The organism is Yoonia sp. D2-7 (genome assembly GCF_055809435.1).
The window spans coordinates 3,496,580-3,550,949 of sequence record NZ_CM147912.1; the positions used below are offsets into that span (position 1 = coordinate 3,496,580).

At 55.5% G+C, this 54,370-nt stretch carries 65 protein-coding genes (1 of these 65 only partly in view); 32 read left to right on the plus strand and 33 right to left on the minus strand.

Annotation, left to right across the window (positions count from 1 at the left end):
* The 5 genes in view from AC0L7R_RS17395 to AC0L7R_RS17415 are tightly spaced (at most 31 nt apart) and all read left to right on the plus strand, a layout consistent with a single transcriptional unit that may run on beyond the window.
* On the plus strand, positions 1–37 hold the 3' portion of the coding sequence (locus AC0L7R_RS17395; protein ID WP_247128652.1) for a RidA family protein. Its footprint begins 428 nt before the window's first position; the window shows 37 of its 465 coding nt (coding positions 429–465); the start codon falls outside the window, past its left edge; the stop codon is at positions 35–37.
* A complete protein-coding gene (locus AC0L7R_RS17400; RefSeq protein WP_348109680.1) occupies positions 34–786 on the plus strand; it encodes a glycerophosphodiester phosphodiesterase family protein in 753 nt (250 codons plus the stop codon). The genes AC0L7R_RS17395 and AC0L7R_RS17400 overlap by 4 nt, the downstream gene beginning before the upstream one ends.
* Positions 787–817: 31 nt before the next feature.
* On the plus strand, positions 818–2,002 hold the full coding sequence (locus tag AC0L7R_RS17405; protein WP_473658112.1) for a GNAT family N-acetyltransferase: 1,185 nt from the start codon (positions 818–820) through the stop codon (positions 2,000–2,002).
* Positions 1,999–2,298 carry a 4a-hydroxytetrahydrobiopterin dehydratase gene (locus tag AC0L7R_RS17410; RefSeq protein ID WP_473658113.1) on the plus strand — a complete coding sequence of 100 codons (300 nt, stop codon included), beginning with the start codon at positions 1,999–2,001 and terminating at the stop codon, positions 2,296–2,298. Before AC0L7R_RS17405 ends, AC0L7R_RS17410 begins: the two co-directional genes overlap by 4 nt.
* A gap of 2 nt (positions 2,299–2,300) precedes the next feature.
* Positions 2,301–3,146, plus strand: a complete 846-nt coding sequence (locus AC0L7R_RS17415) for a mechanosensitive ion channel domain-containing protein (protein WP_473658115.1) — start codon at positions 2,301–2,303, stop codon at positions 3,144–3,146.
* Here the strand turns inward: AC0L7R_RS17415 and AC0L7R_RS17420 are convergent.
* The 3 genes from AC0L7R_RS17420 to AC0L7R_RS17430 all read right to left on the minus strand — a co-directional run bounded on the left by AC0L7R_RS17420 (position 3,143) and on the right by AC0L7R_RS17430 (position 4,363).
* Complete coding sequence (locus AC0L7R_RS17420; protein ID WP_348109672.1) at positions 3,143–3,400, minus strand: hypothetical protein; 258 nt, start codon at positions 3,398–3,400, stop codon at positions 3,143–3,145. The genes AC0L7R_RS17415 and AC0L7R_RS17420 overlap by 4 nt on opposite strands.
* Positions 3,381–3,578, minus strand: a complete 198-nt coding sequence (locus AC0L7R_RS17425) for a hypothetical protein (protein WP_473658116.1) — start codon at positions 3,576–3,578, stop codon at positions 3,381–3,383. The genes AC0L7R_RS17420 and AC0L7R_RS17425 overlap by 20 nt, the downstream gene beginning before the upstream one ends.
* A 296-nt stretch (positions 3,579–3,874) precedes the next feature.
* The gene (locus AC0L7R_RS17430; protein WP_473658117.1) at positions 3,875–4,363 is read right to left on the minus strand and encodes a redoxin family protein; all 489 of its coding nucleotides are present in this window, start codon (positions 4,361–4,363) and stop codon (positions 3,875–3,877) included.
* Between the two features lie 84 nt (positions 4,364–4,447).
* Here AC0L7R_RS17430 and AC0L7R_RS17435 point away from each other — a divergent pair, with 84 nt between their 5' ends.
* The 3 genes from AC0L7R_RS17435 to AC0L7R_RS17445 are packed head-to-tail and all read left to right on the plus strand — an operon-like array spanning position 4,448 to position 6,866.
* Positions 4,448–5,656 carry an FAD-dependent oxidoreductase gene (locus AC0L7R_RS17435; protein WP_473658118.1) on the plus strand — a complete coding sequence of 403 codons (1,209 nt, stop codon included), beginning with the start codon at positions 4,448–4,450 and terminating at the stop codon, positions 5,654–5,656.
* Positions 5,653–6,210: a 16S rRNA (guanine(966)-N(2))-methyltransferase RsmD gene (gene rsmD / locus AC0L7R_RS17440; protein ID WP_473658120.1), complete on the plus strand. Its 558-nt coding sequence runs from the start codon at positions 5,653–5,655 to the stop codon at positions 6,208–6,210. The genes AC0L7R_RS17435 and rsmD overlap by 4 nt, the downstream gene beginning before the upstream one ends.
* On the plus strand, positions 6,210–6,866 hold the full coding sequence (locus AC0L7R_RS17445; protein WP_473658122.1) for an HAD-IA family hydrolase: 657 nt from the start codon (positions 6,210–6,212) through the stop codon (positions 6,864–6,866). The genes rsmD and AC0L7R_RS17445 overlap by 1 nt, the downstream gene beginning before the upstream one ends.
* On the opposite strand, the gene map is transcribed toward AC0L7R_RS17445, so the two are convergent.
* On the minus strand, positions 6,863–7,675 hold the full coding sequence (gene map / locus AC0L7R_RS17450) for a type I methionyl aminopeptidase (RefSeq protein ID WP_473658123.1): 813 nt from the start codon (positions 7,673–7,675) through the stop codon (positions 6,863–6,865). The genes AC0L7R_RS17445 and map overlap by 4 nt on opposite strands.
* Before the next feature lie 106 nt (positions 7,676–7,781).
* Positions 7,782–8,483, minus strand: coding sequence for a DNA/RNA nuclease SfsA (sfsA, locus tag AC0L7R_RS17455; protein WP_473658124.1), 702 nt, complete (start codon positions 8,481–8,483; stop codon positions 7,782–7,784).
* A gap of 40 nt (positions 8,484–8,523) precedes the next feature.
* Between sfsA and AC0L7R_RS17460 the strand changes: the two genes are divergently transcribed.
* From AC0L7R_RS17460 to AC0L7R_RS17475, 4 genes are read left to right on the plus strand one after another with little or no spacing between them, the layout of a single operon-like run.
* On the plus strand, positions 8,524–9,246 hold the full coding sequence (locus AC0L7R_RS17460; protein WP_473658125.1) for a molybdopterin-binding protein: 723 nt from the start codon (positions 8,524–8,526) through the stop codon (positions 9,244–9,246).
* Positions 9,243–9,968 carry a GNAT family N-acetyltransferase gene (locus tag AC0L7R_RS17465; RefSeq protein WP_473658127.1) on the plus strand — a complete coding sequence of 242 codons (726 nt, stop codon included), beginning with the start codon at positions 9,243–9,245 and terminating at the stop codon, positions 9,966–9,968. The genes AC0L7R_RS17460 and AC0L7R_RS17465 overlap by 4 nt, the downstream gene beginning before the upstream one ends.
* Positions 9,969–9,972: 4 nt before the next feature.
* Positions 9,973–10,539 carry a peroxidase-related enzyme gene (locus tag AC0L7R_RS17470; protein ID WP_247128667.1) on the plus strand — a complete coding sequence of 189 codons (567 nt, stop codon included), beginning with the start codon at positions 9,973–9,975 and terminating at the stop codon, positions 10,537–10,539.
* Positions 10,536–11,498 (plus strand): OmpA family protein, encoded by a 963-nt coding sequence (locus AC0L7R_RS17475; protein WP_473658128.1) that lies wholly within the window; start codon positions 10,536–10,538, stop codon positions 11,496–11,498. Before AC0L7R_RS17470 ends, AC0L7R_RS17475 begins: the two co-directional genes overlap by 4 nt.
* Before the next feature lie 4 nt (positions 11,499–11,502).
* Here AC0L7R_RS17475 and AC0L7R_RS17480 read toward each other — a convergent pair whose 3' ends face one another.
* From AC0L7R_RS17480 to ilvD, 9 genes are all read right to left on the minus strand, one after another.
* A complete protein-coding gene (locus tag AC0L7R_RS17480; protein WP_473658130.1) occupies positions 11,503–11,844 on the minus strand; it encodes a response regulator in 342 nt (113 codons plus the stop codon).
* Between the two features lie 31 nt (positions 11,845–11,875).
* On the minus strand, positions 11,876–13,549 hold the full coding sequence (locus AC0L7R_RS17485; protein ID WP_473658132.1) for a CHASE domain-containing protein: 1,674 nt from the start codon (positions 13,547–13,549) through the stop codon (positions 11,876–11,878).
* A gap of 207 nt (positions 13,550–13,756) precedes the next feature.
* A complete protein-coding gene (locus AC0L7R_RS17490; protein WP_247128671.1) occupies positions 13,757–14,665 on the minus strand; it encodes a LysR family transcriptional regulator in 909 nt (302 codons plus the stop codon).
* Positions 14,666–14,804: 139 nt separating this feature from the next.
* Positions 14,805–15,020 (minus strand): DUF2805 domain-containing protein, encoded by a 216-nt coding sequence (locus AC0L7R_RS17495; protein WP_473658133.1) that lies wholly within the window; start codon positions 15,018–15,020, stop codon positions 14,805–14,807.
* Between the two features lie 3 nt (positions 15,021–15,023).
* The gene (locus tag AC0L7R_RS17500; protein ID WP_473658134.1) at positions 15,024–17,051 is read right to left on the minus strand and encodes an FAD-dependent oxidoreductase; all 2,028 of its coding nucleotides are present in this window, start codon (positions 17,049–17,051) and stop codon (positions 15,024–15,026) included.
* A gap of 119 nt (positions 17,052–17,170) precedes the next feature.
* On the minus strand, positions 17,171–17,539 hold the full coding sequence (locus AC0L7R_RS17505; protein ID WP_348109645.1) for a hypothetical protein: 369 nt from the start codon (positions 17,537–17,539) through the stop codon (positions 17,171–17,173).
* A 12-nt stretch (positions 17,540–17,551) separates the two neighbouring features.
* Entirely contained in the window at positions 17,552–18,325 is a 774-nt protein-coding gene (locus AC0L7R_RS17510; RefSeq protein ID WP_473658135.1) for a DUF6478 family protein, read from the minus strand.
* A 67-nt stretch (positions 18,326–18,392) separates the two neighbouring features.
* Positions 18,393–19,028 carry a hypothetical protein gene (locus tag AC0L7R_RS17515; RefSeq protein ID WP_473658136.1) on the minus strand — a complete coding sequence of 212 codons (636 nt, stop codon included), beginning with the start codon at positions 19,026–19,028 and terminating at the stop codon, positions 18,393–18,395.
* 5 nt (positions 19,029–19,033) lie between these two features.
* Entirely contained in the window at positions 19,034–20,761 is a 1,728-nt protein-coding gene (ilvD, locus tag AC0L7R_RS17520) for a dihydroxy-acid dehydratase (RefSeq protein WP_247128677.1), read from the minus strand.
* A gap of 230 nt (positions 20,762–20,991) precedes the next feature.
* Between ilvD and AC0L7R_RS17525 the strand changes: the two genes are divergently transcribed.
* From AC0L7R_RS17525 to AC0L7R_RS17560, 8 genes are all read left to right on the plus strand, one after another.
* The gene (locus AC0L7R_RS17525) at positions 20,992–21,225 is read left to right on the plus strand and encodes a hypothetical protein (protein WP_473658138.1); all 234 of its coding nucleotides are present in this window, start codon (positions 20,992–20,994) and stop codon (positions 21,223–21,225) included.
* A gap of 83 nt (positions 21,226–21,308) precedes the next feature.
* Entirely contained in the window at positions 21,309–22,226 is a 918-nt protein-coding gene (gene accD / locus AC0L7R_RS17530) for an acetyl-CoA carboxylase, carboxyltransferase subunit beta (RefSeq protein WP_473658139.1), read from the plus strand.
* Positions 22,223–22,621: a hypothetical protein gene (locus AC0L7R_RS17535; protein WP_473658141.1), complete on the plus strand. Its 399-nt coding sequence runs from the start codon at positions 22,223–22,225 to the stop codon at positions 22,619–22,621. Before accD ends, AC0L7R_RS17535 begins: the two co-directional genes overlap by 4 nt.
* Positions 22,618–23,889: a glutamate ligase domain-containing protein gene (locus tag AC0L7R_RS17540; protein WP_473658142.1), complete on the plus strand. Its 1,272-nt coding sequence runs from the start codon at positions 22,618–22,620 to the stop codon at positions 23,887–23,889. Before AC0L7R_RS17535 ends, AC0L7R_RS17540 begins: the two co-directional genes overlap by 4 nt.
* A 151-nt stretch (positions 23,890–24,040) precedes the next feature.
* Positions 24,041–24,661: a rhodanese-like domain-containing protein gene (locus AC0L7R_RS17545; RefSeq protein ID WP_473658143.1), complete on the plus strand. Its 621-nt coding sequence runs from the start codon at positions 24,041–24,043 to the stop codon at positions 24,659–24,661.
* Positions 24,658–25,566, plus strand: a complete 909-nt coding sequence (locus AC0L7R_RS17550; RefSeq protein WP_473658145.1) for a LysM peptidoglycan-binding domain-containing protein — start codon at positions 24,658–24,660, stop codon at positions 25,564–25,566. The genes AC0L7R_RS17545 and AC0L7R_RS17550 overlap by 4 nt, the downstream gene beginning before the upstream one ends.
* Before the next feature lie 29 nt (positions 25,567–25,595).
* A complete protein-coding gene (locus AC0L7R_RS17555; RefSeq protein ID WP_473658146.1) occupies positions 25,596–26,147 on the plus strand; it encodes a hypothetical protein in 552 nt (183 codons plus the stop codon).
* Positions 26,148–26,238: 91 nt separating this feature from the next.
* Entirely contained in the window at positions 26,239–26,964 is a 726-nt protein-coding gene (locus AC0L7R_RS17560) for a LysM peptidoglycan-binding domain-containing protein (protein ID WP_473658147.1), read from the plus strand.
* Here AC0L7R_RS17560 and zapE read toward each other — a convergent pair whose 3' ends face one another.
* On the minus strand, positions 26,965–28,020 hold the full coding sequence (gene zapE, locus AC0L7R_RS17565; RefSeq protein ID WP_473660452.1) for a cell division protein ZapE: 1,056 nt from the start codon (positions 28,018–28,020) through the stop codon (positions 26,965–26,967). It lies immediately after the preceding gene.
* Positions 28,021–28,161: 141 nt separating this feature from the next.
* Between zapE and AC0L7R_RS17570 the strand changes: the two genes are divergently transcribed.
* From AC0L7R_RS17570 to AC0L7R_RS17580, 3 genes are all read left to right on the plus strand, one after another.
* Entirely contained in the window at positions 28,162–28,644 is a 483-nt protein-coding gene (locus tag AC0L7R_RS17570; protein WP_473658148.1) for a GNAT family N-acetyltransferase, read from the plus strand.
* Between the two features lie 31 nt (positions 28,645–28,675).
* Positions 28,676–29,920 (plus strand): MFS transporter, encoded by a 1,245-nt coding sequence (locus AC0L7R_RS17575; RefSeq protein WP_473658149.1) that lies wholly within the window; start codon positions 28,676–28,678, stop codon positions 29,918–29,920.
* Between the two features lie 114 nt (positions 29,921–30,034).
* A complete protein-coding gene (locus AC0L7R_RS17580) occupies positions 30,035–31,177 on the plus strand; it encodes a diguanylate cyclase (protein WP_473658150.1) in 1,143 nt (380 codons plus the stop codon).
* Positions 31,178–31,179: 2 nt separating this feature from the next.
* Here the strand turns inward: AC0L7R_RS17580 and AC0L7R_RS17585 are convergent, their stop codons facing one another.
* Genes AC0L7R_RS17585 through greA form a run of 9 tightly spaced genes read right to left on the minus strand, consistent with a single transcriptional unit; the run spans position 31,180 to position 38,421 of the window.
* A complete protein-coding gene (locus AC0L7R_RS17585) occupies positions 31,180–32,139 on the minus strand; it encodes an alpha/beta fold hydrolase (protein ID WP_473658151.1) in 960 nt (319 codons plus the stop codon).
* Positions 32,140–32,166: 27 nt separating this feature from the next.
* Positions 32,167–33,084 (minus strand): ornithine cyclodeaminase family protein, encoded by a 918-nt coding sequence (locus tag AC0L7R_RS17590; RefSeq protein WP_473658152.1) that lies wholly within the window; start codon positions 33,082–33,084, stop codon positions 32,167–32,169.
* On the minus strand, positions 33,081–33,704 hold the full coding sequence (locus tag AC0L7R_RS17595) for an HAD-IA family hydrolase (RefSeq protein ID WP_473658153.1): 624 nt from the start codon (positions 33,702–33,704) through the stop codon (positions 33,081–33,083). The genes AC0L7R_RS17590 and AC0L7R_RS17595 overlap by 4 nt, the downstream gene beginning before the upstream one ends.
* Before the next feature lie 54 nt (positions 33,705–33,758).
* Positions 33,759–34,712 carry an EamA family transporter gene (locus tag AC0L7R_RS17600; RefSeq protein WP_473658154.1) on the minus strand — a complete coding sequence of 318 codons (954 nt, stop codon included), beginning with the start codon at positions 34,710–34,712 and terminating at the stop codon, positions 33,759–33,761.
* A complete protein-coding gene (locus tag AC0L7R_RS17605) occupies positions 34,709–35,155 on the minus strand; it encodes a YaiI/YqxD family protein (RefSeq protein WP_473658155.1) in 447 nt (148 codons plus the stop codon). Before AC0L7R_RS17605 ends, AC0L7R_RS17600 begins: the two co-directional genes overlap by 4 nt.
* Complete coding sequence (gene fghA / locus AC0L7R_RS17610) at positions 35,152–35,979, minus strand: S-formylglutathione hydrolase (RefSeq protein WP_473658156.1); 828 nt, start codon at positions 35,977–35,979, stop codon at positions 35,152–35,154. The genes AC0L7R_RS17605 and fghA overlap by 4 nt, the downstream gene beginning before the upstream one ends.
* Before the next feature lie 38 nt (positions 35,980–36,017).
* Positions 36,018–36,947, minus strand: coding sequence for an AEC family transporter (locus AC0L7R_RS17615; RefSeq protein ID WP_473658157.1), 930 nt, complete (start codon positions 36,945–36,947; stop codon positions 36,018–36,020).
* On the minus strand, positions 36,944–37,924 hold the full coding sequence (locus AC0L7R_RS17620; protein ID WP_473658158.1) for a hypothetical protein: 981 nt from the start codon (positions 37,922–37,924) through the stop codon (positions 36,944–36,946). The genes AC0L7R_RS17615 and AC0L7R_RS17620 overlap by 4 nt, the downstream gene beginning before the upstream one ends.
* Before the next feature lie 26 nt (positions 37,925–37,950).
* On the minus strand, positions 37,951–38,421 hold the full coding sequence (gene greA / locus AC0L7R_RS17625; RefSeq protein ID WP_247128697.1) for a transcription elongation factor GreA: 471 nt from the start codon (positions 38,419–38,421) through the stop codon (positions 37,951–37,953).
* 183 nt (positions 38,422–38,604) lie between these two features.
* On the opposite strand from greA, the gene AC0L7R_RS17630 reads away from it, so the two are divergent.
* The 4 genes from AC0L7R_RS17630 (at position 38,605) to AC0L7R_RS17645 (ending at position 43,520) form a co-directional block, all read left to right on the plus strand.
* Positions 38,605–38,985, plus strand: coding sequence for a hypothetical protein (locus AC0L7R_RS17630; protein ID WP_473658159.1), 381 nt, complete (start codon positions 38,605–38,607; stop codon positions 38,983–38,985).
* Positions 38,986–39,164: 179 nt separating this feature from the next.
* A complete protein-coding gene (locus AC0L7R_RS17635; RefSeq protein ID WP_473658160.1) occupies positions 39,165–40,811 on the plus strand; it encodes a 4Fe-4S dicluster domain-containing protein in 1,647 nt (548 codons plus the stop codon).
* 146 nt (positions 40,812–40,957) lie between these two features.
* Positions 40,958–42,667, plus strand: a complete 1,710-nt coding sequence (locus AC0L7R_RS17640) for a tetratricopeptide repeat protein (RefSeq protein ID WP_473658161.1) — start codon at positions 40,958–40,960, stop codon at positions 42,665–42,667.
* The gene (locus tag AC0L7R_RS17645) at positions 42,657–43,520 is read left to right on the plus strand and encodes a 4-(cytidine 5'-diphospho)-2-C-methyl-D-erythritol kinase (protein ID WP_473658162.1); all 864 of its coding nucleotides are present in this window, start codon (positions 42,657–42,659) and stop codon (positions 43,518–43,520) included. Before AC0L7R_RS17640 ends, AC0L7R_RS17645 begins: the two co-directional genes overlap by 11 nt.
* Before the next feature lie 16 nt (positions 43,521–43,536).
* Here the strand turns inward: AC0L7R_RS17645 and AC0L7R_RS17650 are convergent, their stop codons facing one another.
* Positions 43,537–44,535, minus strand: coding sequence for a polyprenyl synthetase family protein (locus tag AC0L7R_RS17650; RefSeq protein ID WP_473658163.1), 999 nt, complete (start codon positions 44,533–44,535; stop codon positions 43,537–43,539).
* 54 nt (positions 44,536–44,589) lie between these two features.
* Here AC0L7R_RS17650 and AC0L7R_RS17655 point away from each other — a divergent pair, with 54 nt between their 5' ends.
* The 3 genes from AC0L7R_RS17655 (at position 44,590) to AC0L7R_RS17665 (ending at position 45,850) form a co-directional block, all read left to right on the plus strand.
* Positions 44,590–44,805 carry a putative signal transducing protein gene (locus AC0L7R_RS17655; protein WP_247128703.1) on the plus strand — a complete coding sequence of 72 codons (216 nt, stop codon included), beginning with the start codon at positions 44,590–44,592 and terminating at the stop codon, positions 44,803–44,805.
* Entirely contained in the window at positions 44,802–45,563 is a 762-nt protein-coding gene (locus tag AC0L7R_RS17660) for a methyltransferase domain-containing protein (RefSeq protein WP_473658164.1), read from the plus strand. Before AC0L7R_RS17655 ends, AC0L7R_RS17660 begins: the two co-directional genes overlap by 4 nt.
* Before the next feature lie 119 nt (positions 45,564–45,682).
* The gene (locus AC0L7R_RS17665) at positions 45,683–45,850 is read left to right on the plus strand and encodes a YdcH family protein (protein WP_247128705.1); all 168 of its coding nucleotides are present in this window, start codon (positions 45,683–45,685) and stop codon (positions 45,848–45,850) included.
* Positions 45,851–45,905: 55 nt separating this feature from the next.
* On the opposite strand, the gene gcvA is transcribed toward AC0L7R_RS17665, so the two are convergent.
* Positions 45,906–46,829, minus strand: a complete 924-nt coding sequence (gcvA, locus tag AC0L7R_RS17670) for a transcriptional regulator GcvA (protein WP_473658166.1) — start codon at positions 46,827–46,829, stop codon at positions 45,906–45,908.
* A gap of 113 nt (positions 46,830–46,942) precedes the next feature.
* Here gcvA and AC0L7R_RS17675 point away from each other — a divergent pair, with 113 nt between their 5' ends.
* A complete protein-coding gene (locus AC0L7R_RS17675; protein WP_348108738.1) occupies positions 46,943–47,089 on the plus strand; it encodes a hypothetical protein in 147 nt (48 codons plus the stop codon).
* Positions 47,090–47,218: 129 nt separating this feature from the next.
* On the opposite strand, the gene phbB is transcribed toward AC0L7R_RS17675, so the two are convergent.
* The 3 genes from phbB to AC0L7R_RS17690 all read right to left on the minus strand — a co-directional run bounded on the left by phbB (position 47,219) and on the right by AC0L7R_RS17690 (position 50,189).
* Entirely contained in the window at positions 47,219–47,941 is a 723-nt protein-coding gene (gene phbB, locus AC0L7R_RS17680; protein ID WP_348108739.1) for an acetoacetyl-CoA reductase, read from the minus strand.
* Positions 47,942–48,053: 112 nt separating this feature from the next.
* Positions 48,054–49,229, minus strand: a complete 1,176-nt coding sequence (locus AC0L7R_RS17685; protein WP_247128709.1) for an acetyl-CoA C-acetyltransferase — start codon at positions 49,227–49,229, stop codon at positions 48,054–48,056.
* Between the two features lie 162 nt (positions 49,230–49,391).
* Positions 49,392–50,189 (minus strand): EAL domain-containing protein, encoded by a 798-nt coding sequence (locus AC0L7R_RS17690; RefSeq protein ID WP_473658167.1) that lies wholly within the window; start codon positions 50,187–50,189, stop codon positions 49,392–49,394.
* A gap of 74 nt (positions 50,190–50,263) precedes the next feature.
* Between AC0L7R_RS17690 and AC0L7R_RS17695 the strand changes: the two genes are divergently transcribed.
* The gene (locus tag AC0L7R_RS17695; protein ID WP_473658168.1) at positions 50,264–50,818 is read left to right on the plus strand and encodes a DNA-3-methyladenine glycosylase I; all 555 of its coding nucleotides are present in this window, start codon (positions 50,264–50,266) and stop codon (positions 50,816–50,818) included.
* On the opposite strand, the gene AC0L7R_RS17700 is transcribed toward AC0L7R_RS17695, so the two are convergent.
* The 4 genes from AC0L7R_RS17700 to uvrC form a co-directional block, all read right to left on the minus strand.
* Positions 50,815–51,258 (minus strand): molybdenum cofactor biosynthesis protein MoaE, encoded by a 444-nt coding sequence (locus tag AC0L7R_RS17700; RefSeq protein ID WP_473658170.1) that lies wholly within the window; start codon positions 51,256–51,258, stop codon positions 50,815–50,817. The two genes, AC0L7R_RS17695 and AC0L7R_RS17700, sit on opposite strands and share 4 nt — an antisense overlap.
* A gap of 1 nt (position 51,259) precedes the next feature.
* Positions 51,260–51,505, minus strand: a complete 246-nt coding sequence (moaD, locus tag AC0L7R_RS17705) for a molybdopterin converting factor subunit 1 (RefSeq protein ID WP_348108743.1) — start codon at positions 51,503–51,505, stop codon at positions 51,260–51,262.
* Entirely contained in the window at positions 51,505–52,170 is a 666-nt protein-coding gene (gene pgsA / locus AC0L7R_RS17710) for a CDP-diacylglycerol--glycerol-3-phosphate 3-phosphatidyltransferase (RefSeq protein ID WP_247128714.1), read from the minus strand. The genes moaD and pgsA overlap by 1 nt, the downstream gene beginning before the upstream one ends.
* A 92-nt stretch (positions 52,171–52,262) precedes the next feature.
* Positions 52,263–54,155: an excinuclease ABC subunit UvrC gene (uvrC, locus tag AC0L7R_RS17715; protein ID WP_473658171.1), complete on the minus strand. Its 1,893-nt coding sequence runs from the start codon at positions 54,153–54,155 to the stop codon at positions 52,263–52,265.
* Positions 54,156–54,370 lie beyond the last annotated feature (215 nt).

Below are 54,370 nucleotides of genomic sequence, written 5' to 3' on the forward strand. Positions count from 1 at the left end.
TGCTGTCGAAATTGATGGTGTGTTTCAGATCAAATGAAACTTCCCGCAGCATTCCTAACGCGCCCCATCACACATCGGGCCTTGCACGACAAAACGGACGGTCGCCCCGAAAATTCTATCGAGGCGATTACCGCCGCGATTGACGCAGGTTACGCGATCGAGATTGATCTGCAGTTGTCCAAGGACGGTGTGCCGATGGTGTTTCACGACTATCACCTTGCGCGTTTGACTGCCGAACAGGGCCCGATCACGATGCGCACGGCGGCAGAGCTTGGACAGATACCGTTGAGTGGTGGCAAGGCTGGCATCCCTACGTTGGCAGAGGTTTTGGCCCTTGTTGATGGCCGTGTTCCGCTGCTGATCGAGATCAAGGATCAAGACCTGAACATGGGACCGAATGTTGGATCATTGCAGCAAGCGACAGCCGATGTCTTGGCGGGCTACGCTGGCGACGTCGCTGTGATGTCGTTTAACCCGCACGCTGTGATCGCGTTTGGCGAAGCTGCGCCGCACATTCCACGTGGTTTGGTGACCAGCAGTTATGACCCCGCCGATTGGGAACCGTTGGCTGTCGATCTGTGTGAACGGCTGCGTGAAATCCCTGATTATGACCGCACGGGCGCATCATTCATCAGTCACGAAGCGCATGATCTGGACCGCCCCCGCGTCGCCGAATTGAAAGCCGCGGGTGCCAATATATTATGCTGGACGATCAAATCTGCTGAAGAGGAAGCGCAAGCGCGCAAAATAGTCGATAACGTGACTTTTGAAGGCTACCTCGCTTGACCCACCGCATTTTGCGCACACATCAACCTTCATGACTGATGACGCCATAGAGATCGCCGCCCACCCCGACCTGAGCACCATTGCGCAGGCCGATTGGGACGCTTGCGCTTGCCCCGAAACGCAGGACGGCAGGCCCTATGATCCCTTTACGACCTATCGGTTTCTGAAGGCCCTAGAAGACAGCGGATCAGTCGGGCCGGGCACCGGATGGCAGCCCCGCTATCTGACAGCAAAGCAAGGCGATCAGGTGATTGCCGTTGCGCCGCTGTACGCCAAGGGACATTCGCAGGGCGAATATATCTTCGACCACAACTGGGCCCATGCGTTCGAAAACGCGGGCGGACGGTATTATCCGAAACTGCAAATGGCGGTGCCGTTTACCCCTGCCACTGGACGCCGTTTTCTGACCCGTCCAGGGTTCGAGATCGTTGGTATGTCCGCAATCGTTCAAGGCGCGATCCAGATTGCCGCCGACAACGAGCTATCGTCCGTCCATGTGACATTCTGCACAGAGACAGAAGCAATTGCAGGCGAAGAAATGGGCCTGTTGCCCCGTATCGGTCAGCAGTTTCATTGGGAAAACGACGGCTATGCCGATTTTGATGGTTTCCTGAACAGCCTTGCCAGCCGCAAACGCAAAAATATCCGTAAAGAACGCGCGCAGGCAAATGATTTTGGCGGCGATATCCTGATGTTGACGGGCGACGATATTCAGTCCGAACATTGGGACGCGTTCTGGCGGTTCTATCAAGACACCGGCAACCGCAAATGGGGTACGCCCTATCTGACGCGGGCGTTTTTTGATCATGCGCAAGAGCATCTGCGCGACGATATGCTGCTGTCGCTGGCTGTCCGCGACGGGCAGTACATTGCGGGGGCGTTGAATTTCATCGGGCGCGAAACGCTGTACGGACGGTATTGGGGATGTGTCGAACATCGCGCCTGTCTGCACTTTGAATTGTGCTATTACCGCGCGATTGAATACGCGATTGAACACGGCATGAACCGCGTCGAAGCGGGAGCGCAAGGCGAACACAAACTCGCCCGTGGTTATCTGCCCGTGGCGACCCATTCGCTGCATTATTTCACCGATCCGGGGTTTCGCGAAGCCGTTGCCAATTACCTTGATGCGGAACGTGACGCGGTGGACAACGAGATCGAAATCCTGACATCTTACGGCCCGTTCAAAAAGGAAAACCGAGAGGAACAGCAATGACCGAGAAATTGACCGACGCGGAACGCGAAACGCAACTTGCGCCGCTTCTTGCAAACGGCTGGGCAATGACCGATGGACGCGATGCAATCCAAAAGTCGTTTGTTTTCCGGAACTTTATTGACGCTTTCGGGTTTATGACAAAAGTCGCCATCTGGGCGGAAAAGCTGAACCACCACCCAGAGTGGTCAAATGTATACAAGACCGTCGACGTGACGCTGACGACCCATGATTGCGATGGGATCAGCGCGCTAGACGCAAAATTGGGCGCCAAAATGGACGCGCTCGTAAAGGAATAACGATGGAAGAGCTACTGAACACCGAAATCATGAACGGCAAGACAGTCGCCGATGTCTTAACCATTGATTTTCTGGCCTCTATCGTGGGGTCCGTTCTGGCAGCTATCGCAATTCTGTTTATCGGTTTCGTCATCGGTGGCTGGGCACGTCGGCGGCTTGTTCATTTGGGCGAACGCCATCAGCATCTTGATGAAACGCTGTTCAATTTCCTTGGCAATATCGTCCGCTACGTCGTTATCGGCTTCGCGTTTCTGTTTGTTCTCAACACCTTTGGCGTTGAAACCACGTCCGTCGTGGCCATCATCGGTGCCGCATCTTTGGCGATTGGTCTGGCGTTGCAAGGCACGCTGTCCAACATCGCGGCCGGCGTGATGATCATCTTTTTCCGCCCCATCAAGATCGGCGATTTCGTTGAGGTCGACGGCAAGATGGGGACCGTGAAAGACATTACCCTGAACTTCACGGAAATTGCGTCGCTTGGGAATGTGCAGATCATCATTCCAAATTCTGACGTGTGGGGAAATACGATTGAAAATTATTCCATCTACGATACCCGCCGCGCAGAGTGGGAATTTGGTGTTGGGTATGGTGCCAGTCTGAAAACTGCCGAAGATGTGATCCGCGACACGATCATGTCCGATTCACGGTCGCTGAATGATCCGGAACCGTTCATTCAGGTGAATACGCTGAATTCCAGTTCTGTGGATTTTCTGGTGCGCGTTTGGTGTCCGTCGGCTGATTATTTTCAGTATCAGGCCGACATGAAACGTAAGGTGAAAGAAGCCCTTGATGCAGCTGGTGTCGATATTCCGTTCCCAACGCGGACAATTGTGCAAAGCGAATCCTAAGCGGCTTTGCAAATCGCCGCTCTGGTTGCGCCGTTTTGCATGACTTCATAGGCTCGCGGCGTCGGCGTTAGGATAATTTTATCTGCCTCAACAGTTTCGGCCAATACGACAAGATCCATTGCGGCCAGACGGTTCACGATCTTCTGCATGCCGCGATAGCGGTCATAATGGCCGCGGTCGATCTCGTGACCTGCTGTGCCCTGAGCAATAGCTTCGATCGATTGACTTAGTATCTTAATCATCATGGGTGTCATGATCGATGCTCCGTTTATTTGTTCCAGCAGGGGATTTTTTTGTGAAAACATCGAGGTCTTCTTCAAATTGCTTACGAAGCTCTTCGCGGGTCAGTCGTTGTTGTTCTGAGGCCGGGACTGTACCCGCGAAGATGGCTCTTGCCTGAGTGTCGATCGAAGAACTGATAAACTGGTTCATGGCATTGCCTTGTTTCGCTTACTGAGATCTTGCGTCTCTCTGAGGATGAAGTTCGATGGGAACCCCACTTCCTATTTCCCCTCAATTGGCTCGGACTCTCTAGGTGTCTGCCGTATAGTGCTTTGCTATTTCAGTTAAAAACCTATGCGGAAGGCGAATTTGAAAACGAAAACGGACGTAACGTCACTTTATTTTAGCGATCCCCTATTCGGATAGGCGGGCAGTGCTACACCCACAAAAAAGGCCCCTTGCGACAATGACGCAAGGGGCCGTTGAAATCGATTCTGGGCAGCGCGTTAGATGCTGGCGAGCAGAGCTTCCCCACCCGAGATGTCGCATTCGCCGGGGCTTGCTTCTTCGCCCAGCGCAGTGACGACGCCGTTTTCGACAACCATCGCATACCGTTTGGATCGCCCGATCAGGCCCGCAGGTGGTGCTGTGAAATCCATGCCGATGGCTTTGGTGAACGCGCCTTCAGCATCCCCTAACATCGTGATGCCAACGTCGGCCGCACCCGTGCTTTTGCCCCACGCGTCCATTACAAACGGATCGTTGACCGATACGCAGATGATTTCGTCCACACCTTTGGCTGCGAAATCGTCCTTGGTCCGCATAAAGCTAGGCACGTGTGACGTGGTGCAAACGCCGGTGTAGGCCCCCGGAAGACCAAAAATGACGACCTTCCGGTCTTTCAATTTGTCAGCCATTTGTACGCCAGTCGGGCCTTCGTCGCCCATGTAAAGCAAAGTCGCGTCGGGCAAAGTGGCCCCAATTGAAATCGTCATGTTTGTATCCTTGTTTCGATTGCACCTGTTGTTACCAACAATATAGGTTTGAGGGGTAAGCAAGACCAGTTCAAGGACCAAACTATGCCACATGTCGTCGTTATCGGTGCCGGCCAAGCCGGATCATCATGTGTGGCAAAGCTGCGCGCGGAAGGATTCGACGGCGACATCACGCTTGTCGGTGGTGAACCAGTGCCCCCCTATCAACGCCCGCCCTTGTCCAAGGCGTATCTGCTCGGCGAAATGGTCGAAGAACGTTTGTACCTGCGCCCCGCTAGTTTCTATGCCGACAACACCATCGATCTGCGTCTGTCCACACGCGCGACCGCGATTGATCCGGTGAGTAAAACTGTGACGTTGGAGAATACCGACGTTTTGACTTACGATCATCTTGTTCTAACGACCGGATCGCATCCCCGCACATTGCCCAGCGCGATTGGTGGCGATCTGGGGAATGTGTTCAGCGTCCGTGATCTGGCGGATGCGGATGCCATGGCGCCTGCGTTTGCTGACGGGAAAAAGGCCCTGATCATCGGCGGCGGGTATATCGGGCTGGAAGCCGCAGCTGTGGCGGCCAAACGCGGGGTTTCCGTGACCTTGGTCGAGATGGCAGACCGGATTCTGCAACGTGTCGCGGCCCCTGAAACCTCTGACTACTTCCGCGACCTGCATGCGTCGCATGGCGTGAATATCGTTGAAGGCGTGGGCCTAGAGCGTTTGATCGGCGACGACGTGGTGACCGGCGCTGTCCTGACAGACGGCACAAAGCTTGATATTGATTTTGCAGTTGTCGGCGTCGGCATTGCGCCCGCTACAATCCTTGCCGAAGGTGCCGGCCTAACCATCGACAACGGGATCGCGACGAACAGCTTTGGACAAACATCCGACCCTGCGATTTGGGCTGCTGGCGACTGTGCCTCTGCCCCGCTGGACGGTCATCAAATCCGGATCGAAAGCGTCGGCAACGCGATTGATCAGGCCGACGTTGTGGCAAAGAATATCGCAGGGATCGAAACGCCCTATGTGCCAAAGCCGTGGTTCTGGTCCGATCAATACGATTGCAAACTTCAGATTGCGGGCCTGAACATCGGCTATGGCGCCGTTTATGTGCGTAAAACCGGCGATGCCCAGTCGCACTGGTACTACAAGGGTGACCAATTGATTGCCGTGGATGCGATGAACGACCCGCGCAACTACATGATCGGGAAGCGCCTGATTGAGGCGGGCAAAAGTCCTGCGCCTGACCTGATCACTGACCCCGATACGGATATGAAAGCACTGCTGAAAGCATGAGAATCATTGGCGGGCAGCATCGCGGATTGACCCTTGCAGATGTCGGGAAAGGTGATGCATCGGCCCATCTGCGCCCCACATCCGACCGCGTGCGCGAAAGCCTGTTCAACGTGTTGCAGGGCGGCAAATACGGCAACCCGATCGACGGGGCACGGGTACTGGACCTGTTCGCGGGGACAGGTGCGCTCGGGCTTGAAGCGTTGTCGCGCGGGGCCGCGTTCACGACCTTTGTGGACAGCGGGCGCGTGGCACAAAAACTGATCGCGACAAACATCGACAAATGTAGACGAGCGGCAGACACCAAGATGCTGACATGTGATGTCACGCAACTGCCCGACGCCGATGAACCCTGCGACCTGATCTTTGCAGACCCCCCTTACGGTCAGGGCCTTGGTCCGGCTGCACTCCGATCCGCGCGCGCATCAGGCTGGATCGCCGATGACGCGTTGATGGTACTGGAAGACAACACCGCCCTGCCCGCCCCACCGGGGTTTCGCAAACTGGACCAACGGCGCTATGGCGACACGTGGATCACCCTGCTGGAGCTGAACTGATGACCGTAAAACTTGTGATCTTCGATTGCGATGGCGTGTTGGTGGATACTGAACCGACGACAAATATCGTGATTGCGGAAAACCTATCGCGCTACGGATTGGAGATTTCAGTTAAAGACGTGGACACCCTGTTTGTCGGCGGCACCATGGCGGGTGTCATGACAACGGCACGCGACATGGGGGCAGCGTTGCCGGACAGATGGCTGGACGAAATCTACGGCGAAATGTTCGCGGCCCTTTCGAAAGGCGTGCAGGTTTTCGATGACGTGCACGTGTTCCTCGATCATTTGGACGCCGCAGGCATCGCCACCGCAATCGCATCGAACGGCCCGCCAAAGAAGATGGCGATATCGTTGACGCCGTCAGGGTTGATTGACCGTTTTGCAGACCGGATTTATTCCGGCCATGACTATGTCCCGAAGCCCGATCCGACGATGATCCATCATGCGATGCAGATCGCGGGTGTAACGCCCGCGGAAACGGTGTTCATCGACGACAGCCCAACGGGGGCGAGTGCAGGCATCGCCGCAGGTGTGCGCACCTTCGGATTTGACCCAAGCGGCAGTTTTGCCCACCTCGCACGTGTCGATGTCGAAAAAGTCAGGTCAATGCGCGACATCGCTGGCTTGATCGGCGTCACGATGCCGCCTGCTTAGACCTCGTAGGTCGGGTGGAATTTACCGGCAGGTGATAGCGTGAAAATCTCGGCGCCTTGTGCGGTGATCCCGATGGAATGCTCGAACTGCGCAGACAGGCTTTTGTCGCGGGTCACAGCGGTCCAATCATCAGCGAGAACCTTGGTTTCTGGACGGCCCAGATTGATCATCGGCTCGATGGTAAAGAACATGCCTTCTTCCAGCACAGCACCGGTGCCCGCGCGACCATAATGCAGCACATTTGGCGGGGCGTGGAACACGCGACCAAGGCCATGACCGCAAAAATCGCGAACCACAGACATGCGGTTGCTTTCAGCGTAAACCTGAATGGCATGACCAATATCGCCAAACGTATTCCCGGGCTTCGCAGCCTCAATGCCCTTCATCAGCGCATCATGCGTGACCTGTACCAGACGTTCCGCCTTGCGCGACATTTTACCCGCGACATACATCCGAGACGTATCGCCGAACCATCCGTCAGCGATGACCGTGACGTCGATGTTGAGGATATCACCGTCTTTCAGGGTCTTTTCACCGGGAATTCCGTGACAAACGACGTGGTTCACGGAAATGCAGCTTGCGTGCTGATAGCCCTTGTAGCCAATCGTTGCAGACGTTGCGCCAGCCAGTTCAACCTGATCCGTGATAAACTGATCCAAAGCAGCGGTCGACACACCGGGGGCGACCAAAGCCGCCACATCATCCAGAATTTGGGCAGCCAAGCGGCCAGCCTTGTTCATGCCCGCAAAATCGCTTGGCTCGTAAATCCGAATACCATCTTTGGTCACGCGGCCGTTATTCGTCATCATCTCGTCCTCAACACGTTTCCCGCGACATAAGCGATCATGCCCAACAAAACCAGTAGTGCAGCCGACCCAATTCTTTTGGTCGTAAATATCCCCGCCGGAGGCACCCTTACAGATCAACAAAATCCAACGGATTGCGAATGTCCACACCATCCGGCGAAATCGCGCAATCAAACACCATCACCTCAACACCTGCGGCCTGCGCTTCGCGAAAGGCCCGCGCATAGGCGGCGTCGATGTCCGCGGCGAGGGTGAAGCCCGCGCAATCCGTCCGTTGCACCAAGTACAACATCACAGCGCGGTGGCCTTGCCGGACCATTTCGGACAATTCAGCTAGATGTTTGGCACCGCGTTTGGTGACGGAATCGGGAAATTCAGCGAGCCCTTTGGTCCGTGAAAGCGTCACGCTTTTCACCTCGACGTAGGTATCCGGCCCCTGCCCTGTCAGCAGAAAATCAATCCGCGAATTTTCACCGTATTTCACTTCGGGTCGCACAAGATCATATTCAAACCCCGGCACCTGATGATCCATAAATGCAGCCTTCAGCGCGCGGTTCGGCACGGACGTATCCACCCCCGTGAAATGTCCGTTTTCGTGATCCACCAGTCGCCAGCCATATTTCAGCTTTTTCTTAGGGTCATCGTTTGGTTCCAGCCACACTTTCATCCCCGGTTCCGCCAGCCCCATCATTGATCCGGGGTTAGCACAATGCGCCACAACTTCGGTCCCGTCCTCCAATGTCATATCGGACAGGAACCGTTTGTAACGTTTGATCAATCGGGCGGGGATAAGAGGTGTGGCAAACTGCATGGACCGCCCTATAACATGGTCGTAACCAAGGAGACCACCAATGCCAAATCCCACAGCCGCAATGCTCGTCATTGGTGACGAAATCCTGTCGGGCCGCACCCGCGACGCCAATATGCATTATCTGGCAGGTCAGCTGACCGAGGCAGGTATCGACCTGAAAGAAGTCCGCGTGGTCAGCGACGATGCCCCTGCGATTGTCGCGGCTGTGAAGGCTTTGTCCGCCGCCTATGATACCGTCTTTACCAGCGGCGGTATCGGCCCGACGCACGACGATATTACGGCGGATTGCATCGCCGCCGCTTTTGACGATCACATCGACGTCCGCGACGATGCTCGTGCTTTGTTGCAGGCCCACTATGACCGCAGCGGACAGGAACTGAACGAGGCCCGCCTGCGTATGGCCCGCATTCCTGACAGCGCCACGCTGATCGACAATCCCGTCAGCACCGCCCCCGGTTTTACTGTCCAGAACGTGCATGTCATGGCGGGGGTGCCGTCGGTCTTTCAGGCCATGGTGGCGAGCGTTTTGCCGACCCTAACGGGCGGCGCGCCGTTGTTGTCGCGCACGTTGCGTGTTGATCGTGGTGAAGGCGATATTGCAGGCCCGTTGGGGCAATTTGCACAGACCTATGTTGACCTGTCAGTCGGGTCTTATCCCTTTCAGAAGGACGGGAAATACGGGTCAAACGTTGTTGTCCGTGGCGCTGATGCGACGCGTTTAGATGGCGCAATGGCAGAGCTGGCGAAGATATTTCCCGCATGAACCTGCCCGATGCCCAGACCGTTTGCGATGCACTTGATGTAACATGGCCAGCTGCTGCGAAATCCGCTGTGCCGGGCTTCACCATTCGCGAAGGCAAGGGCGGCGGCCAACGGGTCAGTGCTGCGACAACGGTTGGTGCATTCGATCCCACACAGATCGCGGGTGCAGAGGACGCGATGCGTGCGCTTGGTCAGGTCCCGTTGTTCATGATCAGATCCGGTGATGATGCTTTGTCGGTCCATCTGGATAACGCGGGCTACGTCGAAAAAGACACCACGCTTTTGTACGCGATTCCATCGGCCGACATCACGGATGTGAAGCCCCCGCCCGTGACCAGTTTTCAGGTCTGGCCGCCGCTTGCCACCCAGCGCGAGATTTGGGCGGAAGGTGGGACGGGTCCGGCCAGATTAGCCGTGATGGACCGCGCGGATTGTTCGAAGGCGACGTTTCTTGGGCGTGTGAATGATCGCCCCGCAGGCACCGCCTTTGCGGGCGTCGCGCATGATTGCACGATGTTGCATTCGCTAGAGGTGCTGCAAAACGACCGTCGACAGGGACTTGCCGCAAACCTGACCCGTGCCAGCGCCATTTGGGGGCAATCGCAGGGTGCAAAGTGGTTCACTTTGGCCGCTGTGGCGGCGAACACCGGTGCAAATGCGCTCTACACTTCCCTCGGGATGCAGGTTGTGGGACAGTACCACTATCGTATCAAACCGGACTGAATACATGACCGACAAAGTGACTGCCCTTGATCTTCCGATGGTTGACCCGTTGCCCGCAGACACCCAGAAATATTTCGACATCTGCCAAGACAAGCTGGGCATGATCCCGAATGTGTTGCAGGCCTATGCGTTCGACATCGACAAATTGAACGCCTTTACGACGCTTTATAACGACCTGATGCTTGCTGACAGCGGCTTGACCAAGCTGGAACGCGAGATGATCGCCGTGGTCGTGTCGTCGATCAACAAGTGTTTCTATTGCCTGACCGCCCATGGGGCCGCTGTACGCGAATTATCCGGTGATCCCAAACTGGGCGAGATGCTGGTGATGAACTGGCGCGTTGCTGATCTGGACGCCCGCCAAACGGCCATGTGCCTGTTTGCAGAAAAGATCACCATGGCGAGTGCGACGATCGTCGAAGAAGACCGCGACGCGTTGCGCAATGTCGGTTTTACGGATCGTGACATTTGGGACATTGCCAATGTCGCTGGCTTTTTCAACATGACCAACCGCGTGGCGTCGGCCACCGATATGCGCCCGAATGACGGGTATCACAGCCAGTCACGATGATCCGTGGCATTCCCCTTCTTGCTGCGTTATGCCTGCCTTACCTCGCGGCTGCGCAAGATTTGCGGCTACCGGGGAACGCCGTTGCCACCTATCAAGAAGCAGGTGCGCCGAACACGTTGATGATTGCGACGGGGCCATGGAAAGATGGGAGCGTCCCCAACAACATTGCAGAAGGCACTGTTGCGCAGGGTGCTTGGAAAATCTCGGTGGCGGGACTGACCACGTTGCAAATCTTGCAGCCTCTTCGCGATCAACTGCTTGCAGGTGGATACACAGAAATTTTCACCTGCGAGGGTGACGCTTGTGGCGGGTTCGATTTTCGCTTTGCGCTGGACGTGCTGCCGCCACCTGACATGCAGGTAAACCTAGGCGATTTCAGATACTGGGCGGGTTTCAAAGATGGTGACAAAGGGCCGGAACATACCGTCCTGCTGATCAGTCAAATCGCGCGAGCGGCCTATGTCCAGATTGACCGTGTTTCGAACGACGGCGATCTGGGGCGCGTTTCCAGTCGGGGCAGTTCTGTTGTGGCCGCCACCGCACCATCATCCAGTCCCGCCAACAGCGCACCACCTGCGGATATGGCCACGGCGCTGACCCAGATTGGCCGCGCCGTACTGACCGATCTTAGCTTTGTTCCCGGGTCGTCCGATTTGGCGGATGGGCCTTATGAGTCGCTTGAAACGCTTGCTGCTTACCTGCGCGCGCACCCTGATTTGCAGATTGCCTTGGTCGGCCACACCGATTCCGCGGGATCGTTGGAAGGTAATATCAGCCTATCCAAACGGCGCGCCCGCGCGGTCAGGCAACGCCTGATCGACAGCTACGGCATTCCGGGTCGTCAATTAGCGGCAGAGGGCATGGGGTATCTGTCACCGGTGGGCAGCAATCTGACCGAAGCTGGCCGCGATGCGAACCGCAGGGTCGAAGCAATTGTGACCAGCACAGAGTCCAATTGATCCCCTAAACGGCGGTCAACAGATCAACGAGATCTTCCGCCTGAAATGGTTTTGTGACGGATGCTTGCCCCCGAAACACCTGCGGCCATTGATCATCGGAATACCCCGACGCCACCACAAAGGGGATCGAGAGCGATTGAAGCCGTTGTGCGACCGGTTCTGACGTCCCGTGCCCCAAATTAATGTCCAGAACCGCCGCATCGCATCCTTCTTTTTCGAAGGCTAACAATGCCTGAGCGGCAGAAATACAGGGGCCGATGACTTCGAAACCGGATGCTTCAAGCTGTTCAGCCAAATCGAGTCCCAAAAGGACATCGTCTTCGACAATCAAGATACGTTTCGTCAAAACACCAACCCAAATACCGATACAGCCATTTCTAGTCCAACTTAGCCAAACTGGATGCGGGACACGCGAGGTGCCATTCAAACCCTTCGGGCTGAAATCTTGTTTCGATTTCGCCTTCTAACGACAGTTTAACCATTGTTCCGGTGACTTTGGAACCGAACCCTTTCGTTTCGGGTGCCACGACCGGCGGTCCACCGCTTTCGACCCAGTGCAGTTCAAACATGGCTTGGGGGCCGGTTCCCGTGGTGGTCCAGTCGACATTCACCACCCCGACATCATTCGACAAGGCACCATATTTGGTCGCGTTGGTGGCCAATTCGTGGATCGCCATACTGATCGTTTGCGCATTCGCAGCGTTCAGCAACGTTTTCGGTCCGGTCAACAAAATACGGGATCCAATCAAATCCTTGAAATGCCCAAGCTGCGACGTGATCAAATCCTGTAGATCGACGTCTTCCCAATTGTTGCGCACCAGCAAATCCTGGCTCGCGGACAACGACGTCAGCCGACGGGAAAACGATTTTGAAAAATCTTGCGGGTTGCTGGCGCTGGTTTGACGCGCAATGGCTTGGATCAAGCTGAGCAGGTTCTTGGAGCGGTGGTTCACCTCTTTCATCAACAAGGCAATTTGCGCATTCCCCTTCGCCAATGCATCCGCTGCCCGCTGGCTTTCACGGTTACGCACCGCCTGCCCCCACACCAGAAATGTCAGAAGCATCGACATCAATACGCCCGTCAGCAGAACAATAATGTGGCTGTTCAGTGCGGTGGCCTTTTCAAACACGCTAGTGGATGTCGCCATTAGCCGCCACGTTTTGCCATACATTGAAAAGGTGTTTTCAGATGCAAAGACCGGTGTGTGATCCGGTTCGGGCATGTCCTGATACATTGAAAGCAGTTCACCTTCGGGAGTCACTTCGAACAGGCTGACATCTTTGCGGTAAAGCCCTTCGCCATCGAAATTGGCCTTCAGGATGGTTTCCATCAAATCCTTGATACGGAAGACGCTGACGATCAAACCTTTGGCTTTCTCGCGTTGCGTTGCCATCGCTGTGGTTGTGCGATCAAAGATCGGCAAAACGACCAAAACACCGGCTTTCGTTTCGTCGTTCAGGCTTTCGTCGTCCTGCACCAACGTGATTTTTGACGTCATGCTAGGTTCACCCAGCAGAAGCGCCCGATCGACGGCTGCTCGTCGGTTCGTTTCCGAATAAATATCAAATCCCAACGCGGGCCGATTGCGTCCGATAAAGGGTTCCAGATACAAAATCGGCGCATAAATAGGACGTTCGCCATCGGGCCTGAGATCGAATTCAGCCCAGTCATTCGCCTGAACATCAGCAACCAATGCGTCCACCTCTGCACGGTCATGCAAAATGGCGTTGAAGCTAAGACCCTGAATACCAGGATAATTTTCTTCGAGCTTGAGGTTTGAAACGTAATCCTGCCAAACGGTCCGATCAACGTTTTCGGTCGCTTCAAACAGCGCCACACCACTACGCAAGACCTGTGCATAGGCGTCAAAAGTTGTGCGCAGGCTGGTTTCGATTACGCCGGTTTCCTGTTCGAACCGGATCAGGCCTGTTTGAAAGTTTCGCTGTTTTTCATACAGCGTCAGCGCCAGAGTTGCGGCCATTGATATCGCGAAAACAAACGCCACGATCCACGGGTCTCGGCGTCTGCGGTAGGCTTCACTAGACTTCATCAAAGCCCTTTCCATCATCGGTCTACTTTATGCGCGTCCAGAATTGCGAGACCACAATCATAACGTGCATACCACCATAGAAACGGAACCTGAGCCCGTCAATTCCCGAATGGCCGCTAACCAAGCAACTTTAAACAGAAAAAAGGCGCTACTTCGGGAGGGGAAGTAGCGCCTAGGTATGGTGTGTAACACCGGGGGAAATTTGGTTTACTTCCAGTTGTCTGGACCTTTGTCCGCAAACGAATGGACAAGGAAGTCGATGAAAGCGCGCACTTTCGGCTGTGTGAAACGGCCTGGCGGGTAAACAGCGTAGACACCTTGGGTTTCGACGGGCAGATCGGGGATCGCGACTTCGACCAGACCTTGCGCCATAGCGTCAGCGTAAAGGAAGCTTGGCAGGTAAGCGATGCCCAGACCGCCGATACAGGCGTTCAGCAGGGATTGACCGTCGTTGACTGTCAGCCAGCCCGCAGTGCGGACTTGGCGTTTTTCGCCAGACGGTGCTGTCAGCTTCCAAACGGCCGAATTGGCTTGGTTGGAATAATGCAGCAATTTGTGTTCGTTCAGATCGTCGATCTTTTCAGGACGACCATATTGTTCAAAGTAAGCCGGTGACGCAATCATCCGTTTGGACGTTTCGGTCAGCTTACGGGCACGCAGTGTGCTGTCTTCCAGTTCACCAATCCGAACGGCCATATCGAAGCCTTCAGAGATCAGTTCAACGTAGCGGTTGTTCAGCACCATGTTGACCGTGATGTCCGAGAATTCAGACAGGAATTCACCCAAAACGGGGGACAGATGGTTCACGCCAAAGTCTGTCGCAACGGAAATCCGCAACAAGCCAGAGGGCGCGGATTGCATGGATGTGACAAGCGCATCGGCTTCGCCTGCATCGTTCAGAACGCGGCGAGCGCGGTCGTAGTAGGCCAGACCGATCTCTGTCGGGCTAACCCTGCGTGTCGTCCGGTTCAAAAGCCGCGCACCAAGGCGGGCTTCCAAAGAAGATACGTGCTTAGAGACAGCGGATTTGGAAATCCCCATCTTTTTGGCCGCGTCTGTGAAACCACCCTGGTCTACGACCGTGGCAAAGGCTTCCATTTCTGTCAGGCGATCCATACGCGATCCTCATTCTGGCTACTTACAAGCAACCTTTTGCCCCTGAAATCGGGCAGGAATGGGACGATGGCCTGACAATAACGGGGTATTGCATAGTTTTGTAGCAAGATCGGAAACGCAGATTCCGTATATTTTTATGCTATTTATAGCTTTCGCGGCGGTCACCGAAGGTCCGCACGCGTTTACGCCACGCTTTATAACTGCCGGTTTTCAAGGCGGATCGCATCACCGCCTTGACCTCTTTTTCGGATAAACCGTGCTGGGCCTTGATGTCCGCAAACGCGATGTGATCGGACAAAGCCATCTCGATCACTTCGCTTTTGGTTGCTTCATCAAGATCCGGTGCTTTGGCCATGCGTTATAGGCTCGCGGCCAATCGTGTGCCTTGATCAATCGCACGTTTCGCATCCAGTTCTGCCGCCACATCGGCACCGCCGATGATATGAACGGACCGCCCTTTCGCCATCAGATCATCTGCAAGCGTGCGTTCCGGCAATTGGCCAGCGCACAAAACAATGGTGTCGACCGCGATGACACGTGGATTTTCACGCGCTTCGCCGTCGCTGACGTGTAGGCCGTCTGCGTCAATCTTTTCGTAATTCACGCCGCCGACCATTTTGACGTTCTTCATCTGAAGCCCAGCGCGGTGAATCCAGCCTGTCGTTTTACCAAGGCCTTTGCCCAGCTTCTGCGCTTTGCGTTGCAACAACGTGACTTCGCGGGTCGGCGCATCAGGTTGCGGACCTTCGGGCCGTAAACCACCACGGACATTTTCAGGATCACCGACACCCCATTCTTCCAGCCACGCATCCAAGTCTTCGGTTGGGCTGTCATCGGTCACAAGATATTCGGCAATGTCGAAACCGATGCCCCCTGCCCCGATCACGGCAACACGGCTGCCCACAGGGGCCTTACCGCGCAGCACATCAATATAGGACAGGACGTTCGGCCCGTCCTGACCCGGAATCTGCGGATCACGCGGGACAACACCAGTCGCGATGATCACTTCGTCGAACCCGTCCAGCGCGTCGGCGTCAGCCGTGGTTTCCAACTGGAGCGTGATGCCCGCGTCCGCGACAGCAGTCCGGTAGTAATCGACCAGCCCCCAGAATTCTTCTTTGCCCGGTACCTGTTTGGCCATGTTCAACTGGCCACCAATCTCTGCCGCTTTGTCGAAGATCGTGACGCTGTGACCTGCCTCCGCGGCGGTGAGTGCTGCTGACAGACCTGCAGGGCCTGCGCCGACGACTGCTACAGTTTTTGGTGCTTCTGCTTTCGTGACCACCAGTTCGGTCTCATAGCACGCACGCGGGTTTACAAGGCAGGACGACAGCTTGCCGCCAAACGTATGATCCAGACAGGCTTGGTTACATGCAATACACGGCGCGATCTTAGCCGAGTCGCCCGCGGCGGCTTTTGCCACGAAATCAGGGTCGGCAAGGAACGGGCGCGCCATGCTAACCATATCGGCGCAACCATCCGCGAGCACGTCTTCGCCGACTTCGGGCGTGTTAATCCGGTTCGATGTAATGACGGGGATCGACACCTCACCCATCAGTTTTTTTGTGACCCAGCTAAAGGCGCGACGCGGGACAGATGTCGCAATCGTCGGGATGCGGGCCTCGTGCCAGCCAATGCCGGTGTTGATGATCGTGGCACCTGCAGCTTCAATTGCTTTGGCCAACTGCACGACTTCTTCCCATGTGGACCCGTTCGGGATCAGGTCGATCATCGACAGGCGGTAGATGACGATGAAATCAGTGCCGACCGCTTCGCGGACACGGCGCACGACCTCGACCGGTAGGCGCATCCGGTTTTCGTAGGATCCGCCCCATTCGTCGTCGCGTTTGTTGGTGTGGGTGACAAGGAACTGGTTGAGGAAATACCCTTCGGAGCCCATCACCTCGACACCGTCATACCCGGCTTCTTGGGCACGCACGGCGGCAGTGACCATATCGCTGATCTGTTTTTCAATACCTTCTGCATCCAATTCCTTCGGCGGGAATGGAGAGATCGGGGATTTCACGGCAGAGGCGGACACGCATTCAGGCGAATAAGCGTAACGACCTGCGTGCAGGATTTGCATCGCGATTTTACCGCCTGCATCGTGGACGCGGTCTGTCACAATTTTATGGTTCGCAATGTCATCTTGATTAAAGAGACCAGCGGCGCCGGGAAATACGCCGCCTTCTTTATTTGGGGCCATGCCACCTGTCACCATCAACGCGACGCCACCCCGCGCACGGGTCGCGTAGAATTCGGCGACACGGTTCCAGTCTTTGGTTTCTTCCAGACCGGTGTGCATCGACCCCATCAGCACGCGATTTTTCAACGTCGTAAAGCCAAGATCAAGCGGGGCCAGCAGGTGCGGATAGTTGGTGGTCATGTGTTCTCTCCCAAAACTTCGCATACATTGTGCAAAGTTGACGCGCACGTCACCCTAAACGCCGCGTCACCTGCGTCTTTTCGCGCGGCGCCGTCTTCGCAAGATCGCGTTGAAAGGTCTTAGGCCGTTTCGACGCAGTGTTTGCGGAACGCGCGCTTGAGAAGATCTAGCTCGGCGCGCAACAAATCAACTTCGACCTGCAGGGCATCTGCCATTTGGTCACCCGCGAAAATTGTAAAGCTGTTGAGGATTGTGTTGCTGTTTTCTTCGACAATCACGTAGGTCTGGACGTCGTCGTTGATCCGGTCAGCAGGCACAGGTGCGCGTACGACCCATGTCCCATCGCTGGAAAATTCGGTCGTCAATCCCGGCACGATTTCATCGTCATGGCGCAAGACCAGCACCGGCGATGCGTCCTTTGGTCCGGTCAGGGTTCCTTCCCAGACGCCCGCGTGCAGTCGGTTTTTCAGCAGTGTGTAATCAGTCATGCCACCGTTCCCTTATAGATCAGCGCGCGGATAGCGGCAGAAAGTCAAATCCCGAATACGCAGTTGGTTCATCGCCGGATCTTCGATGATCAGGTCTAGCCACATGCCGTCGATCCGGTTTTCATTCAGATCAGCGTAGGCCAGATCGAAATCGACAGATACCTCGCGATCAAGAAGCGGCAGTTCTTGGACGAGGTTTTCGGTATTCGGCCCGCATTTGATGTTGAGCCGCGCAAAGACAGTCGCGGGGCGTTCGGTACGGATCAACCCTTGGACCCGAACGATGTCACGCTTGCGTAGACCGTCAGCCGCGTCCGCAGGCAAATCAATCGCCACTGACAGGAAACTGCCGTCGAAACCCAATACATCCATTTCCAAGCCGAAGGGTGCCAAATCCCCTTCGCGCGTGTTCCGGATCTGGCGCAATGTCATTTCGGACACTTTGCAATCGTGGAACACCTTGATGTCGTCGCTGATGTGGTCCCCATTGCGCAGACCTGTCGCCCCTTTGGGTGAAATCGGACCACGCCAAAGTGCAGGTCGCCACGACCATTTGGTGCTAGGTGGTTTGGCAAAGTTGTTGGACCCGACACGCGGCAAGGCCAATCGGCTTTCCGCCACATGTACGACCTGATCAACCGCGCCACGCAGTTGGCGCGCACGGCTACGTTGTTCACGCAATGTCGATAGGTCAGCCCGCTCCGCGTTACGCGCAGCAGCTTTCCAGCGCGCCAAGGCACGACGGTGAACAATTTTATCTAACAATCCTGATCGTTGACGCGCCACACTGTGACCTTTTCAGATGGTGTCTTACTCTTTATCTGCCGAACCGTTTCCAAAAAGCAAACCGTTGTCAGGTTTCGGCAACCGTTTCTGCGATCTGGTTGTTTGCAAGCATCGACGCGAGCACACTTTCCAGAAGCGCTTGACCTTGTGACGCGGTCAACGGTGTTTCGGCCATACCCCGCACGGCGATTGTGGTCAGCCGTCCTTTGATGTCAACGAATGCACGCCATTCGGTCGTCTGCAATCCCGCAACAGGTGGCGCCGCTTGATCCGCAAACCGCACAGTCACAGCACCCGAGGTTTGTTTGACCCCGCCTACAGACACCGTGCTTGCATTGCCATTGACGCTGAGCAGGGTTTCACCTGCGGTCGTTGACAAAAACGCCTCGAACCCATCGGGGTCTTCTGCCACGATTGCTGATCCGGCAGGTCCGACTTGGACAGTCGCAAAGCCGTTCAGGCGTGGCCGATCGTTGGTGCCTGCGATCACGCCGCAGCCAACCATCACCGCAAAACCGCTACGCGGTTTGCTGGCTTTGGTTTCGATACAATACCCTTCAGGCACGGCCGCGATTACGTCGCCACCATAAAGTGCCAGTGCTGGTGTCGGAGGCGTCGGCGCCCCCAGTGACCCGATTTCAGCGCAGCCCGCAACCAGCAGGGCCGCGCCGAATACAATATACCTACCTACAAACGGAAACACAGCGATCAGAGATCCATGTAGATGTGTTTTTCGGCCTTCGCACCCGGATGGGTCGTCGCACCAAAACGTGTGGCCCCAACGAGTTGCGAGAACTTCCAAAGCGCACCGGATGCGTAGATCGTTTCCTTTGGACCGGCCCATGCGTCTTTACGTGCGGCAAGTTCTTCGTCTGTCAGATCAACGGACAATTCACCCGTCACAGCGTTCATGGTGATCATGTCGCCATCTTTCAGCAACGCGATTGGACCGCCATGCGCCGCCTCTGGTCCAACGTGACCCACGCAGAACCCGCGTGTCGCACCGGAGAAACGACCGTCAGTGATCAATGCGACCTTTTTGCCCATGCCCTGACCAGAAAGTGCAGCCGTCGTGGACAGCATTTCGCGCATGCCCGGACCACCTGCTGGGCCTTCGTTGCGGATGACCAGAACTTCGCCTTCTTCGTATTTGCGTGCTTTCACAGCGGCAAACGCTTCTTCTTCATTCTCGAAGCAACGCGCAGGACCTGAAAAGACTTGTTCAGCTTCTGCCATGCCAGCGACCTTTACGATCGCGCCTTCTGGAGCAAGGTTGCCCTTGAGGCCAACAACACCACCGGTTTTCGTCAGCGGGCTGTCGATGTGGTAGATCACGCGATCATCAGCTTCGCCCATGATCATGTCGAGTTCTTCGCCCATTTCACGGCCAGATGCTGTCATGCAGTCTTCGTGGATCAGGCCCGCTTTGCGCAGTTCTTTCATCACGACTGGCACGCCGCCTGCTTCGTAAAGGTCTTTCGCCACGTACTGACCACCCGGTTTCAGGTCGACGAAGTAAGGCGTGTCTTTGAAGATGTCGCAGACGTCGAAGAGATCGAAGTCGATGCCAGCTTCGTGCGCAATCGCAGGCAGGTGCAGACCAGCGTTGGTGGAACCACCTGTGCAGGCCACGACACGCGCCGCGTTCTCAAGAGATTTGCGGGTCACAACGTCACGCGCACGGATGTTTTTCGCAATCAGGTTCATGACTGCTTCACCAGAAGCCACACCGTATTGGTCGCGGGATTCGTATGGTGCAGGCGCACCGGACGAATTCATTAGCGCAAGACCGATTGCTTCTGACACGCAGGCCATGGTGTTCGCAGTGAACTGGCCACCACAGGCACCAGCGGATGGACAGGCCACGCGTTCTAGAACTTCGAGTTCCGCATCAGACATGTTGCCAGCTTGGTGCTGACCCACGGCCTCGAATACGTCTTGCACGGTCACGTCTTTGCCGTGCAACCGGCCCGGAAGGATGGACCCACCGTAAATAAAGACAGACGGCGTGTTCAAACGCACCATCGCCATCATCATACCCGGCAGGGATTTGTCGCAACCAGCCAGACCAACAAGCGCGTCATAGCAGTGACCGCGCATGGTCAATTCAACGGTGTCAGCAATCGCTTCGCGAGAGGCGAGCGAAGACCGCATACCTTCGTGGCCCATCGCGATGCCGTCGGTCACGGTGATTGTGGTGAATTCGCGCGGGGTGCCGAGACCCTTTTTCACGCCGAGCTTCACAGACTGCGCCTGGCGGTTCAGGGCGATATTACAAGGGGCCGCTTCGTTCCAGCAGGTCGCGACGCCAACCCATGGCTGCGCAATCGCTTCTTCGTCCAAACCCATCGCATAAAAATAGGACCGGTGCGGGGCGCGCGATGGCCCTTCGGTCACATGGCGGCTTGGCAGGTGGGTTTTGTCTACTTTAGTCATGGGTCGGCCTCCCGAAATATCATTTGAAACGGGTCTAAATAAGGGGCGCGGGCGTGACAAGCGGTTTAAGCCAGCCTTTGGCGGTTGGTTTCGGCCATTTACGGCCTGCGCATTCGCAAAAACGGCGAGTTCAGGCCAGTTTTGCGCAGTAATCAATCGGCAGGGTGCGAGACCATGTCGCAAGGCTATGCTGACGGCGTTTAACTTTCACATGTGAAAAGGAGACGACCATGTCCTCGATTGACGAAGAAAATTTACGCCGTGCGGAACGCGACATCCGCAATGGCATAAGTCCGGGAAACGAAGGAAGTGCGGCCCCTTGGTTCCTTGCCGTTGTGGTGATTGTTGCCATTGTCGGCGGGATTTACGTCTACAGTGGTGATCAGGTTGAGACAGCACCGATCAGCACAACAGAGCCTGCGATATCGGAAGAGACCGCGCCAGTGGCACCCTTACCTGAATAACACGATCACGGGCGGCACGCCGTTGATTGCATTTCGTGTCGCCCGCGCATATCTCTGCGTCAACAACGCAGGGGCATTTTGCTATGAACTGGATCACGAACTACGTCCGACCCACGATTAATTCGCTGTTTTCGCGGCGCGAGGTTCCAGAGAACCTTTGGCAGAAGTGCGACGAATGCGGCACGATGCTGTTCCATCGCGAATTGTCGGACAACCTGAACGTCTGCACGAACTGCGATCATCACATGGCGATTGGTGCCCGTGATCGCCTGACGGCGCTGTTCGATCTGGGCATGTTCAACGAGGTCGAGGTCCCCGAACCTGTCGCTGATCCGCTGCACTTTAAAGACCAAAAGAAATATACCGACCGTATCAAGGACGCCCGCAAGAAGACCGGCGAACGGGACGCGATGTTGGTGGCAGAAGGCGACATTGGCCGCACGAAAGCCGTTGTTGCTGTTCAAGACTTTTCCTTCATGGGCGGGTCTATGTCGATGTATGTGGGTAACGCGATCATTGCCGCTGCTGAACGTGCGATTGAACTGAAATGTCCGTTGATCCTGTTTTCTGCAGCTGGTGGCGCGCGGATGCAGGAAGGTATTCTTGGCCTGATGCAGATGCCACGCACGACAATTGCTGTGCAAATGCTGAAAGAAGCAAGCCTGCCGTACATCGTGGTTCTGACACACCCGACAACAGGAGGTGTGACCGCATCCTACGCAATGCTGGGCGACGTTCAGATTGCGGAACCAAACGCGTTGATCGGCTTTGCCGGTGCCCGTGTGATCGAACAAACCATCGGTGAAAAACTGCCCGAAGGGTTCCAGCGCGCTGAATACCTGTTGGACCACGGGATGCTGGACCGCGTGACAAAGCGGACGGAATTGAAGGACGAATTGATCACGATCATGCGTCTTTTGATGAAACAGCCACCTGCAATCAAAGGCGACTTGCCTGCGCCAGACGCCGAGACACCGGAAGCTGAGGAAGCAAAAGCGTGATCCTAATCGCCGCGCTTGTGGGCGCGGGATTGGGTGGGTTGGCGATGCTGATGATGTTCCACGCAGGGATGCTTGCGGAACGTTCCGGCACAGCCGTGTTCCTTTGCGCTATCGCACTATTCTACCCCGTCTTCGCGGCACAAGAAGCGGATACCGGCAACCTTGCCCTGCATCTGATCATTTTCATTGGCTTTGCGACACTGGCCCGCTTCGGGTTTCAGCGTGGCACACATTTGCTGGCGGGTGGGCTGATCGGGCATGGTATTCTCGACATTGGCCTGCATGTGATCGGCGCACCCGGCCCCGTTTGGTGGCCTGCAATGTGTGGGGCATTTGATATCGCCGCTGGCGTATCGCTTGTCCGCCTTGTTCAAACTGGAAAAGCTACAACATGACGACCAATTCCGACGCGATCCTTGCCCGCATGATGGCGCTGCACCCGAAGGTCATCGACCTCACGCTCGACCGAGTTTGGCGGTTGCTGGAAACTTTGGACAATCCCCAAAAGAAATTGCCGCCCGTCATCCACGTCGCAGGCACAAATGGCAAAGGATCGACCCAAGCCATGATCCGTGCGGGTTTGGAACAGTCGGGCGCTGCCGTGCATGCCTACACGTCCCCGCATCTTGCCCGTTTTCATGAACGGATCAGGCTCGCTGGTGAACTGATCACCGAAGATGCGCTGACCGAAGTGCTGGACCGCTGTTACCACGCCAATGGGCCGGACCCGATCACCTACTTCGAGATCACGACTGTCGCGGGTCTACTGGCGTTCGCGGAAACCCCTGCGGATTACACACTGCTTGAGGTTGGTCTTGGTGGACGACTGGATGCCACAAACGTCATCGATACCCCTGCCCTGACGATCATCACACCAATTGATTTGGACCATCAGGCGTTCCTTGGTGATACGCTGACAGCCATCGCAGGCGAAAAAGCGGGTATCATCAAACGCGGCGTGCCCTGCGTCGTGGGTCCGCAACATGACGAAGCGATGGACGTGATCGAAGCGAAAGCTGCCCGTTTAGGTGCACCGCTGTTGGCCCATGGTCAGCACTGGCATGTGTCCGAAGAACGCGGCCGATTGGTGTATCAGGACGAACGCGGATTGCTTGATCTTCCCCTTCCTGCCTTGCCCGGCCCACACCAGATTATGAACGCAGGTGCCGCGATTGCCGCGCTGCGCGCCTTGGACAAAGATGAAGCCGCCTGCGAAGCAGCGATGGCCCAAGCCTATTGGCCCGCACGGATGGAAAAACTGACCAAAGGTGCGCTGGTTGATCTGGCAGCACCTGCTGAACTGTGGCTCGATGGCGGGCATAATCCGGCGGCGGGACGCGCGCTCGCTGCGACGCTGAAACAACAGCCACCGCGCCCGACGCATCTGATTTGCGGCATGCTGAATACCAAAGACATCAGTGGATATCTTGCGCCACTTGCCGAAGTTGCGACAAATTTGACCGCCGTTTCGATCCCGAACGAAGCAAACACGATCCCCGCAGAAGAAACCGCAAGGATCGCCGCAACCGTGGGACTTGATGCAAAGGCAGCACCCGATGTGGCCCATGCAATCAAGGATATCACCGCAAATTCACCTCATGCGCGTATCCTGATTTGCGGGTCATTGTATCTGGCTGGCGCCGTTATGCGGGAAAACATCTAAACTTTCCCCTTTTCGATAATTTCCCTGATGATTCGTTTTCTCTTTGACGACCGAATCACTCTGCGTCTATATCTAGTCGTAATTACGAAAAGCACCGGGCCTGCCAGCCATCTGTTCAAGATATGGTGCTTCATATTGGGGGATCGGCATTATGTCGCGAACAGTTATGGCTGTCGCGTTGGCTGGGGCAATTTTCGCCTCTGAGGCGACTGCGCAAACCACCGCAGGGGCCACTGACGCCACTTTTACGTATCAGGGCCAAGACAAGATCATTGCACAAGCACCCCGTGCGGATGCGATTTCCGCCGCCCGTTTTTACGATCTGCACGGCGGCTGTGACGGTCTGTGTATTGCGCCAGATACCGCCGCTGATGACGTTGAAACGATCACCGAAAACCGTGTGATTGATTTCATGGCCAACGAATTGGCCAATGGGCAGGGTCTGCTGATCGACAGCCGCCTGCCATCTGACCGCGCAATTGGCTTTTTGCCTGCCTCGGCCAGTATTCCACATACACTTGTGACGCCCGACAATCCGCTTTTGCCCGAAATTTTGAAGGCACTTGGCGCACGTAGCATGTTGGGTGCTTTTAATTTTTCCGATGCAATGACCCTTGTTGTGTTTGATGCGGGCCCGACGACAATGGATGCCCACCGTTTGGTCAACGCACTTATCGATGCAGGATATCCTGCTGACAAAATCAAATATTACCGAGGCGGGATGCAGGTTTGGTCATCGCTCGGTTTGACGACCGAGGGGACAACATCATGAGACAAGTCGGACCAGTAGGCCCAAAGCCACGTTCTAACGTATTGCCATGGGCGATCACCGTTGGGGCCGTGACGTTCGCCGTTGGTGTGATGGGCACGCTTTACATGACCCAGAACCAACAGCGTGCGCAGGCCGAAGCCCTGTCATCTATCGTAGCGCAACTGTCCGATATCCAAGTCAGCCGTGCGCAGACCGCTGATTTGTTGGCAATTCCAGCTCCTACACCGGTTGCCGCAACACCAGCGCCTGAATCAGACATCGTCGCAGTTTCCGCAGCTGCTGCTGTAGCGCCATCAATCCCCACCGCGACCGCAGCGCTTGCAGCATCTGCCCCGACGGCAGAAGACGTTCGCAGTAAAGAAGATAAAATCGCCGAAGCCATCGCAATCGCCAACCGCAACCAGTTGCGAATGCTGACCGAAGGCGTTGTCGCTGGTTTGTACGACGTGACGACCGAAAACGCAGACGGCACCGGAACGCGCATTGCCCTGCAGCCCCGCAACGCAGCGACGACAGCAGAGTCGTTGGAAGGTATTTTGGCCGCTGCTGCCGCCAGTGGCGAAATCGAAGTGCCTGATGCGATCAGCACCAGCGATGGTGATGTCGATCCGCAAACGCTTTTGTTTGATCTGGTACAACGGTCGCTGGAAAATGGGAACGCTGACGAAGTTGAAGCGGCCCGCGAACTGCAATTGCGCGCATTCGCAGCCTCTACCGCCGAAACCGAAACGGTTGGCGGCGAACGGTTCTACACCGTCGAAAGCGGCGACAGCCTTGCCTATATCGCGCTGCAATTTTACGGCGCGACCGGTGAATACGGTCGTATTTTTGAAGCAAACCGCGATCAGCTTTCGTCACCTGACAAAGTGCAGATCGGTCAACGCCTGCGCATTCCAAATGCGTAAGGTCCAGACGCAAAAGAGATAGACGACAGATGGGACCAACCCGTCGAGCAGTCCGCAGCATGCAGGTCCTTGTGGCCTGCATGTTTGCGTTTGCACAGACCGCAACCGCGGCCACGTTGAACATGTGCTGGACCGGCGGCAACGGTTACACCATGACGGGCAGAATGGAATTGCCCGACAGTGCCATGCGCAAAACGTTGGTGCGCGAAACGGACATCACCGCGTTCAAGATCACCGGCTATTTCAATGGGACCCGCGTGGGGTCGTGGAACCTGATCGAAAAGACGCCGGATACATCATGGTCGCTTTACTTCGATCCGGCGACATTCACCTTCCCGACCGCGATCGACCTGAACCGCCAAGTGTCCCAAGAATGGAACGCGAACGGCAATGTCGATGATTGCGGCAATCCAGGGTTTGGGTTTAACGCGGGCAATTTCGCGCAAGACGTCTGCATCAACGGTCAATACATCGAACCAAGCAGCATTGACCCCGAAACCACGTTCTTTGCAACCTACGATCCGGTCACGCCTGACTGCCGGTCCGTTGCGGCGCTCAGCAAATCACGCATCCGGCCTTGACGATACGACATCGCGAGAAGGGCATGTCTTTTAAACCGTTCTGGTGTATTCGCCATGCAAGCCCACCCATCACGCCCACGAAGGCCGCAACATGATCCGCTTTGTCATTGGTTTGTTTATATTCGCTGTCGCGTTGTGCGCGTATATTATCAATGCGCAACACGGAGGCATCTTACCGCAGCGCGATGCGGCGGTAACCGCGCCTGATCCGATCATCGAAGCACCCGCAAGCGAAGACGACATCGCAGCGACCGAAGAAACCGCAGCCCAGATCATCAACGCAATCGTGGCGCGCGATCTTGGCTACCCTACGGCGTCGATTCCCGTAGGTACGGCGGTCAGCGACACGCTTGCCGTCCTTGGTCTTGAAGTGCCCGATGTCCAAGCCTCGGTGCCGGACAAGAGGTTTGCAACGCTGATCGGCGAATCTTTGAAAGCCGGGGTGCCGGATACGGAAATCACACAGACGGTCACGGCCCGCGCGCGCGCAGGAGATCTGGCAATCCCCGTTGGATTGGTCACAACCGACGGGGAGATTGATCTGGCGACATTTTTGCGGGCAGTTGTGACAACGGCGGTCCTGGTGACCGAAGGCACGGAACCCGTCGTACCTGACCTGTCCAATGATCCGGCAGCAATTATTTCGGTAGATGGTTATGACTACGTGATCACCGGAGCAGACAGTCTGGCGGCAATTGCTGTGAAATTCTACGGCGATGTGACCCAAACAAGCCGTCTTATTCAAGCGAACCCGATGGCCTTGGCCCGTCCTGAACAGATGATCGCAGGCACAACGATCAGCGTTCCCGCCTTCTGATCAAACCGCCCAGTCTGCCGCCTGCATTTCGCGCAAACGGCTGGCTGTCCGTTCAAATTCAAACGTCCCTTCACCTTCAAGATACAGCATCTCGGGGGGGGCCGCGGCAGAACAAATCAACCGCACGCGCCCTTCGTAAAGCGTGTCTATTAGGGTCACAAAACGTTTGGCTTCGTTGAAATTAGACCGTCCCAGTTGCGGGATATCTTCCAGAATAAGCACGCGGACGGCATCCACCAAAGCCAAGTAATCGGCAGCGCCAAGTGGCTTACCACAAAGATCATAGAACGACGCCCGCGCGGCACCATTATGGAAACCGGGCAATGTGACTTCGCGTTTTTTGACGTGCAGCACCAACGGGGCGGCATCGCCTTGTGTCAGGTCATCCCAAACCTGATCAATTTGCGCGCGCGCTTCGGATGTTAACGGCGTGAAATAGGTCGGCGTTCCCGCCAGACGTCCCTGACGGTAGTCCGTTTCGCTGACAAGTTCATGCACGACCAAACGGTCTTTGATCAGCGCGATGAATGGTGTGAACAGTTGTCGGTTCAAACCGTCTTTATACAGATCATCAGGTGGGCGGTTCGACGTTGTTACAATCGTGACGCCCGCAGCAAACAACGCCTCGAACAGACGCCCCACGATCATCGCATCGGTGATGTCGGTGATTTGCATCTCGTCAAACGCCAGAAACCGGACACGCCCTGCCAAATCAGCGGCAACGGGCGCGATAGCATCGTCGACACCCGATTTACGGGCTTCCGTCATCTGGGCGTGCACCCATTGCATGAAGGCGTGAAAATGGCTGCGTTGCTTAGGGGCGTCGACCGCATCGTATAGCAGATCCATCAACATGGATTTCCCGCGCCCGACACCGCCCCACATATAAAGACCCGGTTCTGGATCAGGGGCTTTGCGAAAGAACCCGCGCTTGGGTGCAGGGGCCGCCATCGCCGCGCGCACCCGTTCCAACTGGTCCATCACCGAAACCTGTGCGGCATCCGACGTCAGCTCGCCTGCAGCAACTTTGGCTTGATATATCTCGTGCATTGTCATCGTCTTCGGCATAGCCCGTCAGTCGAGAATTGAAAACTACCCTTCGTTTCTTTGACGTTTTCTAAATCCCCGCCGGAGGCATCGCATTTTCGCGAAAATTCGACTAGCGTTCCAACCGAACAACACATCGGACGCGATCAGATGACACCACGCCAAGCAACTCCTGACGACGTCTTGGATATCGCGCAAATGCACGTGCAAAGCTGGCAGGAAACCTATCCCGATCTTTTACCCGCGTCAAAAATTGCGTCCCGTGACCTGATCAATAGGACCAATCTTTGGACACAGGTTCTGGCGAATCCAGATAACGCCACAAGCATCATTCCCGGCGTCGGTTTTGCATTGCGCAGACCACAACAGGACCAAGACCTGCGTGATAGGTACCCTTTCGCCCTACAATCGCTTTACGTCCTGCGGCCATATCATGGCACAGGCGCGGGTATCGCGCTTTTGGCCCATGTCACCGAAGGGGCCGCGTTCACCGCCACCGTGTTGAAAGGAAATGCGCGTGCAATTGATTTCTACATCAACGCTGGCGGCATCCATTTGAAGAACGAAACAGACGCTGACGGTTACACGGACCACATCTATGGCTGGTCTGTACCGATACAATTGCGGCGTTGACACGCGGCACTTGCGCCAATCAAGTGCTGCCATGACCCAATCGAAATCCGCCCTTATCAATCCAGTCCTGATTGCGGGCTGCGTCATCATCATGACCGGCTTTGCAATCCGTGCATCATTTGGTGTGTTCCAAATCCCGATCGCGACTGAATTCGGCTGGCTGCGCACCGACTTTTCACTTGCCATTGCGATTCAGAACCTTGCTTGGGGCATCGGTCAGCCCATCTTCGGGGCCATTGCTGAAAAGATTGGGGACCGCAAAGCAATCATACTTGGCGCATTGTTTTATGCTGCCGGACTGTTGCTGTCGTCAGGCGCCACGACCCCGATTGCGCACCAAATGTACGAAGTGCTGGTGGGATTCGGGATCGCGGGCACTGGGTTTGGTGTCATTCTTGCCGTGGTTGGACGGGCCGCGTCAGATGACAATAGGTCCATGGCCTTGGCCATTGCGACGGCGGCTGGTTCTGCGGGACAGGTTTTTGGCGCGCCGCTTGCCGAATACTTTTTGACCTTCATGACATGGCAGATGACCTTCGTAACCTTCGCGGGTTTGATTTTGGCTGTTTTGCTGGTTTTGCCGATGATGCGATCTGAAAAGGTCGCAACCAAAGCGGAACTGGAAGAAAGCATGGGCGCAATCCTGATCCGTGCGTTCAAGGACCCGTCCTATACGTTCATCTTTCTGGGCTTCTTTTCCTGCGGCTACCAGCTGGCCTTTGTCACCGCCCACTTTCCGGCATTCGTGACTGAGATGTGTGGACCTATTGCGCCCGGTGGCGCGCTTGCCAGTATGGGCATCACAACCACCAGCGCGTTGGGCGCGGTTGCGATATCACTGATCGGTTTGGCCAACATCGGCGGCACACTTTTCGCGGGCTACCTAGGGAAGCGGTATTCGAAAAAGTATCTGCTGGCTGGCATCTATCTGGGGCGGACTATCATTGCGGCAGCCTTTATCATGACGCCCATGACACCCACGACAGTCATCTTGTTTTCGGTTGGCATGGGGTCGCTGTGGCTGGCGACCGTGCCGTTGACGTCTGGGCTTGTCGCGCATCTATATGGTCTGCGGTATATGGGCACACTGTACGGGATCGTTTTCTTTTCGCACCAGCTGGGATCGTTCATGGGAGTCTGGCTTGGCGGGGCACTTTATGACGCCTACGGGACCTATACCTATGTCTGGTGGGTCGGTGTGGCCGTCGGAGCGTTTAGTGCAATCGTCCACCTTCCGATCAAAGAAAACCGATCGACGCTGGTCGCAGCTAGCTAAAATTGTAGAGAATTATGTAGAAATTTCGTCAGACCCCAGGGAACTTTCTGCGTTCTCTTAAGGTTCTGCACACCGTCCAACGGTAGCGTCGCGGCATCATAAGCCGAGGCCCCCATGACTTCATTGCTCAAGACTGCCGTTATCCTTATCGACCCCATGCTGCTCGCGATTGCCGTGATTTATATCTACGGCTTCATTGTTCGACTGACCTCTAAGACTTGGGTCCATCAGACAACGATGGGATTCACCTTCGGGATTGGCGCTGTGCTTGCCATGTTTACCCCGATCGTTTTCGCGGATGGCATCATCATAGATATGCGTAGCCTTCTTGTCGGTCTGTCCGGTGCCTTCTTCGGAATTCCCGGAGCAATTATTGCCGGTGTCATGGGGCTTGCCACTCGTTTTTATCTTGGGGGCACCGGTGCAGCCTCTGGCATGCTAGGCATCGCAATCGCCGCGATTGCGGGCCCGATATGGGCGTATAAAGTTCGCAACAGAATGTCGAAATCAGCGCTGAGCTATGTCGTGCTTGGCCTTGTGATATCAAGTCACCTGATCGCTGTGGCCGTGTTGCCGAGCGAAATGATGTGGAAACTGATTTATGAGATTATTCCAGTATTGCTGGCATTCAATCTGGTTGGCGCGGTGCTAATCGGGTCATTGATGAGCAGAGAAGAAGGGCTCGCCGCAGAGAATATCGCCCTGTTTAACGCCGCGACAACGGATCCGCTGACCCGACTTCACAATCGCCGTAGTGCTGTCGCCGCCTACGATGCAATGCCCCCACCAATCGAAAGCGACCACGGCACCGCGATGCTGTGTTTTGATGTCGATAATTTTAAAGCAGTGAACGATACATTCGGGCATGTTTTGGGGGACAAGGTTCTTGCTGAAATCTCGACGCGTATCGGGAAAATACTACGGCCTTCAGACGTCTTTTCACGCTTGGGCGGCGATGAATTCCTGATAATCCTGCCATCTGTGACCGAAGAAGAAACCTGCCGCATCGCGGAACGGTGCCGCCAAATCATTGCGCAAACAGCAATTGTAGACAACGGCGGGGCGATGTCCGTCACCATCAGTATCGGCGCAGAATGGTTATCCGATCGACCGGATTTCCTGACATTTGTCGCCCGCGCTGACGAGGCGCTGTATCAGGCGAAAAAACTGGGTCGCAACTGCGTCGCCTTTGCGTGGGAAAATACTGCGAACGTCGCACAGGCCCTCGTGAGCAAACCCCAAGAACGGATCGCGTAACGTCAGCGCTGTTCGCGGAGCATCGTTCGCAAGAACACCGAAAGCTCTTCGCCGTGGCTATACGGCACGGCATGACCTGCGCCTGGCACGACTTCTTGGTGGGCAGTACGGTTCCATTGGGCAAACGTTCCAACCGCGGACAAGGGGATAATAGCATCCTGTTCACCCCAGATTGCAATCACCGGAATACCGTCGCGACTGATCGCGCGGTGTTCTTTTTCTTGCGTCACTTCTAGAATATTGCGGCGGCTTGAAAGAACGGCAGGCAAAAACCCTTGCCGTTTGAGTTCGGAAAGCTGCGATGCCAACACCGCCGGTGCAGCTTGCCCCGCGGGATCAGCCAAAAGCGCGCGACGCATCCGCGCGCCTGCGAATAGCCCGTGCAGCCAATCACCGATGATAGGTTTCGTGCGACAGAACGCGGAAAAATCGCTTTCGCGTGTTTCAACGCCGCATGTCGCCAGTAAGATCAACCGCTTCATGCGATGCGGCTGTTGCGCTGCAAATGCCGTCGCAATCGTGCCACCCATCGAATACCCTACGAGTGTCAGGTCTTCGGCTAGTCCTTCATGTTCCAACACATCATTGAGCTGCTGCAAAAAGAAAGCTGCGTCTTGCTTGCCCTTCGGCGCGTCGGAAAAACCACGGCCGTACAGATCGTAAACAAGCACGCGATAACCGGTATCGGCCAATACCTGTGCGACGTCCGCCCAAACCGTTGAAGGGGTCGATAGGCCGTGGATCAGGACGGCGACGGGGCCCCGGACCGGCCCGATCCATTGGTAATGGGTGATGCCTTGGGACAGTTCGGCAAAGGCACCCGGTGCTTTTTGACGCCTTTTTGCCGTCATGGGTGTACGGCGCGATTCCAGAACCTTCGGTGCTGCGACGACCGCGAGCAAAACCAAGCCAACAATAAACCAGACCATCTGTCCGCCTTCCAATTCCAAACCAGCGATCATCAAAAGATGTTTCGCCGGATATACCGTTTAATTATGCCGTTGCGCCCAAACCGCTTGAATATAACTGCTTGTCATCAAATCAAGATGCGCACCGCCGCCGTTCTTAAACAGCGTAATTTCGTCATCACTATGACGCTCAAAGGCATCGATGTCGTAGTAGTCGGCGTTAATATCGCTTGGCTGAACAACCCCACCTGCCAGCGGGATTTTCAATTCGCCGATGTGGTCCATCGTGGTGCCTTTGTTATCAACAAAGATGCGCGATTTTTGCAGGGCCGCATCGTCGACTTCGCGCATATCGGGTCGATACGCGCCAATCAGGTCGATGTGTTGGCCGGGCTGAAGCCAATCGCCTTTGATCAATGGATCAGTCGACATGGTGGCCGAGGTGACGATGTCCGCGTCGCGTACTGCCGATTCCAGATCATCGGCAATGGCGACGTCCGGATAGTCAGCGGCGAAGTCTTCCGCCCCTGCCTTGCTCCGGTTCCATATGGTGAATGTCGCGTCTGGAAACGCAGCGCTATACGCCTGTTTCAGGGAACCACCAACGGTACCAGCACCGACGATCAGGATGTTCCGGCTATCGGGTCGTGCCAAGCGACGCGCCGCAAGTAGGCTGTCCCCTGCCGTTTTCCATTTGGTCACGAGATGAAAATCAAGGATCGCGGACAGGGATCCATCTTCATCAGAATAGAGCGTGACACCGCCGTTCACCATTGGCTTGTCTACCGCGCGATTGCCCGGAAAGATCGTGGCGCATTTGACCGCGAGACCGAGACCCTTGATCCAGGCAGAGCGGTTCAACAGCGTGTTGTCACCTTGGTAAAGGAACACATCTTCGACCTTCGCAGGCGGCAAATCATGGCCTGCCGCCAATGCGTCCGTCAGATCGATCCAGTTCAGGATCGCATCCGCTTCTGCGAAGGGAATCATTTGCGTCATTGCGCAGCCTCGGCCGTCAATAATCCGTCAGACACCAGTCGGTCCGCCCAGCCATCTGCGCCAGTGAACACATGTGTCTGCCAGCCGCGTGCCCGTGCCGCTGTAATATTATCGATCCGGTCATCCGTGAACAAAAGCGTCTTTGGATCAAGCCCGCAGTCGTCTTCGACCTGTTGATAAATTTCCGCGTCGGGTTTGATTACGCCCATGTGGCCCGAAATATAGCTGCGGTCGAATTCCTTCAGGAACGGATAGACCGGCTTTGCGATGTCAAATGTCTGGATGCCAAAATTCGACAGCGCGAACACAGGAACATCAGCGGCGCGCAATGCCCGTAAGACCCGCACAGACCGATCAATCGGAGGGGCCGCCATTTCGATCCAGCGGTCGTGCCACATCATGACTTCGTCGTGCCAAGCGGGGTTGGCTTGGGCTGCGGCCACGATGGTATCGCGGAAATTTTCGCCGCGATCCACCTTGTCGTTGATGCCGTGCAGATCAATCGCGGCGAACATCGCCCGGCGCCGTTCGGCGCCGATCACGCTGTCAAAGAACCGCTCTGGTTGCCATTCGATTAGGACGTTTCCAATGTCGAAGATGACGGCGTTAATTGTAGGCATTTGGCATTCCTTTGGGTTAACCACACATTAGCCAGATCGCCGCGTTCGTCTAGCTTAACGACGTGTCCGCGGACGTTGCGCGGCCTTGCGATTGACCGCCTCGCGCCAGATCGTGATGATCCCTGCCCCAACGATGAACGTCATCCCGAGATAGGCCATAGGTTCGGGCCATTCATCGAAGATGAAGATGCCGTATAAAACCGCGAGCGGCATGGCCACGTATTCGAATGGTGCCACGAATGCCGCCTCTGCGACGCGATACGCCTGACTGATTAGGAAACCACCACCGGCGACGCCAATCCCGACGATCAGGAAATATTTGAGATCGGACAGGTTGGGCCACGTCCATTCCCGCAGCAAGAATTTCAGCGCCGGATCGGTTTGATCCCCGTATCGCCCGTCACCAATCGCCAAGCCGATCAAAAGCGTGACGATGATGAACGTCACTTGGATGTAGACCGAAAGGGTCGCCGCACTTTCGGTGGACCCCATCTGCCGTGTCATCGTGTTGAGGCTTGCGTAACAAAGGGCCGCAACCAAAGGGTAGAACGACGCGTATTGGAACGACCCTGTGCCGGGTTTGATCATGATCAGGACGCCCACGAACCCGATCAGGATCGCCGCCCAGCGCCATGGGCCGACGCTTTCGCCCAAAAAGATGATTGAAAACAACGTGATCAAGATCGGACTAATGAAGAAGATCGCGGTCGCGTCCGCCAAGGGCATCGCGGCCAATCCCAGAAAGAACGTCATATTGGCCATGACCGTAAAGCCGCCGCGCAGAAAATGCTGCGGCAAGCGCTTTGTTTTGAAAATCGCAAAACCGCCGTTGAATGGCGCAATGACGCACATTGTCAAAACCAGAGCCAACAGCGACCGGATCAGCACAACCTGATGCAGCGCGTAGTCGCCCGACAGGAATTTGATCGTCGTGTCGTTGGTCACGAAAAAGAAAACCGCGAAGAATGCGCAAACAGACCCAAGCTGCCCCGATGACAGCCGCATCATAATTTGGCCGCTGCCCGTACCATGCGTTCAAGCGCGTCTAAAAAACGCGCCCGATCCGCTTTTGAAAACCGTTTACCGCCGCCTTGCCGGAATGGATCAGCGGCGCGCATGTCTGCCATCAGGTCGCGGGTCGCAAGCACGTTGCCGATGTTCGCAGTCGTTAGCGGTTCACCGTTATGTTTGAGAACAAGCGCACCGTTTTCTACGCATTTTGCCGCCAAAGGAATATCGCCAGTGATGACCACATCCCCTTTGGTCGCACGATCCGCGATCCACATATCGGCGACGTCTGGCCCATCAGGCACAACGACATTCTCGACAAAAGGATTCGCCGAAGGCCGAATGCCGCCGTTCGACACCACAAACATCTTCAGTTTGTGACGCGAGCCGACACGTTCGACTTCGGCTTTGACCGGACATGCGTCCGCATCGACATAGATCATTTATATAATGCCTCTGCGTGGAAGATGATGTGATCTTCCATAAAGGTGGACACGAAATAATAGGAATGGTCGTAGCCCTTTTGCATCCGCAAATGGCCCTCTTGGCGTTTCTCAGCCATCGCGCCAGCCAAAGCTGCCGTTCCCAGCAAATCGCCGAATTGGTCGTCGGTGCCTGTGTCGATCAGAACAGGTCCATCGAACCCTTCGCTTTGCATCAACAGGGTCGCGTCGTGCGGACCCCAGTTGGATTCTTCACCCCAATAGGCGCCGAATTGTTTGCGACCCCAATCGCTGTTTGTGGGGTTGCAGATCGGGGCGAACGCAGACACAGACCGGAACCGACCCGGTAGAGCCATGGCAAGCGTCAGGGCACCGTGCCCGCCCATGGAATGGCCCGTGATCGCCTGCGACCCCATATCCAGCGGGAAATTTTCGCCAACCAGCGCAGGCAGTTCATCTGCGATGTAAGTCCACATTTTGAAATGTTTGTCCCAAGGGGCCTGCGTCGCGTCGATGTAGAAACCGGCACCTTGGCCCAGATCGTAGGCTTCATCATCTGGCACGCCTTCACCGCGTGGCGATGTGTCAGGGAAGATCAGCGCAATACCGTGTTCCGCCGCCCAAGACTGCGCACCTGCTTTTTCCATCGCATTGGCGTGGGTGCAGGTCAGACCGGACAAATACCACAGAACTGGCACTGGACCGTCCGAAGCCTCTGCAGGCAAAAACAGACCAAAGGTCATGTTCGTACCCGTTGCCGTCGATTCGTGGGAATAGACGCCTTGCGTCCCGCCAAAACACTTGTTCTCAGAGATCGTTTTCATCGCGCAACCCTTTCGTTTTGCTAAGGGCTATCTGAGCGTTAAAGACTTGTCACCCATCCGATGACGAACGGGATCGTAAGAATGCTAAGCACCGTTGAGACAAGGATCGCGGCGGACACCCGCGCGGGGGCAACTGCGTAGTGCTGCGAGATGATATAGACGTTGCCAGCAACGGGCAGCGCTGCTGTTGCGATCATCATGCCCGCCGCAATTGGATCAACATGGAACACGAACAAAGCTGCGATGCCAACGGCGACTGGATGCAGGACGAGTTTGCAAAATGTCAGCCAGCCCGCGACGCTCATACGTTCGGCGGATTTACCAGCCAGCGACCCGCCGATGGCAAACAACGCACCCGGTGTTGCTGCGGCCCCGAGAAGCGTCAGAAAACTGATCGCGGGTTCTGGCAGACGTATTTCAAGGCGCGACATCACAAGTCCCAGCGCGATTGATACGACCATCGGGTTCTTCGCGACACCGACCGCCACGGTTTTCAGCGTGCCCAAACGTAACCGCCCGTCACGCGACCCTGTGATCAGGATCACGACCAATGATCCAAAGAACACCAGATCAACGGCCAAGATCATCATGATCGGGCCGATTGCGCCTTCGCCCAAAAGCAAAGCCAGCATCGGGATGCCCAAAAAGCCGACATTGCCGATAATCGCGCACTGCGCCTCAATCGCCGCTTCTGCAATTTTCAGGCCGCGGATGACCGACACCAGCGTCGCCAATGCGTATATCGCAAACGACCCGACGAAGTAGGCGGCGACGAAGTTCCAGTCGAGCACATCAGCGAGATCAAGAGATCCAGCGAATAGCAAAAGCATCGCGGGCAGCGCGAAATAGAACACGAATTTGGTCAGGTGACCGATTGCATCTGAGCTGAAAAAGCCTGTCCTTACAGCAGCGTAACCTAGGGCGATAAGCCCGAAGAACGGCAAAGTCTGTAAGAAGACGGCGATCAATCGAACGCCCCCGTTACCCGACCCAGCAACATAAATGCACGGGCGGTGCGGGTGTCGGACATTTCGACCAATTCGGCGTCCGTCGCCACAACCTCGAACGACACGAGCATCTTGTCGAAATGGCGCAGGAAATGGTGGCAGGCGTCACGGAAAATCGGATCTTCGCGCATCCGTGCCGTGGTCAACGCAAGCGACGTGCGATCCCGCACACCGCCCAGCGCACCGATGGCACGACCCCGCTCGCCTTGGGCAAACCGCCGCCACAGTTCGGGACGTGACCGATCAGGGGCCAGATCATCCATATAAATGCCGTCTTGTGACAACAGCGTCAGCACGTCTTGGCTGGCTTGCACGAGTTGCCGCGCCGACCGATCCTTCAGCGCCTTGCGCAGGGCGGCAAAGCCAATGGCGTCGCCTTCGGTATCAGGAAAGTTCAACGCGCGGATCAGATCAACCCGCGGCAGCGGCGGGGTGTTATCCTCTGGCTGGACCTCTAGCCCCAATGCAGGCTGTTCCGGCTGGATCGTTTTTGCAGACGTGATTTCCAATTTGCTGCCGCTTTCACGCGAACTGGTGAAAGTGGCCAATGGCACATCGGGCTTTTTCGTCGCTTGTGCGATCTGGTTCAGTTTGCGTTCGACCGACGCCTTTGACGTCAACGGATTGCCCTGCTTTTCGGTCATGACGTTTTCGCGCAGATCATCGATGGCGCTGTGCAACATCCGCGCTTCGTCCCGCATAATTTTTGCAGACCGCGCAGCCACAGCCGCTACCCAGATCATCGCCACAGGCAAGAACAGTGCGATCAACGTCAGCACAAACCGCAGGCTGTCAAAGCCCGTTTCCGCAGGTTCGCTTGGCACAACCAAGAAAAAGATGCTCACGGTCAGCATCCATCCCACCGAAAGAATCAGCGCGATAACTTCCGCACGGCTCGGCGTGAATGCCGCCGTGGTCATTTGAGGGCGTTTCGCCATGTTCGTCTCACCAAACCCAAACGGGTCTATTTGTAAGCGATTTCAACAATTTCGTAGCTTTTGACACCGCCGGGCGTGCGCACTTCGGCGCTATCGCCGACTTCTTTACCGATCAAGGCACGCGCGATTGGCGATTTCATGTTCAAACGACCTTCTTCAATGTTGGCCTCGTATTCGCCAACGATCTGATAGGTCTTTTCTTCGTCCGTATCTTCGTCTGCCATGGTGACAGTCGCGCCAAATTTGACGGCACCCTTCATTTTGGCCACATCAATGATGTCAGCCAATGAAATAACGCCTTCCAATTCCTTTACGCGCCCTTCGATAAAGGACTGCTTTTCCTTCGCCGAATGGTATTCTGCGTTCTCTGACAAATCGCCATGCTCGCGCGCCTCTGCAATCGCCCGGATAATCGTCGGACGTTCGACTGTCTTAAGGTGCTTCAATTCAGCATCCAGCTTGTCAAAGCCAGCACGTGTGAGCGGGATTTTTTCCATAACAGCGACCCTTTTGGCCTAAATTCTACATCGGACGTTCATAGCCTATTTGGGGAGAGCAAAGTCAAGTACAAGCGTCATCCATCGGCGAAACATTCCCGCTTCACTGGTGGAATTCCTGACTTTCGAACCCGCATGTGCCGTATAAACTTCGGCTTACATTTTGATAGCTTAGAGAGATTCATGAAATACATCGCCCTTGCCGCCAGCCTTTTTGCGTCCCCTGTGGTTGCCCAAGATTTCGTCGCTGCGACCTATGCCGCCCATATTAGCGCGGATGATCTAACAAATTCATCCGGTGCCCGTTTGGGTGATGCGGCATCCGTCATCCGGCAGGACCGTGCCAACTATCATCGTTTTGGCCTAGCCGATGGTGAAGACAGCAACGATCCCTTGTTCGGCAGCGCCGATGCCCGCGCGAATATTCCTGCGATGATCCGTGCGGCCGGCGGTATTGCCCCTGATGTGGCCGAATGGATCATGCGCGGCAACGTCACCGTCTACATCAATATCTTATCCGACGGCGATGATTTCACCGGTTTGCAGGTTCTGATGGCTGGATAATCTGCCAACATAGCGAGACATTGCGCGCCCCGTTTTGTGCACAGGGCGCTTTTTTGTGCGATATCGCCGCAGTCGGTCGTTTTACCGTCGCGTCTTGATTGCCCTGTTTTTGCGGATGCGTTAACTCGGTTCGCAACAATATTGCGGGGGTGCGCCCCCAAAGGACAAAAAGGTGCGACATGGCCGATACTGAACGCGAAGCAATGGAATATGACGTCGTTATCGTCGGGGCCGGTCCTGCGGGCCTGTCTGCGGCAATTCGGCTGAAGCAGCTAGATGCTGACATCAACGTCGTCGTGTTGGAAAAAGGGTCCGAAGTTGGGGCGCACATCCTGTCCGGCGCTGTTCTGGACACATCCGGTATCGACAAGCTGATCCCTGATTGGAAAGCCAAAGGCGCACCGATCAATGTCCCTGTGAAAGAAGACAATTTCTACATGCTGGGCGAAGCGGGCAAAATCCGCGTGCCAAACATGGCGATGCCACCCCTGATGAACAACCACGGCAACTACATCGTGTCGATGGGCAACGTCTGCCGCTGGATGGCCGAACAAGCTGAAGAACTCGGCGTCGAAATTTTCCCAGGCATGGCCTGTTCCGAACTGGTGTTTGGCGAAAACGGCGAAGTCAAAGGCGTCGTCGCTGGTGAATTCGGGATCGAAGCAGACGGATCGCACGGCCCGAACTACGAACCGGGCATGGAGCTGCACGGCAAATACGTATTCCTGTCCGAAGGTGTCCGCGGGTCGTTGTCCAAGCAAGTGATCGCGAAATACAACCTTGCCGCTGAATCGGACGTACAGAAGTACGGCCTTGGCATGAAAGAAATCTGGGAAATCGATCCAGCCAAGCACAAAGAAGGCACCGTGACCCACACGATGGGCTGGCCTTTGGGCAGCGAAGCAGGCGGCGGATCTTTCATCTACCATCTTGAGAATAACCAAGTGTACGTTGGTTTCGTAGTTCACCTGAACTACAAGAACCCGCACCTGTTCCCTTACATGGAATTCCAGCGCTTCAAACATCACCCGATGATCGCGGACCTTTTGGAAGGCGGCAAACGCGTTGCATACGGTGCGCGTGCGATTACCGAGGGCGGCTATCAGTCGATGCCGAAGACCGCATTCCCGGGTGGTATGCTGCTGGGTTGTTCTGCGGGCATGGTCAACGTGCCGCGCATCAAGGGGAACCATAACGCGATGCTGTCGGGTATCCACGCCGCTGAAGCCGCGTTTGCGGCCATCGGTGCGGGTCAATCCGGCGATACGCTGGACAGTTACGACACAGAAGTGCGCGAAGGCCCAATCGGTCAAGACCTGAAAAAGGTCCGCAACGTAAAACCACTGTGGTCCAAGCATGGTCTGCTTGCGTCATTGGCCGTGGGTGGATTCGATATGTGGACGAACACATTCGGGTTCTCGCTGCTTGGTACGCTGAAGCACGGCAAATCCGATGCGGAAGCCACTGAAAAAGCGCTGCGCCACAAGCCGATTGATTATCCAAAGCCGGACGGCAAGCTGTCGTTTGATCGCCTGACCAACGTCGCGTTCAGCTTTACCAATCACGAGGAAAGCCAGCCTGCGCACCTGAAACTGGAAGACGACAGCATTCCGGTGGACACAAACCTGCGCGACTATGCGGGGCCATCAGCGCGGTATTGCCCAGCGGGTGTTTACGAATTCGTCGGCGAAGGTGTGGAAACCAAGTTCCAGATCAATTTCCAGAACTGCGTTCATTGCAAGACCTGCGATATCAAGGACCCGAGCCAGAACATCACATGGACCACGCCGCAAGGTGGCGACGGGCCGAATTACCCGAACATGTAATGATCAGCACGACACGATCAAAGGGCCTCGCAATTGCGGGGCCCTTTTCATATTCGCAATGATCCGCCCATTTTGGATCAATCATTTGCGTCGATCCGATTCGTCCCCTAGGCTTTGAGTTGGGCAGCAAAACAGGGGCGATAGGCTTGTTAAAACAAAAACTGCGCAGCACTTTGATTGCTGCACTCTTTACCAGCACCATGATCACGCCAGCCTTGGCAGAAGTTCCGAATGCTGGTGCGTATCTCGCAGCACGACAAGCCGCCCAATTTTCCGATTTTGAATACAGTGCCCGCTTTTATGCGCAGGCCCTTGTCGCTGATCCAAACAACGCTGTTTTGCTGGAAAACGCTTTGACCGCCAATATGTCGCGCGGCAAGTTTCAGGATGCAATTGCCATTGCGGACGGGATGGTCGCGTTAGGGATCAATCGTCAGCATTCCAACATCGTGACTGCTGTCCAATCCGTGCAATCAGGCAATTGGGCGGAATTATTCACAGCCCTTGAAATGAATCGCACCGTCGGTCCCGTGGTGGACGGCCTGTCCCAAGGATGGGCGCATATGGCGCTGGGTGAGGTTGATGAAGCCTTGCAAAGCTTTGACGAACTGGGCGAATCCACTGGATTGCAGTCCTTCGGTGCGTATCACAAAGCGTTGGCTCTGGCCTCTGTCGGGAATTTCGACGCGGCTGTGCGCATCTTTGATCTGACAACAACCGACAGCGGGCTGCGCCACAACCGCCGCAGTGCGATGGCACACGCTCAAATTCTAAGCCAGCTTGACCGCCGCGATGATGCGCTTGCTGTAATTGATACAGTGTTTGGTGACAATCTGGACCCCGGATTGACCGATCTACGTAGCCGGATCGCTGATGAGTCCCCCACCCCATATGACGTCGTGACCAATCCGACCGAAGGCATGAGCGAAGTCTATCTGGCCGTCGCCGAAGCCCTGCGTGCCGATGTTCCCGAGAACTACACGCTTATCTACGCGCGTGCCGCCGAATTCCTGACGCCTGACAACACCGAAGTGTTGCTGTTGGTTGCCGATCTGCTGGAAGACCTTAATTTATATGGTCTCGCGAACGAAGCCTATACACGTGTATCGCGCGATGATCCGGCCTATGCCGTCGCCGAGATCGGACGCGCCGAAGCCCTGCGCAAGAATGGCAATTATGAAGGTGCTATCGAAGTGCTGCGCGCGATGTCGCGCTCTTATCCGGACATGCCCGGTATCTATGTCAGCTTGGGCGATACGCTGCGCCAATCTGAACAGACGCAAGACGCGAACGATGCATATAGTATGGCGCTTGATCTGTTTGACGCCAATGATCCGGCACGGTGGTTCGTTTACTACACGCGTGCAATCACCCACCATCAGCTTGACCAATGGGAACAGGCAGAATCCGATTTCCGGTCTGCGCTGCAATTCCGCCCTGACCAGCCACAGGTCTTGAACTATCTTGGCTATTCGCTGGTTGAACGGGGTGAAAAATTGGACGAAGCCCTCGATATGATTGAACGTGCCGTTGCCGTTCAACCGCAAAACGGGGCGATTGTGGACAGTCTAGGTTGGGTGCTTTTCCAAACGGGCCAATACGAAGACGCCGTTGGCCATCTTGAAAATGCAGCCGCGCTCGAAGCTGTGGATCCGGTGATCAACGATCATTTGGGCGATGCCTATTGGGCCGTTGGTCGCGCCACCGAAGCACAGTTCCAATGGCACCGCGCCCTGTCGTTTTCGGATGACACGAGCGAAAATGCAGCGCGGATCAGACGGAAAATTGAAATTGGTCTTGATGCCGTTCTGATCGAAGAAGGCGCAGAACCTATTAGAGTAGCTGATGGCAATTAAGAAAACGGTCGCTCCGGCCAAGGTGAACCTGACACTTCATGTGACCGGGCAACGGGCTGACGGCTACCACCTACTTGATAGTCTTGTTGCCTTCACGGACGCAGGCGATCCGATCACGGCGACACCCGCAGATGGTCTTACGTTGACCGTCACCGGACCCTTTTCGGCAGGCGTGCCCACTGACGGGACAAACCTGATCCTGCGGGCCGCTGAAACGTTGCGGCGGATGCGCGGCGTGATCAAAGGCGCCGCGATCACGGTCGAAAAACACTTACCGAACGAGGCGGGTCTTGGCGGTGGGTCATCTGACGCGGCTGCGACGTTAAAATTGCTCGCGGAGATGTGGGACGTCGAACCGCTGCCTATGTCTGCACCCGAAGTCGTTATGTTAGGCGCAGACGTGCCTGTCTGCCTCGCAGCACCTGCACCCATCCGTATGCAAGGCATTGGGCAGGACCTGACCCCTGCCCCGCATTTGCCAAACTGTGCGATGGTTCTGATCAACCCGAAGATTGCTGTACCGACCAAAGCAGTGTTTGACGGTTTGGCCAGCAAACTGAACCCGTCGATGGCAGATATTCCTGAGAAAATGGATTTTGACACGTTCACCGATTGGCTTGCCCGCCAACGCAATGACCTGCAGCCTGCCGCCATCAAGGCAGCGCCTGTCATTCAATCAGCCCTTGATCGCCTGAACAAGATTCCACAGGTCGCCTTTGCAGGCATGTCCGGATCGGGCGCTACGTGCTTTGGCATTACCAAGAACATGGCCGATGCACGGCACGCCGCACGTATTATCCAAGTCGCTGAAATGGGATGGTGGGTGACGCCCGCGCAGATCCTAAGCGCCTAGACTATCTCGACACGGCTTATGTGATACGCGCCACGACGTAATCAGCCAGATCAATCAACATCTCGCGGATATCGGTATCCGGCAGCAGGGCCAAAGCGTTTTTCGCCTGTGCCACATAGTCCAGCGCTGTTTGGCGCGTTGTTTCCATCGTGCCGTGTTTTGCCAATAACGCAATCGCGTGGTCAAGATCACCGTCTTCTTGACGGCCTTTGCCGATGGTTCGCGTCCAAAAGTCCCGCTCCACATCGTCAGCCGCTGCAATCGCGCGAATAACGGGAAGGGTCAGTTTGCGTTCACGGAAATCATCGCCGACGTTTTTACCGGTCGCAGTTGTCCCGCCGTAGTCCAGTAGATCATCAACAATCTGGAACGCGATGCCCAATGTGTCGCCGTAATCGAACAACGCCTTCACAGTCGCATCATCCTGATCGGCGATCACCCCGCCGACTTCCATCGCAGCAGAGAACAACGCAGCGGTTTTGCCGCGCACGACTTTGAAATAAATCTCTTCGGTGGTTGCCAGATCAGCAGCCGCAGTCAGCTGCAAAACTTCGCCTTCGGCAATCGTCGCAGAAGCATTGGCCAGGATATCAAGGACCCGCATGGATCCTGTTTCGACCATCAACTGGAACGATCGCGCGAATAGATAGTCGCCGACCAAAACAGACGACGTGTTATCCCACAGCAGGTTTGCAGTTGGACGCCCGCGCCGTTGGTTGCTTTCGTCCACAACGTCATCATGCAGCAACGTTGCGGTATGAATAAATTCGACCGTCGCAGCCAAATGCACGTGATACGGACCATCGTAGCCACACATCCGTGCCGCCGCCAACGTCAGCATCGGGCGCAGACGTTTACCGCCTGCCTCTACCAAATGTGCTGTCACTTCAGGGATTCGCGGGGCATGTTCCGACGCCATCCGCGCACGGATCATATCGTTGACCGCAGTCAGATCATCCGACAGCGCCGCTGCCAAGCGTTCGTGTGGTTTGGTGGCGGCGATATCAAGGCTCATCACGGTATCCGGCGGTTTATGGACAAAGATACTTTCGCATCTTACGTCAGGACTATGAAAGAACTTTTGCGCACCAACGACCCTACAGTCATCGCCCTCGCTACGGCCCTTCTGGATAGCGAGGATATAACCGCATTCCAGTTCGACGTAAACATGAGCGTCATGGAAGGTAGCATAGGCATAATGCCGCGCCGTCTAATGGTCGCAGATCGTGATTTGTTTATGGCACAGGCGATCATGCGCGATGCAGAGATCGATTTGGGCCAGTGACCGAAAACACGACAAATGATGCGTTTTTGGGGGGTAAGGTCCACGCCTTACAACCAAAGAAGGGATTTCGATCCGGTATTGATGCCGTCCTGATGGCGGCAAGCGTACCTGCAAGAACGGGTGAAACCGTTCTGGAAATTGGCTGCGGGGTTGGGGTGGCATCACTATGTCTTGATGCGCGTGTGACCGGATTGCGGATGACCGGCGTTGAACTGCAACCCGAATATGCAGATCTTGCCGAACAGAACGCGGCGACGGCTGGTGCCGCGATGCAAGTTGTCTGCGCTGATTTACGAAATCTGCCCGCGGATTTGCGTCAACAGCAGTTCAATCATGTGATGATGAACCCCCCCTACTATGATCGAACGCAAGGACACGCATCGCAGAACGCTGGTCGTGATGTGGCACTGGCAGGGGATACGCCGCTGTCTGATTGGCTTGATATTGGTGTGCGTCGCCTTGCACCGAAGGGTACGTTAACCATCATCCAGCATATCACCCGCCTACCAGAGGTATTAGCAGCACTAACCGGAAGGTTAGGGTCGGTTATTCTGCGTCCAATCGCCGCCCATTCGCACGCTGCGCCGGGCCTATTTTTGCTGCAGGCGATCCACAGCGGCCGCGCCCCATTTCATATGTCTGCCCCGCTGATTATGCACGGGGACCTTATAAAAAAGGGTGATGCCGAAAGCTACACACCGCAAGTAAAGGCGATTTTGCGCGATGGCGCTTCTTTCCCCATTCGTGACCCCCACTGATTAACGTTTCAGCAACCTTTTGGCGGCACGTTGCCTAGATCGCGTTTTGCTGCTCTGCGGCGTGACAGGTGGTCAAATCTGTGGTGCAGTGGACGTGTTCACACATATTGGAGGAAATAATGAGCTTAAGTTCACACCTGCAGGAACTCAAAAAGAAGCACCAACACCTCTCGGACAATGTCGAGGTCATGCAGCGCAGCGCTGGGACCGACGACCTTGAGATCGCGCGTCTCAAGAAACAAAAACTCCACCTCAAAGAAGAGATTACGCGCTTAAGCGCCAGTTAATCTTGACGACTTCGGGTTGGCGCGGGTTGCGCCGACCCATCTTGGCAAGCAGCAGTCAGGCGAATGTCCGCGTTTTCGTCAAAGCATCAATTGCCGCAACTTCTTCCCTGATCCATGACATGAGCCGTGCGACCTGCGGACGATTCTCTGCCCCTATTGCGCAGACGATCCGGTAGCTTGCGTGGCCCGAAATCGCGAGATCAAGCGGCATGACCAGTCTGCCGTCGGTCAAATGTTTTTCCGATACCGAAATCCGGCCCAAAACAACGCCTGCCCCTGACAACGCTGCATTCACGGCATGGTCACTTTGGCTGAAATGCGTGCCTGCGGTCGTCGGCGGCTTTAGCCCGGCGGCCTGAAACCATGTGTCCCAATCAGCCGGTGGATGTAGAAACGTGATGTCGTCTTGGTGCAGCAACGGCAAATCCAAGATATCGGACGCTGTTTTGATCTTGTCCGCCAATGCCGGCGCAACCATCGGGCACAGCCATTCTTCGATGATTGGTTCGCTATAGAACCCTTCATCATCATGTTGGCTGAACCGGATTGCGACATCGACCTCATCCCGCGTGAAATCCATCATTTTGAGGCTGGCCGAAAAGCGTAGGTCGATATCTGGGTTGTTTTGCACAAACTGAAATAGACGCGGTGCCAACCACTTGGACGTAAAGCTGGGACCAGCCGTCACAGTTAAGGTTCTGTTATCATGCAAGCGTTTTGTAGCAGACCACGCCTTTGTCAAAGTTTCAAAACCATCCGCAGCACCGGGCGCCAAAATCTTGCCAGATTCGGTCAATTCGACAGCGCGGTTCAGACGTCGGAACAACGGATGGCCAAGATGTTCTTCTAACGATTTGATTTGAAAAGATAAAGCAGCAGGAGTGACATTCAACTCGTCCGCTGCTTTCGCGAAAGACATGTGGCGTGCCGCTGCGTCAAACGCACGGAAGGCCGTCAAAGGAGGTAAACGATCAGGCATTTCACATTAGTATATCTTAACTGAAGCTATGAAAAGACTCGTTTGTCAGTTTTATTGCTGGGCCCCATATTGAAGACAGATCAAATGAACTTGTTTCATCAGGAGTAAACGAAATGCACGCGATCACAACAAACGAAGCGACACGCAAAATCATCGAACGCGCCCACGCAGAGCGGAACGCAGCGATCCGCGCCTTCTTTGTCGCGATGTTCACACGTAAGCCAAACACCGCAACAGGCGTTGCACCACAGGCTGCCTAAGGCATTACCAACGCGCTCCTCCCACGCGTTGCAATATGATCCACGATCTTCCTCCCAGTCGATCGGATCACAAAAAAGGGCCGGTCATTGCGACCGGCCCTTCTTGTATTTCAGGTAAGGACCGAGTCCTTACGACATATACTGACCGCCGTTTGCGGAAATTGTGGACCCTGTGATGAAACCCGCATCGTCGGATGCAAGGAACACAACAGCGCGTGCGATTTCAGCAGCTTCGCCCAAACGTCCCACTGGGATCGCGCCAACGATTGAATCCATGACTTTTTCTGGGATCGTGCTCATCATTTCGGTGTTGATGTAACCCGGGGCCACAACGTTCACGGTGATGCCAGCGCGTGCGCCTTCTTGTGCAAGCGCCTTTGTGAAGCCGATATCGCCCGCTTTCGCAGCCGCATAGTTCACCTGAGCGAACTGACCTTTTTGGCCGTTGATTGAAGAAATGGTAACAATACGGCCGAATTTGCGTTCACGCATACCTGGCCAGATCGGGTGGGTCATGTTGAAGACGCCGGACAGGTTCGTGTCCATGACTTCTTTCCACTGGGTCGGTGACATTTTGTGGAACGGCGCGTCGCGGGTGATGCCAGCGTTGTTAACCAACACTTCGATTGGACCAACTTCAGCTTCAACCTTGGCGATACCTTCGGCACAAGCTTCATAAGACCCAACGTCCCATTTGTAAGTCTTGATGCCTGTTTCAGCTGTGAATGCTGCGGCTTTTTCGTCGTTACCAGCATAAGTCGCGGCAACGGTGTAACCTGCGTCTTTGAGTGCGGTAGAAATGGCAGCGCCAATACCGCGGGAACCGCCGGTAACAAGTGCAACACGGGACATAGGATTCTCCTCCAAGAGATTAATGTTGTAACCAAATTATACAGATATGAATTTCTGCGCAATATTATTACGTGAGGGATGAGGGGTAACTTTACGCCACCCCTCGATTTTTTTAGTCACGCTCGACACACAGCGCGACGCCCATACCGCCACCGATGCACAGTGTCGCAAGGCCTTTTTTGGCGTCGCGGCGCTGCATTTCGAACAACAGGGTATTCAGTACGCGGCAACCTGACGCACCGATTGGGTGACCAATCGCAATCGCACCGCCGTTGACGTTCACAATTGCCGGATCCCAGCCCATGTCTTTATTCACAGCACAGGCCTGAGCCGCGAAAGCTTCGTTTGCTTCAACAAGATCAAGATCGCCAACGGACCAACCAGCTTTTTCCAGCGCTTTGCGGGATGCCATAACCGGACCGACACCCATGATGGACGGATCGAGACCAGCAGTCGCATAAGAAGCGATGCGACCCAGCGGCGTGATGCCACGCTTGGCGGCGTCATCTACGGACATCAGCAATGTGGCCGCCGCGCCGTCGTTCAGACCGGACGCGTTTGCAGCAGTGACGGAGCCTTCTTTCGCAAAGGCAGGACGCATCTTTGCCATCGCTTCAAGGTTTGCGCCGTGACGGATGTATTCGTCTTGGTCGACGATGATGTCGCCCTTGCGTGTTTTCACGGTGAAGGCGGCGATTTCGTCTGCGAATTTGCCAGCTTTCTGCGCAGCTTCGGCTTTGTTCTGTGACGCGACCGCAAACTCGTCCTGCATATCGCGGGAGATTTGCCATTGATCAGCAACGTTTTCAGCAGTTTGGCCCATGTGGTAACCGTTGAACGCATCCCACAGACCGTCGCGGATCATTGTATCGATGTATTTCAGATCGCCCATTTTGTGACCAGCGCGCAGGTGTGCGGCATGCGGTGACAGCGTCATGTTTTCTTGACCACCAGCGGCAACGATAGACGCGTCGCCCAACTGGATGTGCTGCGCACCAAGTGCGACGGCGCGCAAACCGGAACCACATACTTGGTTAATGCCCCAAGCAGATGCTTCTTTTGGCAGACCCGCATTGATGTGCGCCTGACGCGCAGGGTTCTGCCCTTGAGCGGCAGTCAGAACTTGACCGAGGATCGTTTCGGATACTTCAGCTTTGTCAATTCCAGCACGTTCAACGACGGCCTCAAGAATGGCAGCACCAAGATCATGGGCAGGAGTATTTGCAAAAGCGCCTCCAAAGCTGCCGACGGCAGTACGGGCAGCAGAAGCGATAACGACGTTGGTCATAGTGAGTCCTCTCAGATTTATTCTGTGATCAGACTGGAGCACAACGTGCATATAAGTACAGGCCCCAACCTGCGAATTGGGGCTTCTTTAAGGCTTAGTTTACGTTAGGGCAATAAGTTTCTGCAGTTGCATTGCTGCAATGCAGCATTTGCATGTCGTGTCTTAGATGTCGAATTTCGGGACTCCATAGTGGTATCCCTGCAAACAATCTGCGCCAAGCTGGGTCATAAATTCTGCTTCTTTTGCGGTCTCAACCCCATCTGCCACAACGAACATTTCGAATTGATGGGCGACCATGATCAAGGCCTCAGTAAGGACCTGATTGTCAGGATCTTCGTGGATGCCGCGCACGAAGCTTTTGTCGATTTTGACCAGATCAAAAAAGAATTCTTTCAGGTGCCGGAACGCTGTCATGCCCGCACCGAAGCCGTCCAAGGCAAAAGCAACGCCTTTTGGCTGCATCTCAACCATGAAGCGAATCATGATTTCGTGCAGTTCCATCGCGGACGTTTCGGATATTTCGAAGATCAACCGATCACCCACGTTCTGATCGGTATCCAAACCGTCGCGCAAAATGTCGCGCCATTTGCCGTCCGCCAACGACCGCGCTGAGACATTGATCGAAATACGCAAATCCGGTCGCAGGCGAAGCAGTGCGAAGGCATGCTGCAATGTCGTGCAATCCACTTCGCGTCCCAGATCATTTTCCCCAATGACCGACATGAAATGCGCGGCAGGGATGACCCGCCCAGCTTCGTCCAAGACCCGCACCAAACCTTCGTAGAATGCGATGCCGGGCTTTTGCCCTGCCAGCATTATCGGTTGATACGCCATCCGCGTTCGTCCGGCCGCAAGCGCATCACTGACAAGCGTCAGAACATCACTGTCCCTACTGGCCATAGCAGCCTGAAACGGATCAAGAGGACGGTCATCGTCAGAAGCATTAGAAGGTGCGAGCATGTTGGCATCTCATCAGGGATGCGTCATTCTGCCCAGAAATCAGCTAATATGCAGTTAAGACAGGACGATCGACCATGGTTGAAAGATGTGGCTGGCCCGGCGACGACCCGATTTATCAAGCCTACCACGATACCGAATGGGGCGTTCCGGAATACGACAGTCGCGCGTTGTGGGAAAAACTGGTCTTGGACGGGTTTCAGGCTGGACTGTCATGGATCACAATTCTTAAGAAGCGAGACAATTTCCGCGAAGCGTTCGCGGGATTCGATCCCAATACCATCGCTGAATGGGGTGACGACGATGTCGCGCGTTTGTTGGGCAATGCAGGTATCATCAGGCATCGGGGCAAGATCGCGGCCACGATCACGAACGCACAGGCGTGGCAAAGGATCGAAGCAGAACAAGGCTTTGATAGGTTCCTATGGGATTACGTCGGCGGCACGCCACTGATCAACAGCTTCGCGACCCAAGCGGATGTACCGACCCAAACACCGTTGTCCGTGCAAATTTCAAAGGACTTGAAGAAAGCGGGATTTAAATTCTGCGGCCCGACAATTGTCTACGCCTTCATGGAAGCCTGCGGTTTGGTGAACGATCACATCGTGACCTGCCACCGTCACGGGGCTTAGGACCAGCGATCCAGCGCCGCCTCGTCTTCGTCTTTGGCGGCGACCCAAGACGCGCCGTCGCCTGTCGTTTCTTTTTTCCAGAACGGGGCGCGCGATTTCAGGTAATCCATCAGGAAATCAGCGGCAGCAAAGGCGTCTGCACGGTGCTTTGACGCGGTGGCGACCATCATGATCGGGTCAGTCGCTTGCAAAACACCATAGCGATGAATGACAAGCACATCGGCCAAGGACCAACGGCTCTGCGCTTCAGTCGCAATCGCCTCAATCGCTTTTGCGGTCATGCCGGGGTAATGTTCGATCTCCATCCCCTGAAGACCGCCCGCAACATCGCGGACAAGACCCGTAAACGTCACAATCGCGCCGACCTCTGGCCGTGCGGTCGCAAAGGCGTTCAGTTCGGCGCCCGCGTCAAACACAGCGTCTTGGACCCGAACGATCATCTTAACCACCCGTCATCGGCGGAAAGAATGCGACCTCGCGGACACCGGCCAATGGCGCGTCAAAATCAGATAATTCTTGATCCAACGCCACGCGCAATGCGCTGACATCGGCAAATGCTGCCGCATACCGTTCTTCGCGGGCAACCAGTTCAGCCACGAGATCAGACACGGTCGCGGCCTGCGTTTCGATCTTTTCTTTTGGCAATCCGATCCGTTCGCGGACCCAAGCAAAATACATGACATCCATTACTTGGCCCCTTTCAGGTAAGGCATCGCTTTTCGCAGGTAATCAAGCCCTGTGATGAACGTCAAAACCGCGGCGATCCACAGCAGGATGATCCCGCCATACCAGCTGAAATCCCATCCAAAGTTTTTCCAGCCAAGCCCAACAACGTCTTCAATCGTGCCATCCAGAATGCCATCAACCGTCGCCTGATCCATTCCGATCGTCTGTTCGATGATAAAATGTTCAAACGCACCTTTCGCGAACAGAAATGCGATGGCGACCATTTGGGCCGTCGTTTTCCATTTGGCGAGGTTCGTCACCTTCAGCGTTCCAGCCGTATCGCCCAGAAATTCGCGCAAACCGGACACAAACACTTCGCGGAAAATGATGATCGTTGCAGGCAGCAAAATCCAAGGGTTCATGCCGGAAAATCCGGTAATGACGACCAATGCGATCACCACCATGGCCTTGTCCGCAATCGGGTCCAGCATCGCACCGAATTTGCTTTCCTGTTTCCACGCACGGGCCAGATATCCGTCCACAAAGTCGGTCACGGCCGCCACGACAAACAGGATCAGTGCAAACCAATCCGCGTATGGGCGCGAGAAATAAAGAAACATCAGCACCACACCGGGGGCTGCGAGAAGACGCAAAAGCGTCAGGATATTTGGGATGTTCCACTGCATATCACTTACCTACCCAAACCAAAGCGAAGTTGCCATACGCAACGCCACCCCTCTTTTGGCCGGAAGTATCCCCGCCGGAGGCATCAAATCTTTTAGCCGTTCTCGTGGAAGAAATCATAGATGGTTTGCGCCATATTGCCGGACACGCCTTCGACCGCTTTCAAATCCGCAAGGTTCGCGCGCGCCACGGCCTTGGCTGACCCGAAATGCGCGAGCAATGCACGTTTACGGGCGGCACCGACACCCGGCACATCATCCAAGGGATTCGCTGACATCGCTTTGGCGCGTTTCGCGCGGTGGGTTCCGATGGCAAACCGGTGGACCTCGTCCCGCATCCGCTGGATGAAATACAGCACCGGATCATTGTGGCGCAGCGCCATCACGGGTTTGCCCGTCCGGTGGAACACCTCTTTGCCCGCGTCGCGTTCTTCGCCCTTTGCCACACCGACCATCGCAATATCGCTGACCCCCATCTGATCCATGATTTCGCGAACGGACGACACCTGTCCCGCCCCGCCATCAATCAACAGCAGATCAGGCCAAGCTCCGCTTTTGCGTTCGGGGTCTTCCTTTAACAAGCGCCCGAACCGTCGTGTCATGACTTCTTTCATCATGCCAAAATCATCGCCCGGGGTCAGATCATCCCCGCGAATGTTGAACTTGCGATAATTGCTTTTCTCGAACCCTTCAGGTCCAGCCACAACCATCGCACCAACGGCATGGGCACCTTGGATATGCGAGTTATCGTAAACCTCGATCCGGTTGGGCGGCGCGTCGAGCGCGAACGCCTCGGCCAGCCCCTTGAGCAATTTGCTCTGCGTCGCTGTCTCTGCCATTTTGCGTGCCAGACTTTCGCGGGCATTGCGCAGTGCACTGGACACGAGTTCAGCCTTTTCACCCCGTTGTGGCACAATGATTTCGACCTTGCGCCCCGCCTTATCCCCCAAGGCTTGCGCCATCAGGTCGTCGTTGTCCAAGCCATGCGACAACAGCAGAACCTTGGGCGGTTCACGGTTTGCATAGAATTGACCGACAAAGGCTTCCATCACTTCTGCAAGATCTTCGTCACCGCTGATCCGAGGATAGTAGTCGTGGTTCCCCCAGTTCTGGTTCGCACGGATAAAGAACACCTGCACACAGGCCTGCCCGCCATCCACATGAAGCGCGATCACATCCGCCTCTTCCGTGTTTTGCGGGTTAATACCTTGCGCCGTCTGCACTTGCGTCAGCGCCTTGATCCGGTCGCGCAATGCAGCGGCCCGTTCAAATTCCATCTCTTCGGACGCTTTGTTCATCTGCGCGGCAAGCGCCTCTTGAATGCCTTTGGTCCGGCCCGATAGAAACTTTTCCGCATCCGCCACAGTCTGTGCATAGTCATTTTCGGAAATCAGACCGCAACAGGGACCCGAACACCGTTTGATCTGATACTGCAAACAGGGTCGCGTGCGCGTTTCAAAGTCGCTGTCAGTGCAATTGCGGATCAGGAACACGCGTTGCAACTGGTTCAGCGTCCGGTTCACTGCGCCCGCACTGGCGAAGGGGCCGTAGTAGTTGCCTTCTTCCTTCTTTGCGCCACGATGCTTTTTGAGCTGTGGGAAATCGTGGTTCTTGGACACGAGGATATTCGGGAACGATTTATCGTCACGCAACAGCACGTTGTACCGTGGCTTAAGCTGCTTGATCAGGTTCTGTTCAAGCAAAAGCGCTTCAGTCTCGGTGCGCGTCGTTAAGAACATCATCGACGCGGTTTCACGGATCATACGGGTGATCCGCGCCGAATGCTGGGCGGACGGGCGTGAATAATTACTGACACGGTTCCGCAGATTGCGCGCCTTGCCCACGTAAAGCACCCGACTGTCCGCATCCAACATCCGGTAAACACCCGGAGAACTGTCGATCGTCTTGAGATAACCGTGGATACGGTCGTAGCCGGTCACGGGCTGCGCGACCTCGGCGTCGTTCTGATTATCGATCTCATCACTCATCGGTCACAGGTCCGTGATTCTGGGCTGCTCTGCATACAGCCGCGAAGGGAACAAGGGTAAAGGCATCCACGAGTCTTGTGGATAACTCAGTGGGCAAAACGTTAACACACCGGATTTTTCGTTGTTTTTAGGGGTGTTCATGTATCTGCCTAATTTTTAGGCATATTCTTAATGCCTTGTTATTTATGAATATTTTATTTACCTATTGGCAAATT

What these genes read in the sequence shown, in the direction of transcription:
- AC0L7R_RS17550 (WP_473658145.1), top strand. Translation starts at nt 24,658, where the DNA reads ATGAGACAAGTCGGACCAGTAGGCCCAAAGCCACGTTCTAACGTATTG.
- AC0L7R_RS17665 (WP_247128705.1), top strand. Translation starts at nt 45,683, where the DNA reads ATGAGCTTAAGTTCACACCTGCAGGAACTCAAAAAGAAGCACCAACAC.
- sfsA (WP_473658124.1), bottom strand. Translation starts at nt 8,483, where the DNA reads ATGCAGTTTGCCACACCTCTTATCCCCGCCCGATTGATCAAACGTTAC.
- AC0L7R_RS17430 (WP_473658117.1), bottom strand. Translation starts at nt 4,363, where the DNA reads ATGACGATTTCAATTGGGGCCACTTTGCCCGACGCGACTTTGCTTTAC.
- AC0L7R_RS17470 (WP_247128667.1), top strand. Translation starts at nt 9,973, where the DNA reads ATGACCGACAAAGTGACTGCCCTTGATCTTCCGATGGTTGACCCGTTG.
- AC0L7R_RS17460 (WP_473658125.1), top strand. Translation starts at nt 8,524, where the DNA reads ATGCCAAATCCCACAGCCGCAATGCTCGTCATTGGTGACGAAATCCTG.
- AC0L7R_RS17495 (WP_473658133.1), bottom strand. Translation starts at nt 15,020, where the DNA reads ATGGCCAAAGCACCGGATCTTGATGAAGCAACCAAAAGCGAAGTGATC.
- AC0L7R_RS17505 (WP_348109645.1), bottom strand. Translation starts at nt 17,539, where the DNA reads ATGACTGATTACACACTGCTGAAAAACCGACTGCACGCGGGCGTCTGG.
- accD (WP_473658139.1), top strand. Translation starts at nt 21,309, where the DNA reads ATGAACTGGATCACGAACTACGTCCGACCCACGATTAATTCGCTGTTT.
- moaD (WP_348108743.1), bottom strand. Translation starts at nt 51,505, where the DNA reads ATGGATGTCATGTATTTTGCTTGGGTCCGCGAACGGATCGGATTGCCA.
- AC0L7R_RS17630 (WP_473658159.1), top strand. Translation starts at nt 38,605, where the DNA reads ATGAAATACATCGCCCTTGCCGCCAGCCTTTTTGCGTCCCCTGTGGTT.
- AC0L7R_RS17545 (WP_473658143.1), top strand. Translation starts at nt 24,041, where the DNA reads ATGTCGCGAACAGTTATGGCTGTCGCGTTGGCTGGGGCAATTTTCGCC.
- AC0L7R_RS17445 (WP_473658122.1), top strand. Translation starts at nt 6,210, where the DNA reads ATGACCGTAAAACTTGTGATCTTCGATTGCGATGGCGTGTTGGTGGAT.
- AC0L7R_RS17400 (WP_348109680.1), top strand. Translation starts at nt 34, where the DNA reads ATGAAACTTCCCGCAGCATTCCTAACGCGCCCCATCACACATCGGGCC.
- uvrC (WP_473658171.1), bottom strand. Translation starts at nt 54,155, where the DNA reads ATGAGTGATGAGATCGATAATCAGAACGACGCCGAGGTCGCGCAGCCC.
- AC0L7R_RS17420 (WP_348109672.1), bottom strand. Translation starts at nt 3,400, where the DNA reads ATGACACCCATGATGATTAAGATACTAAGTCAATCGATCGAAGCTATT.
- rsmD (WP_473658120.1), top strand. Translation starts at nt 5,653, where the DNA reads ATGAGAATCATTGGCGGGCAGCATCGCGGATTGACCCTTGCAGATGTC.
- AC0L7R_RS17410 (WP_473658113.1), top strand. Translation starts at nt 1,999, where the DNA reads ATGACCGAGAAATTGACCGACGCGGAACGCGAAACGCAACTTGCGCCG.
- AC0L7R_RS17700 (WP_473658170.1), bottom strand. Translation starts at nt 51,258, where the DNA reads ATGATCGTTCGGGTCCAAGACGCTGTGTTTGACGCGGGCGCCGAACTG.
- AC0L7R_RS17650 (WP_473658163.1), bottom strand. Translation starts at nt 44,535, where the DNA reads ATGAGCCTTGATATCGCCGCCACCAAACCACACGAACGCTTGGCAGCG.
- AC0L7R_RS17580 (WP_473658150.1), top strand. Translation starts at nt 30,035, where the DNA reads ATGACTTCATTGCTCAAGACTGCCGTTATCCTTATCGACCCCATGCTG.
- AC0L7R_RS17595 (WP_473658153.1), bottom strand. Translation starts at nt 33,704, where the DNA reads ATGCCTACAATTAACGCCGTCATCTTCGACATTGGAAACGTCCTAATC.
- AC0L7R_RS17675 (WP_348108738.1), top strand. Translation starts at nt 46,943, where the DNA reads ATGCACGCGATCACAACAAACGAAGCGACACGCAAAATCATCGAACGC.
- pgsA (WP_247128714.1), bottom strand. Translation starts at nt 52,170, where the DNA reads ATGCAGTGGAACATCCCAAATATCCTGACGCTTTTGCGTCTTCTCGCA.
- ilvD (WP_247128677.1), bottom strand. Translation starts at nt 20,761, where the DNA reads ATGACTAAAGTAGACAAAACCCACCTGCCAAGCCGCCATGTGACCGAA.
- AC0L7R_RS17540 (WP_473658142.1), top strand. Translation starts at nt 22,618, where the DNA reads ATGACGACCAATTCCGACGCGATCCTTGCCCGCATGATGGCGCTGCAC.
- AC0L7R_RS17620 (WP_473658158.1), bottom strand. Translation starts at nt 37,924, where the DNA reads ATGGCGAAACGCCCTCAAATGACCACGGCGGCATTCACGCCGAGCCGT.
- greA (WP_247128697.1), bottom strand. Translation starts at nt 38,421, where the DNA reads ATGGAAAAAATCCCGCTCACACGTGCTGGCTTTGACAAGCTGGATGCT.
- AC0L7R_RS17465 (WP_473658127.1), top strand. Translation starts at nt 9,243, where the DNA reads ATGAACCTGCCCGATGCCCAGACCGTTTGCGATGCACTTGATGTAACA.
- fghA (WP_473658156.1), bottom strand. Translation starts at nt 35,979, where the DNA reads ATGAAAACGATCTCTGAGAACAAGTGTTTTGGCGGGACGCAAGGCGTC.
- AC0L7R_RS17435 (WP_473658118.1), top strand. Translation starts at nt 4,448, where the DNA reads ATGCCACATGTCGTCGTTATCGGTGCCGGCCAAGCCGGATCATCATGT.
- AC0L7R_RS17475 (WP_473658128.1), top strand. Translation starts at nt 10,536, where the DNA reads ATGATCCGTGGCATTCCCCTTCTTGCTGCGTTATGCCTGCCTTACCTC.
- AC0L7R_RS17605 (WP_473658155.1), bottom strand. Translation starts at nt 35,155, where the DNA reads ATGATCTATGTCGATGCGGACGCATGTCCGGTCAAAGCCGAAGTCGAA.
- map (WP_473658123.1), bottom strand. Translation starts at nt 7,675, where the DNA reads ATGATGACGAATAACGGCCGCGTGACCAAAGATGGTATTCGGATTTAC.
- AC0L7R_RS17570 (WP_473658148.1), top strand. Translation starts at nt 28,162, where the DNA reads ATGACACCACGCCAAGCAACTCCTGACGACGTCTTGGATATCGCGCAA.
- AC0L7R_RS17645 (WP_473658162.1), top strand. Translation starts at nt 42,657, where the DNA reads ATGGCAATTAAGAAAACGGTCGCTCCGGCCAAGGTGAACCTGACACTT.
- AC0L7R_RS17490 (WP_247128671.1), bottom strand. Translation starts at nt 14,665, where the DNA reads ATGGATCGCCTGACAGAAATGGAAGCCTTTGCCACGGTCGTAGACCAG.
- AC0L7R_RS17585 (WP_473658151.1), bottom strand. Translation starts at nt 32,139, where the DNA reads ATGATCGCTGGTTTGGAATTGGAAGGCGGACAGATGGTCTGGTTTATT.
- AC0L7R_RS17695 (WP_473658168.1), top strand. Translation starts at nt 50,264, where the DNA reads ATGGTTGAAAGATGTGGCTGGCCCGGCGACGACCCGATTTATCAAGCC.
- AC0L7R_RS17405 (WP_473658112.1), top strand. Translation starts at nt 818, where the DNA reads ATGACTGATGACGCCATAGAGATCGCCGCCCACCCCGACCTGAGCACC.
- AC0L7R_RS17590 (WP_473658152.1), bottom strand. Translation starts at nt 33,084, where the DNA reads ATGACGCAAATGATTCCCTTCGCAGAAGCGGATGCGATCCTGAACTGG.
- AC0L7R_RS17575 (WP_473658149.1), top strand. Translation starts at nt 28,676, where the DNA reads ATGACCCAATCGAAATCCGCCCTTATCAATCCAGTCCTGATTGCGGGC.
- phbB (WP_348108739.1), bottom strand. Translation starts at nt 47,941, where the DNA reads ATGTCCCGTGTTGCACTTGTTACCGGCGGTTCCCGCGGTATTGGCGCT.
- AC0L7R_RS17425 (WP_473658116.1), bottom strand. Translation starts at nt 3,578, where the DNA reads ATGAACCAGTTTATCAGTTCTTCGATCGACACTCAGGCAAGAGCCATC.
- zapE (WP_473660452.1), bottom strand. Translation starts at nt 28,020, where the DNA reads ATGACAATGCACGAGATATATCAAGCCAAAGTTGCTGCAGGCGAGCTG.
- AC0L7R_RS17685 (WP_247128709.1), bottom strand. Translation starts at nt 49,229, where the DNA reads ATGACCAACGTCGTTATCGCTTCTGCTGCCCGTACTGCCGTCGGCAGC.
- AC0L7R_RS17600 (WP_473658154.1), bottom strand. Translation starts at nt 34,712, where the DNA reads ATGATGCGGCTGTCATCGGGGCAGCTTGGGTCTGTTTGCGCATTCTTC.
- AC0L7R_RS17415 (WP_473658115.1), top strand. Translation starts at nt 2,301, where the DNA reads ATGGAAGAGCTACTGAACACCGAAATCATGAACGGCAAGACAGTCGCC.
- AC0L7R_RS17485 (WP_473658132.1), bottom strand. Translation starts at nt 13,549, where the DNA reads ATGAAGTCTAGTGAAGCCTACCGCAGACGCCGAGACCCGTGGATCGTG.
- AC0L7R_RS17655 (WP_247128703.1), top strand. Translation starts at nt 44,590, where the DNA reads ATGAAAGAACTTTTGCGCACCAACGACCCTACAGTCATCGCCCTCGCT.
- AC0L7R_RS17525 (WP_473658138.1), top strand. Translation starts at nt 20,992, where the DNA reads ATGTCCTCGATTGACGAAGAAAATTTACGCCGTGCGGAACGCGACATC.
- AC0L7R_RS17560 (WP_473658147.1), top strand. Translation starts at nt 26,239, where the DNA reads ATGATCCGCTTTGTCATTGGTTTGTTTATATTCGCTGTCGCGTTGTGC.
- gcvA (WP_473658166.1), bottom strand. Translation starts at nt 46,829, where the DNA reads ATGCCTGATCGTTTACCTCCTTTGACGGCCTTCCGTGCGTTTGACGCA.
- AC0L7R_RS17555 (WP_473658146.1), top strand. Translation starts at nt 25,596, where the DNA reads ATGGGACCAACCCGTCGAGCAGTCCGCAGCATGCAGGTCCTTGTGGCC.
- AC0L7R_RS17500 (WP_473658134.1), bottom strand. Translation starts at nt 17,051, where the DNA reads ATGACCACCAACTATCCGCACCTGCTGGCCCCGCTTGATCTTGGCTTT.
- AC0L7R_RS17690 (WP_473658167.1), bottom strand. Translation starts at nt 50,189, where the DNA reads ATGCTCGCACCTTCTAATGCTTCTGACGATGACCGTCCTCTTGATCCG.
- AC0L7R_RS17635 (WP_473658160.1), top strand. Translation starts at nt 39,165, where the DNA reads ATGGCCGATACTGAACGCGAAGCAATGGAATATGACGTCGTTATCGTC.